The sequence below is a fragment of the Photorhabdus machadonis genome, assembly GCF_052657765.1.
Genome location: NZ_CP199761.1, coordinates 5,131,501 through 5,189,171 on the forward strand (window position 1 = coordinate 5,131,501; position 57,671 = coordinate 5,189,171).

The following is a 57,671-nucleotide window of genomic DNA, read 5'->3' on the forward strand; positions in this document are numbered from 1 at the left end:
AACCCGAAGGCCTTCTTCATACACGCGGCATGGCTGCATCAGGCTTGCGCCCATTGTGCAATATTCCCCACTGCTGCCTCCCGTAGGAGTCTGGGCCGTGTCTCAGTCCCAGTGTGGCTGGTCATCCTCTCAGACCAGCTAGGGATCGTCGCCTCGGTAGGCCATTACCCTACCGACTAGCTAATCCCATCTGGGTTCATCCGTGGGCGTGAGGCCTTTTCAGGTCCCCCACTTTGGTCTCGCGACATTATGCGGTATTAGCCACCGTTTCCAGTGGTTATCCCCCGCCCTCGGGCAGATCCCCAGACATTACTCACCCGTCCGCCGCTCGTCAGCGAAAGTGCACGCACTTTCCTGTTACCGCCCGACTTGCATGTGTTAGGCCTGCCGCCAGCGTTCAATCTGAGCCATGATCAAACTCTTCTATTAAAAGCTTGATGCTCAAAGAAACTGACTGTTCATTCGTAATGAATTCACTGTTGTTCACTCTTCAAGACTTTAAAACGTATTTTTTTGTGATACGGTCTTGTGAGTGCCCACACAGATTGTCTGATTAATTGTTAAAGAGCAGGCTGAAATAAAAATTGATATTCTCGTTCAGCCGGGCTGCGTATATTACGCTTTTCGCCCGCAGAGTCAAGCGCTTATTCACTTTACTCTGCCTGGCCTCACACGTTTTGTCAGCGTTGTGTCGGTCAGTGGTGGCGCATTATAGGGAGTTCTTCGGCGCTGGCAAGCGTTTATTTAAAAAAAGCTAACGACTGCTGCTTATTACGCCAAATTTGACTTAATTTATCAATTTGTCCAGTTTTGAGAATCCATATTTCTGCAAAACAGAGATTAATTCATCAGTCTCAGCATCCATTTTCATACAATAAGCAAGGCTATCTGCCGAAGTACAAACAAGATTCTCCTGATGTTTAACCAACCAAGCTGTTCTTCGGGCAATAGCGGCACCGGAATCAATTAAGCGTGTACCATCAGGCAGTACCTGGACTAATTCTTCTGCCAATAGTGGAAAATGAGTACAACCCAATACCACCGTATCAGGTGGTTCTTTCATTCTGAGCCAAGGTTTCAGTATCTTTTTTAAAGTGTCGGAAGATACCTTACCACCATGCAATTTAGCTTCAGCTAATTCTACCAACTCAGCAGAACCTATGGATTCAATTCTGCAATCTATCGCAAATCTTTCAATAAGTTCTTTTGTATAGGATCGGTTAACTGTTGCTCTCGTCGCCAGTAGCCCAACAATGCCATTACGAGTTAACTTCGCGGCTGGCTTTATCGCTGGAACCACACCAACCACCGGGAAATGGAATCGTTCGCGCAAAGCTGGCAAACTGACGGTACTTGCGGTGTTACATGCAATAACGACTATTGCCAGAGAGTGTTTTTGCTGAACGGAATCAACAATTTTAACGACTCGTTCAATAATAAATTCTTCCGATTTTTCACCATAAGGGAATGCTTCATTATCAAATACGTATATATAGTGGAGATCCGGCAACAATTGCCGGATCTCTTGGTAAACGGATAAGCCACCGACACCAGAATCAAAAACTAAAACGGTCGGGCGGACAGGTTTATTCAAATCAGAAGTTATAGCTCCCAGTGAGATTGTATTCACGTCCTGGAGTGCGATAGCCATAAACTGTCTCGTAATCTTTATCAAGCAGGTTGGCTATTCTACCACGAATTGTCAGTTGAACAGTGACCGGATATGAAACCGTTAAATCCCAGAAACTGACTCCACCTAATTTCACACGCTTAGCAGGGAATGTATTGAAATCAGAATCATAACGCTGTCCAAGATATTGATAGGTTAATCCCCAATCAAAATCATATAGCTGCCAATCAAGCTGATATTTCACTTGCTGCTTCGCACGGCGAGCTAAAATCTCATTCGTTTCACCGTTACGTGGATCGATATATTGCAATGTCAATTGATGCTGGAATATTCCGGTATCTATTGAACCCGTCAATTCAACACCTTTAATTTTTGCTTTGCCAATATTATGGTAGCGACTATTTGTATAATCGATCAATTGTTCAATGTCATTACGATATACAGAAAGACGCCAATTCAACGAACCAGTTACACCTTCTATACCACCTTCCCATTGTTTACTTTCTTCAGGCTTCAAATCTCGATTACCTCCCCAAGAACCATACATCTGGCTAAGAGTTGGCGCTTTAAATGCCGTGCCATAAGAAGCAATCAAACGATAATTCTCAATAAACTCCCAGCCTGCACTGGCTTGCCATGTAGTATTCCAGCCAGCTTCTGAATGTTTATCCAACCGAATCGCACCTTCCAGAATAAAATCATTTAATTGCTGCTGTGCTGTCAGATATGTCCCTGTATTACGTACTGTTTCACTCGTTGGTATATAACTTGTTCCAGCGTCAATGGACTGTTTTTGGAAGTCAACACCAGTACTTACCATTCCCTGATATAGCTGAAAGGTATTTCCCCATTGCAAGTTATATTGTTCAGAATCACCAAGAGTCGCGGATTTGTCATAGCGTCCATACTTAGGATCAAAGTTGTAGTCTTTTATATGACTATAACTTGTGATTAATTGGGACGAGTAAACCCCTTGGTTAAATTGGATCCCTGCGTCATAGTGACGGCTATAAAGTTCACGGGTATCTGGCCTGGCATATGGATAACTCCAGTTAATATCCGCATCATAAGATGTTCTATTGTCATAGCCATAAGCACGGGCAAACCCACTGAATTGCTCATTAAATTTCTGATCAACCCCCAACCAGAGCATTTTACTCATAAAACCATCACGGTCAGGTTGCCTGAAACCACCGGTATTACCCGCAGAAACCACATCAAATCCTTTAGTATAAGTATAGCTGGCTGCTGCTGTCAGTAAGGTGTTTTCAGCTAATCTTTGCTGGGTTGCGCCATCATAAATCTGGTAACCGTGTGAACCGATACCTACGTTTATACTGGTTCCCTGTTTCTCTCTGGTCGTTATGATATTGATAACACCGCCAATCGCATCAGAACCATAAACCGCAGAACGTGGCCCACGGATATATTCAATTTTCTGAATCAACGATACAGGTATTTGGCTTAAATCAGAGGAGCCACTGATACCAGCTTGATTCAGACGTATTCCATCCATCAACACCAATACATGACTAGAGTTAGTACCACGGATAAACAGAGAACTTAACTGCCCAATGCCACCATGCAGCGCAATATCAACACCAGGCAAGCGGCGTAAAATATCGGCTACGCTATTTGACTGCCAACGCTCAATTTCATCTCGCGTTACAACGGTATGAGGAGCCAGTATGCTTGAAACAGGCTGTTTAAATCGACTTGCCGTAACAACCAATGAATCCTGCTGTTCTTCCGCAACAGCAACAGAATTCCAACCAGAAATCACTGCAACTGAAATTGCGGATAATAAAAACCGGTTTTTATTTATCATATAGAGAAAACATCCAACAATGATTGTTAGAAGGCCAAACCTCCATGCTACGATGAAAGATCAGACCTGTTTAGAATATAAGCATAGACAGGATTATGAATGAGTAATAAGAAAACTGGACATCCTTTGCTCTTTCCCTACAATTTCGCACGAAAATTTTTCTTACTACAGATATAAGAGAACAAACATAATGCAAAATCCCCTGCCAACGGAAAGCTATGAGCAACAACTTGCAGAGAAAGTAAGCCGCTTAAAAAGCATGATGGCACCTTTCCAAACTCCAGAGCCAGAGGTTTTCCGTTCACCGGTATCTCATTACAGAATGCGGGCAGAATTCCGAATCTGGCATGAGCAGGATGATTTGTACCATATTATGTTTGATCAACAGACAAAACAGCGTATTCGCATTGTACAATTTCCTGTCGCCAGTAAATTAATCAACAACATGATGGCAGTGTTAATTGACGCCATTAAATCCGAACATATCCTGCGCCATAAGCTATTTCAGATTGATTATCTGTCCACTCGCAGTAATAAAATCCTTGTTTCTCTGCTTTATCACAAAAAGTTGGGTGATGAATGGACACAACAGGCGTTAAAACTGCGTGAAGAGTTAAGAAATAAAGGGTTTGACGTTGAACTGATTGGCAGGGCAGCTAAAACTAAAATCGTATTGGGCCATGATTATATTGATGAAGTTTTATCTATTGCGGGCCGGAACATGATCTATCGTCAGGTGGAAAACAGTTTTACCCAGCCAAATGCCAACGTCAATACTCACATGCTCGAATGGGCGATTGATATTACCAAAGGTTCACAAGGCGATTTACTTGAGCTTTATTGCGGAAATGGCAACTTCTCTCTGGCGTTAGCTCAAAATTTTGAACGAGTATTGGCGACAGAAATTGCCAAGCCATCCGTTTCTGCTGCTCAATACAATATCGCAGCCAATAATATTGATAATGTGCAAATTATTCGAATGTCGGCAGAGGAATTTACTCAAGCAATGAATGGCGAACGCGAATTTAATCGCCTTCAGGGAATCGATTTGAAAGGCTATCAATGTGAAACTATTTTTGTTGATCCACCACGTAGCGGCCTTGATGAAAAAACGGTTGAGATGGTCCAGGCATATCCGCGGGTTCTTTATATTTCCTGCAACCCGGAAACCCTTTGCTATAATCTGGAAACATTAACCCAAACGCATAAAATCAGCCGTCTGGCTCTGTTTGATCAGTTCCCTTATACACACCATATGGAATGCGGCGTACTTCTGGAAAAATTAAACTGATACTTAACCAGCATACAAAACAAAAACGCCGCAGATAGTTATCTCTCCGGCGTTTTTCATCAATTAATGGCTGTTTTCTGCAATTGCCTGGTTTTTACGGACTTTTATTTTTCTGTAAATCCAGAACACCAATATAGTCCCTATTACTGCGGGGAGGAAATTAGAACCAATTTCAGGGTATTCCACCCTGATAATCGCACTATAACTAAATAGTCCCAAGAGGAAGCAAGCGACAACCAGCTTAGGCACCCCATCAGGCATTGAGTGATTCAAATAGCGCTGATGGAGACAATAAATTGATAACACTAGTGCTATCAGTGGGAAAACTGAAAAAGAAACAACTGAGCTAAAAACTGCTGAAAACGTTCCATTAGTTGCTAATCCGACAATAAAAGCGAGTAACAATGTACTTTTGTCCTGGCGGTATTGTTCCATCATTTCGTTCTCCTTCTTCATAGTTATTTAAGTTTAGGGTCCGGTGGATTTATTTCTCTGCGATACCAATAATATGCACCTTTAGCAATCATCCGTAGTTGCAAGACTAAACGTTCTTCCAAACGCTGTCTTTTCTCCAAATCAATATCCAATGCTTCTGCACCTGCACTGAATACTATTGTTACCATTGCTTCTGCCTGTACTTCAGTAAAATGTCTCGGCATATGGCTTTCCTGCTCTAAATAGTCTGCCAACTCAGCAATAAAATGTTGGATTTCCCGTGCGACAGCGGCACGGAATTCAGCAGAGGTACCTGAGCGTTCACGTAATAATAAGCGGAATGCATTTGGATTATTACCAATAAATTCCATAAAAGTTGAGACAGATGTGCGGATGACACTGCCACCTTTAGCAATACGTTGCCGGGCTTGTCTCATTAACTGACGTAGCATCAAGCCACTCTCATCCACCATAGTTAACCCTAATTCATCAACATCACGGAAATGGCGATAAAATGAAGTTGGTGCAATGCCTGCTTCACGAGCCACCTCACGCAAGCTCAGGCTGGTAAAACTCCGTTCAGCACTCAGTTGACTGAATGCCGCCTCAATCAGTGAACGGCGGGTTCTTTCTTTCTGTTTCGCTCTGACGCCAGTAATGTTACTCACACGAATCCTGATATCTCTGTCTGAATATAGTGAAGAAATATACCAAATTTTATAATCATGCTCTTATCATGTCACTGATACGGATTTGTTTCATCATTAAACTGTGACATAAAATCCTGATGACGATTGGGTTATTAACTCAACCAATGTTAATATGGCGTTGTAATTTTGTGTAAAAACAGGTCTTTCCTCTATGCAACATATTCATTTTGACGCCATTGTCATTGGCTCCGGCCCCGGTGGAGAAGGAGCAGCAATGGGATTGGTGAAACAGGGTAAAAGCGTTGCCGTTATCGAACGCTATAACAACGTCGGCGGTGGTTGTACTCACTGGGGTACTATCCCGTCCAAAGCCCTCCGCCACGCAGTCAGTCGTATTATCGAATTTAACCAAAACCCGCTGTACAGTGATAATTCACGCATTCTTCGTTCTTCATTTGCTGAAATCTTACGCCGCGCTGAAATCGTCATTAATCAGCAAACTAAAATGCGCCAGGGATTTTATGAACGCAATGGATGTCGTATGTTTTCCGGGGAAGCAACATTTATTGATGACCACCGGGTAAGTGTGCGCTATGCCGATGATAACTACGATATCTTAAGCGCAGATAAGATTATTATCGCGACCGGCTCCCGCCCATATTGTCCACCAGATGTTGATTTCACCCATTCCCGTATTTATAACAGCGATTCCATTCTGAAATTGGATCACGAACCACGGCATGTGATTATTTATGGTGCTGGGGTGATTGGCTGTGAATATGCATCAATTTTCCGCGGATTAGGCGTGAAAGTTGATTTGATCAATACCCGTAACCACTTACTGGCTTTCCTTGATCAAGAGATGTCAGATGCACTTTCCTACCATTTTTGGAATAGTGGTGTCGTGATCCGCCACAATGAAGAATATTCTAAAATTGAAGGTGTTGATGATGGTGTTATCGTTCACCTCAAATCCGGTAAAAAAGTCAAAGCCGACTGTCTGCTTTTTGCTAACGGTCGAACAGGCAATACCGATACTCTTGGGCTGAAAAACATAGGGCTGGAAGCCGATGGCCGCGGGTTACTGAAAGTCAATAAGATCTATCAAACCAGCAACGAAAATATCTACGCCGTAGGAGATGTTATCGGTTATCCAAGCCTGGCATCCGCTGCTTATGATCAGGGCCGAATTGCCGCTCAAGCGATGACTAAAGGAAGCGCCGAAGTTCATCTCATTGAAGATATTCCAACCGGCATCTATACCATTCCTGAAATAAGCTCTGTGGGTAAAACCGAACAACAACTAACAGCAATGAAAGTGCCTTATGAAGTTGGGCGCGCGCAGTTTAAACATCTTGCACGCGCACAAATTGCCGGGATGAATGTCGGAAGCCTGAAAATACTGTTCCACAGGGAAACCAAAGAGATTCTTGGTATTCACTGTTTCGGGGAGCGTGCTGCTGAAATCATTCATATCGGCCAGGCGATTATGGAACAAAAAGGTGAAAGTAATACTATCGAATATTTCGTCAATACTACCTTCAACTATCCAACTATGGCTGAAGCCTATCGTGTCGCGGCTCTGAATGGCCTGAATAGGCTATTTTGATTGCCCATAATAAGCGCCCATTTTAGCGCTGATAACCTCTGCCAGTTGCTCATAGCGACCACGCAGAGGTGAACCAGGCCGATAAATCAAAATAACAGACCGCTTAGGTTCAGGATTACCACACCCCAGATAACAGACACCATCACGTTTTCTCTCCTGTGGAACTGCCAGATCAGGCAATAAAGTGATTCCACTCCCGGCAGCAACCATATTACGCAAGGTTTCCAAACTGGTTGCACGGAAATGTGTATCTTCCTTCGCTCCGGCTTGAAAACAGAAACCCATGGCCTGATCACGTAAGCAATGACCATCTTCCAGCATCAGCAGCTTCTCACCTACCAATTCATCCATCGCAATTTTTTCTCTATCTGCCCAGGGATGGTCATCATAGATTGCCAGTTTCATTGGCTCTTCAAACAACGGCACTTCGATGAAGGCTTCTGTCTCCTTAACCATCGCCAGAATCGCACAATCCAATTTGCCACTATCCAACTGGGCTAACAAACTTTGCGTCTGAGCTTCATGCAGATACATTTCCAACTTAGGAAACAAACTATGAAGTTCAGGAATAATATGAGGTAACAGATATGGGCCAATTGTTGGGATCAAACCAATATGCAGAGGGCCAGACATATTTTCCCCCTGAAGTGATGCCATCTCCTGTAGGATCCTAACCTCACGGAGAACCGTTCTGGCCTGTTCAACTAATAACATCCCTTGTTGCGTGAACAAAACCTTACGACTGGTGCGCTCCAACAGCATGACACCCAAATCATCCTCAAGCTTACGAATTTGCCCGCTTAACGTAGGCTGGCTGACGTGGCATGAATCGGCAGCATGGCGAAAGTGCCGATGCTCCGCAAGAGCCACAAGATATTCCAGATCGCGGATATTCATTCCCACCTCAACATATTTAATATAAATGATAGAAACTACCAATAGATAATTATATCAATGTGAGGAGAAGACTATCAGATAATCCTTAAAAACTTATATGTAAAGATCTCATTTATTTTACAGGGGATATTAATACCCCCTAACGATGACTCACTTAAGTTTTAATCTTTGTTTAGCATCAGCAATCGCTTTCATGACCTGTTTTCGCGATACACCACCTTTTGCAAGACGCTTATCCAAACAAGATTGCAGAGACAAAATATCGTATACATCTTTTGTCATTGTGCTGCTAAATTTCTGCAACTCTGCCAGTGACAGCGCTTCCAGCGCCTTACCTTGCGCAAGCGCCATAATCACGGTTTCCCCGACAATATGGTGAGCTTCACGGAATGGCACACCTTTTGCGACTAAATAATCAGCCAATTCAGTTGCGTTGGCATAACCCTGTTTAGCTGCTTCTTCACAACGTGAACGCCTGACTTGAATACCATCCAGTACCAACGCCGCCATATGCAAGCAATCGAGCCAAGTGTCCAGCGCATCGAACAACCCTTCTTTATCCTCCTGCATATCTTTATTATAGGCCAGAGGCAAACCTTTCAGGGTTATCATCATACCGGTCAATGCTCCCTGCACCCGACCACATTTCCCACGGATTAACTCCAGCGCATCCGGGTTTTTCTTCTGTGGCATCAGGGAAGAACCCGAAGTCACCCGATCTGACAGTTCAACAAAGCCCGCTTCACCACTGTTAAAGAAAATCAGGTCTTCAGCAAAACGGGAAAGGTGGATCATGCTGATACTCGCGTCAGACAGCAATTCCAGTACATAGTCACGATCTGAAACGCTATCCAGACTGTTACGAGTCGCGGAAGCGAAACCCAGCCATGACGCCAATTGCTCGCGGTCAATATCATAAGCGGTTCCGGCCAACGCACCGCACCCAAGCGGACTGGTATCCAGCCGTCTTAAAGTATCCTGTAACCGGCTTTCATCACGAGCCAACATTTCTACATAAGCCAGGCACCAATGAGCAAATGTAACAGGCTGTGCTCTTTGCAAATGGGTATAACCCGGCATAACCGCATCCTGATTATTCTCTGCGGTAATAACCAATGCCTGCTGTAATTCCACAATTGCCTGATGAATATAGGTAATATGCTCTTTACACCAAAGTTTGAGGTCTGTTGCCACCTGATCATTACGGCTACGACCTGTATGAAGCTTCTTACCCAGATCACCGACTTTGCTGATCAGTTGCCCTTCCACCCAACTATGAATATCTTCCGCATCACTTTGCTGGATGGCTTGTGGACTAGCTTGAACCTCACTCAGCAATTCATTTAATGCCATCTCCAGATTTTGTTGTTCCTCAGCCGTCAGCACACCAACAGTCACCAGCGCTTTCGACCATGCAACCGAACCTGTAATGTCCTGCTCCGCCAGTCGGTAATCAAAGCGAAGTGAATCATTAAATTGTTTGAACCGTTGATCTGCTTCCTGACTGAAACGCCCGCCCCAAAGTGCCATATTTTTATTCCTAATTATTTGATGCCTGAGTGAGTGATTGCCTTTTATAAGCCATCATTTCATGCATTAAGTGGAGATAATGAACCAGAAAAGCCAATCCAGGAACGGATTCACAATCTGGTCATTATCCCCGTTGCCACGAACGATGAAATTACTCTTTACTATTTAATGCCCGAATACGTGAAGAGAGAGAATACAGACGGATAAACCCTTCTGCATGGCTGTGATCGTAAACCTCATCTTCACCAAACGTTGCAAACGCTTCAGAATAAAGGCTGTTTGTCGATCTCTTCTGGATTGCTGTCACCTGGCCTTTATAGAGTTTCAGTACCACTTCACCACTGACATCCGCCGCCAACGTCTCAGCGGCTACCTGAATAGACTGACGCAGCGGCGCGAACCAACGTCCGTCATAAACGACATAGGACATTTCCAGCCCAAGTTGCTGGCGCCATTTAAAGCTATCGCGGTCCAGGACCAGTTGTTCGACACCACGCAATGCAACCATCATGATGGTTCCTCCCGGTGTTTCATAACAGCCACGGGATTTCATTCCCACCAGCCGGTTTTCCACGATATCAATCCGGCCAATACCATGTTTTGCCCCCAAAACATTCAACGCTTCAAGGCATTGATATGGCGACATCACCTTACCGTTAATCCCAACAACTTCGCCTTTCTCAATAGTGATGCTTACCCGTTCAGCTTCATCTGGCGCTTCCTCTGGTTCCACTGTCCACACCCAACAATCTTTATTAGATGCATCCCAGGTGCTTTCCAGCACGCCACCTTCTGTAGAGATGTGCCATGCATTCTCATCACGGCTGTAGATTTTCTCCAGTGTTGCCGTCGTTGGAATATCCCGTGCTTTCAGATAATCCAACAACGCTTCACGGGAACGTAAATCCCACTCTCTCCACGGAGCTACCACTTTCAGGTGGGGCGCTAATGCGGTATAGGTACTTTCAAACCGAACCTGATCGTTACCCTTACCTGTCGCGCCATGAGCAAGTGCATCTGCCCCCACTTTCAGTGCCAATTCAACCTGTGCTTTAGCAATAATTGGCCGCGCCATTGACGTTCCCAGCAAATAGCTGCCTTCATACAAGGCACCGGTTTTCAGTACCGGATAAACATAATCTTTAATGAATTCCTCACGCAGATCCACAACGTGACATTCTGATGCGCCAGAACGCAAAGCTTTTTGTTCCACGCCTTCCAGATCTTCACGGCTTTGCCCCACATCGGCGACAAATGCAACAACTTCACAGTTGTCATAATGCTCTTTCAGCCAAGGAATAATGGCAGAAGTATCCAGACCACCAGAATAAGCGAGAACTATTTTTTTAATATCTTTAGTATGCATGAAGTTACCCTTTGAAATTCCGTTGTTGTTCATTGCCGAAAATTAATCAAACTTGATTTAAGCCAGAATACGAGTACCGACGGGAACACCGTTAAATAGGGCCGTCAGTTGATCCGCATGACGCCAACTGGCGATATCTACCGGGCGACCTAATGTTTTAGCTGCATCCAAAGCTGCATTCACCTTCACAATCATGCCGTCAGTAATAATGCCCTGCACAATAAGTTGTTCAGCTTTCTGAGCGGTCATATCAGGGATCTTCTGCCCTTTACCATCCAAAATGCCGCTCACATCAGAGAGCAATACCAGATCAGCCCCCAAAGTTTGAGCTATCGCCGTTGCCGCCTGATCAGCATTCACATTCATCAGTTCCCCTTTATCAGTTACACCAATCGAACTAATAATGGGTATATAACCAGCATCCAGTAAAATTCTCAGCAACTTAGCATCGCCCGGCATTGCTTTCCCCACATGCCCCAACTCTTCACTCAGTTGGGAAACCGTGACAACATGACCATCTCCCAAATATAATCCAACTGATGCAAGCTGATACTTAGTCGCCCACGACAACAAAGTTTTATTCGCTATACCTGCCAATGCGCCGGTGATAATCCCTATCTGATCAACGGGTGTTACCCGTAATCCTTGCTCCTTCACTACTGGCAGTTGCAGCTTCTGCATCAGTTCATCTACCAGACAACCACCACCATGAACAATCACCAACTGGCGTTTATGTGTTTGCCGATATTCCTGTAATGCAGTAAACAAGCGTTCCAGTGCTTCTTCACTGTCCAATAACACGCCACCTAACTTTATGACTAAAGGTTCCATCTGCTTTACTCCCTCATGCCAATAATTAAAGTAATGCCTGGGTTTCTTCAAACCCAAAACGTATATTCATACACTGAACTGCCTGAGCCGCCGCGCCTTTCAAGAGATTATCCTCAGTACCGACAATAATCAGGTGATCACCCTGTACAACAAAACCAATATCACAGAACGGTAATCCAACAACCGATTTCAGAGCTGGCACCCCTTTGCTGTAGAGACGCACCAGAGGCTTATCTTTATATGCCTGTTGATAAGCTTCACTTATCTGTTCTACGATAATACCCGGCTGCAATTTACAGGTAATCGTAGCAAGAATACCCCGCGCAAAATTACCAAGATGCGGAGTGAAAATCACCCTAGTCCCCAGATGTTCCTCAATCTCTGGTTGGTGACGATGAGTAAATAATCCATAAGGTTGCAGGCTAACTTCACAGAAACTGTTAGTCATACTGGCTTTCCGACCTGCACCACTCACGCCACTGGTCGCATTAATCACCGGCCAGTGACCGGTATCCAGCAAACCCTTTTCCAATAGCGGCTTGAGAGCAAGTTGAGAAACCGTTGGATAACATCCCGGGACAGCAACCAGCTGAGCCTGTTTAATTTCGCCAGTCTGCCATTCGGCAAGTCCATATACAGCTTGTGCTAACCATTGAGTATGCTTATGTTTGAATCCGTAGTATTGTTGATAAATCTGAGCATTTTGTACGCGATAGGCACCGGACAGATCGAACACAACGCAACCTGCTGCCAGAAATACCGGCGCAATGTCATGACTGACCTCATGGGCAGTGGCAAGGAAAACCACATCAATCCCTTTAGCAGCATCAGTCACGTCAGTCAGCGGTTGCAGCGGTAGATCAACGATGCCTTTATACTGTGGATGTAAATCTGAGAAGCATTTATCTGCATCAACGCTCTGAGCAGAAACCATTAGCCTAATCAGATTTATATGTGGGTGACGATGCAGATATGCTGCCAGTTCTGCTCCGGTATAACCACTTGCACCAACAACCAGCGTATTCAACATGGGATATCTTTACCTTGTGCTCAGTATTTAAACGGGATAATGTATTTTTATTCAAAAAAAATGCATGAATATTGATACTATCATGAATAAAGGCTGTCAACAGTGAATATTAAATTACCTCCATTTATTGAGCTATTTCGGCAATTAATCGCGACTCCCTCAATCAGTGCCACCGATATCAGTATCGATCAAAGTAATGAGTCTTTAATCAACCTGCTGGCAAGCTGGTTAAAGGAAACGGGTTTCGAGATTGAAATACAACCTGTACCCGAAGCCTGCGGGAAATATAATTTACTGGCGACTCTAGGGAGTGGTTCAGGTGGGTTACTGCTATGTGGGCATACCGATACCGTCCCTTTTGACGACGGCCGCTGGACTCAAGATCCCTTCACCCTGACAGAACGTGATAACAAACTATATGGTTTAGGTACGGCAGACATGAAAGGCTTTTTCGCCTTTATCATTGATGCCTTACGGGATATTGATGTTAGTAAAATAACCCGTCCGCTGTACATACTGGCTACTGCGGATGAAGAGACAACAATGGCAGGTGCCCGTTATTTTGCGGCAAGTACAACTATCCGACCGGATTTCGCGATTATCGGTGAACCGACGGCATTACGGCCTATCTGTGCACACAAGGGGCATTTATCGAATGCTATCCGCATTGTCGGCCAGTCAGGGCATTCCAGTGATCCTGCCCATGGTGTCAACGCCATTGATTTAATGCATGAATCTATTGGTCATCTAATTGAATTGCGCGACACGCTAAAAGAGCGTTACAACAATCCGGCGTTTGTCATTCCATACCCAACAATGAACTTCGGCTATATTCATGGCGGTGATGCGGTAAATCGGATTTGCGCGCATTGTGAATTGCATATGGATATTCGCCCATTACCGGGACTGACATTACAGGATCTGAATGGGCTGCTAAACGAGGCCCTGGAACCGGTGAAACAGCGTTGGCCTGGCCGTCTGACCATCAATGAATTACATCCACCCATTCCCGGTTATGAATGTCCAACAGACCACAAGATGGTTGATGTGATAGAAAAACTGCTGGGCCGCAAAACTGAAACCGTGAACTACTGTACCGAAGCGCCATTTATTCAGGAATTATGCCCAACTTTGGTACTTGGCCCAGGCTCTATTGAACAGGCACATCAGCCGGATGAGTTTATTGATATGTCATTTATTGAACCTACCAGAAAGATAATCTCTCAGTTAATAGATCATTTTTGTCTGAGCAATAATTAATTGCTTCAACTTATCCCCCCAAAATCAGGGGGGACTCAAGCATCAGAACAAGAAACAAACCTTTCCCAAGTACCTTGCACATAAACACAGCTCAGATAATAAGTAAAACTTATAGCAAACAGCCCAGTATTAAATTTTAGAAATTTCGCCCAAACTGATTATTTTCTGATATGAATATGAGGGCTTAGGGTAAACACAACACTGTGGCGCCACAAAAAATAACTTCCCGCCACTTAAATAAAATTTTTCTACAGGAACAGAATCAACATTCTGCCAGCAATAAAGGCCAAGAGTCATATGAATCAACAATATTCCGCAATGCGCAGTAATGTCAGTATGCTAGGTAAGCTGCTGGGAGATACGATCAAAGAAGCTTTAGGGGAAGATATTCTCAATAAAGTTGAAACTATCCGCAAATTATCCAAATCATCCCGTGCCGGCAATGAAGCACACCGCCAGCAACTATTATCCACATTGCAAAACTTATCCAATGATGAACTGTTGCCGGTTGCCCGCGCTTTCAATCAATTTCTCAACCTGACAAATGTCGCGGAACAATATCACAGCATATCCCCACATGGTGAAGCTGCCAGCAACCCCGTTGCTTTGGCGAAGTTATTCACCCAGTTAAAAGAGAAAAATTTCAGTAACAACGATCTGAAAAACGCGGTGAATGAGCTGTCTATTGAACTGGTCCTCACCGCTCATCCAACTGAAATCGCACGTCGTACCTTGATCCACAAACTGGTCGCCGTTAACACCTGCCTGTCACAATTAGATCATGATGACCTGGCGGATTATGAGCGTAATAACATTATGCGCCGCCTGCGCCAGTTAGTCGCCCAGTCATGGCATACCGATGAAATCCGTAAAATCCGCCCGACGCCAATTGATGAAGCTAAGTGGGGCTTCGCTATGGTGGAAAACAGCTTATGGGATGGTGTGCCGGCATTCCTGCGTGAATTCAATGAACAGTTGGAAGAGTCAATTGATTATAGCTTGCCGGTCGAAGCTGTTCCCATCCGTTTTACTTCCTGGATGGGTGGAGACCGCGACGGCAACCCGAATGTCACGGCTGAAGTTACTCGCCATGTATTACTACTTAGCCGCTGGAAAGCAGCCGATCTGTTCCTGAAAGATATTCAGGTTTTGGTTTCTGAATTATCCATGTCCGAATGCACATCAGAAGTTCGCAAACTGGCAGGTGGCGATGAAATTCTGGAACCTTACCGGGAAATTGCCAAAAAACTGCGAACACAACTCAGCAATACATTGGAATATTTAGAGAAACAGCTGAAAGGGGAGCAAGTTTTACCACCCACTGATCTGCTGGTGGATAATGAACAGCTCTGGCAGCCCCTTTACGCCTGTTATCAATCATTGAAAACCTGTGGCATGGAAATCATCGCCAACGGCCAATTATTGGATATCCTGCGCCGTATTCGCTGCTTCGGCTTGTCACTGGTACGCATTGACGTCCGTCAAGAAAGCAGCCGCCATACAACCGCCATGTCTGAATTGACGCAATACCTGGAATTAGGCGACTACGAAAGCTGGTCCGAAGAAGAGAAACAGGCTTTCCTGCTGCATGAACTGAATTCCAAACGCCCACTGATCCCACATAACTGGCAACCAAGCGCTGAAACTCAAGAAGTTTTTGAAACCTGTAAAGTGATTGCAGAATCACCTCAAGACGCCATCGCTGCGTACGTTATCTCAATGGCTAAAGTGCCTTCTGATGTATTAGCGGTTCACCTGCTGCTGAAAGAAGCCAGTTGTCCCTTCACCTTGCCAGTTGCCCCGCTGTTCGAAACCCTTGATGACCTGAACAACGCCGAGAATGTCATTCAACAATTGATGAATATTCACTGGTATCGCTCTCTCATTCAAGACAAACAAATGGTGATGATTGGCTACTCTGACTCGGCAAAAGATGCCGGGGTGATGGCTGCGGGATGGGCGCAATACCGCGCACAAGATGCACTCATCAAAGCCTGTGAAAAAGAAGGCGTCATGCTGACCTTGTTCCACGGTCGCGGCGGTACCATTGGCCGTGGCGGCGCACCAGCACATGCAGCGCTGCTTTCCCAGCCACCGGGAAGCCTGAAAGGTGGGCTACGTGTCACTGAACAGGGTGAAATGATTCGCTTCAAATTCGGTCTGCCACAGGTCACTATCAGTAGCTTAGCGTTGTATGCCAGCGCAATTCTGGAAGCTAACCTACTGCCACCACCGGAACCTAAGCCGGAGTGGCATCAGATAATGGATACCTTGTCTGATGTTTCTTGCAAAATGTATCGTAATTATGTGCGTGAACAGCCTGATTTTGTGCCTTATTTCCGTGCTGCAACGCCAGAACTGGAATTGGCTAAACTCCCTTTGGGTTCTCGCCCGGCCAAACGCCGCCCGACAGGGGGTGTGGAAAGTTTGCGCGCTATCCCGTGGATTTTTGCCTGGACACAGAACCGCCTGATGTTGCCGGCTTGGTTAGGCGCAGGAGCTGCACTACAAACAGTCGTGAATGATGGTAAACAGGGTGTACTGGCAGAAATGTGCCGCAATTGGCCTTTCTTTACAACCCGCATTGGTATGCTGGAGATGGTTTTCGCTAAAGCGGACCTATGGCTGGCGGAATATTATGATCATCGTTTGGTAGATAAGCGTTTGTGGTCATTAGGTCAGAAGCTGCGCGAACAACTTTCAGTGGATATTAAAACGGTATTAACCATTTCCAAAGATGAACATCTGATGGCAGATTTACCGTGGATTGCAGAATCAATCGCCTTACGTAATGTTTATACCGACCCATTAAACGTTTTGCAGGCAGAGCTTCTGCTACGTTCCCGTCAGCAGCAACACCCTGATCCACAGCTTGAACAGGCGCTGATGGTCACAATAGCGGGTGTAGCGGCAGGAATGCGAAATACAGGTTAGTCGCTGTCAGCAGGAAACAATTTCCGCACGACAGTAGTGCCATTATTGAGCACGGTACGGGTATCTTTTATCTCCATATAACCCCGTACAAGATGTGCTCAATAGTACCACGGTTTTCCCAGATTTACCGTTTGCGAAACTCAGGTGACCTGTCGAGGGTTTACAGCAGTTTTTGCTAAATATGGATGAAACGAAAAGGAAGTCATTTCTCGCCAGATGAAACGTGTTTGAAGAGCAATTCCCTAATAATTTACCCTCCCTGTTCCCGCTAAATAAAAACACGATAAGAGAAGGCTAAATTACACTCATTACATAAATAAAATTTGATGATGTGATTTTTGCTCACTTCCCTAGAATTGTGCCTTTCCATTTCTAAGAGGGTTCAATCATGAAGAAAAATAAACTTGCCATTTTGTTATCTCTTGCGTCCCTGTTTGGCGTTAATGCCTATGCCCAAACAGAGCAGCCACAAGAAGCCCCTGCGGCTAAAAATGCCCTGACAGCGCAATCCCAGCTGCTGCCTAACCCTGAGAGCCCCATCCGTGCCGACGAGAAAGCGCTCGACAATAAGTCTGAGATAGCTTACATCCCTGCACCTCCGCTAACCAATATGTGGGTCTATGCCGTTGGTTCGACGAATTGCGGATGGGAATACACCTCCAACTTGCCGGTGACGAACTGCAATCACGGAGGAAACCTGCTTCGCGCCGCCGTTCTGGAAATTGGCTATGGATTTAACCCCATTGCCGGGATGAACGGCGTTACACTGCCAGGCTCAATGTACTCTTCTACACCAGTTTGTATTACAGGCGGGTACTACACTTGGCCATGCGCTGCTGGCCAAATTGTGGTTGGCTCCCTTAAGGAATACAGCCTCGACGGCTACCAGAATGGTCTCTTCAGATACCAGAATACTTCCACTAATTGGCCTCATAATACTATATCAACACAGATCAGCATTCGTTGACCTGCTACTTAAATCTGTCAGGGGCGGGAAACCGCCCTTTTTCATCGTAATTAAACAATTATATAAAATTAATTTAAAAGTATACTCCTGTAAGTATCTCAAAAATTATTTCTGCCAAGCTTCCCTGTAGGAGAACTTGTATCCAGTAATAAAATCATTAATCAGCAAATGGTATAACGAATGTGCAAAATAATATCGCTTATAGGTTGCAATAATACACCTGATTAATCCCTTAAAAATATTATGGTCTTGCCTGATGTCTCCACCTACATGGGCGAAGGTTTACGGCGATTTTTGCTAAACTTTGTGCCACGAGGCCCCTTGGATACCCAATGGCAGCCATCCTTGGCTTTCAGTGGTGGGGGTTGCAGCCATAAGGTCCCTAGCTTGCTGTAACATTCGCCCAACCAAACTGACCAGCAACTCAGCATCCAGCCTTTCCAGCCATTCACGGCTCCAAAGTAAGGTCTCACCCTCACCGCTACGGCTCAATTGCAACAGCGGCCAATCGCCTAATGTAGCCAAAGAGCGGGGCTCGACATCACCCAGCGGAATAAACAACGTCACCAGCTCATCACGTTGACGGATATGCAGGCTAAAAGGGCCGAGCGGCAGATCAAGCCCCTCCGGGTGCAGAGACTCCTCGGTCTGCCCAAGGAACCGGCACAAATCCGATAATAGGAGATTGAACATGATTACTCTTTATGGTTGTCAAACACGGATTCAGTCGGCGGCCACAAGTTGGCGATTGGAGGCTTACTTGGTGTACCTTGCAGCTCACCACCTATGGTCGCAGCCCAAGGATCGATGACACGTGCTTGTGAGCCCCAGGTTTCGGGTTTGTTGAGTTCACTGTTGGGATCGCGCCCGACCACTACGAAGCAGTGAGTCTGGGTATGCCCCTTGGAACCACGATGAGCAACTACCTCAATGCGCTGCTGGTCATCTTGATTGTGTTTCATCAATTCGGCTGCCGCAGAGTAGGCCAAGGTGGTGCAGCAGCCAGCCTGGGCCTGAGCAACATGGCGGGCAATGGATTGCAATTGGTTGAGGCTGACGTTGCCTCGCTTGGCAGCGATAGCTGCCATGTTAGACATCATGTTGGCTTGGCTGTTAACCTTCTGGCGCTCAGGATTATCATTGAATAACCGTAATCTCTCCATTATTTGCTGATAATGAGGATTCTGCTTACTAACGAAAGTGCCTGCATCGGTGCATGCATAGGCTCCCATCTTCTGCAAGATCGGCATGGCTTGTTGTAGCATGGCCTTGATACCGGGCGCTACCACCTTTGGCTGGAGGGTACGCACCATAGCACCCTGTTCCGCCAGGGCCTGTTTAAGTTCGGTAAGGCGGGTGCCACGGGCCTCCACCTCTTTGGGATGGTGGTTCTCCCAGTGCTGGATAGCATCCTGTACCCGTTGGGCCTGCACACTACTGGGGGCACTTTGCAACTGGCGCAGTTCAGTAATCAACTGTTTGAGATCCGAACTCTGGAAATGCAGAGGACCGCGTCGAACAGACTGCTCAAACAAACGGTTGCCCTGTTCAAGTAGAGGAGAGGTGGCAGCGTGCTGAGGAGCCTGCATTTGGCTAAGTGGCATATAGCCGCTAATGGGTGAGATTGGCATTATCTTTTCCAAAATTAGGTTGCGTTAATTAGGAGCATCTTAGTATTTTTCCTGCCCTGCTTATGTAAAAAAGTGACCAGATTTTTATCTGTTTTAGGTGTCAGAGAAAAGGATTCTCCGGGGATAGGTGTTCAAGATTATTGAACCACAACAGTTCATACTGGACGAAGGCTCATGGTGGACTCTACTTATTAAACCGAGATAATCTAACAATGACAGTGTAGTGTGCGGATACAGACTCAATATTAAAACTCGCTTACTCAATTTTTATACAGAAAAATGCTGTATACGTTAATTTGCCGTATTTAAAGAGGAATGATAATGATGACTGCTACCGCTCGATTTAATTTAAAGATGGACACAAATGAAAAGGAAATTATTTCTCACGCTGCGGCTTTAATGGGCACAACAATGGCTGCATTCGTGCACACAGCAGCTAAAGAGAAAGCACGTGAGTTATTAGATAGAGACTTTCGCATAACAATGACAGCCCAAGATTTTCAGGCATTCACAACTGCTTTGAATGACGCTTTCACTCCCAATGCTGCTTTACAAAACGCAATAAATGACGCTCTATCTACCACTTGGCATATAACCGATGATTGAGAGGACTTACCCAGCCCCCGGATAACCCCCCTCCTCAAAACTAGGCTGATGGAACTACGTTATCCGGCGTCCCATACTTATTTCAGTAAATCAGTAAATTTTATGAAATAATATATTAATTTCAACTTATTTTAATTAATTTATCCTCTGGAAATATCTCATAAATTGATTCTGTCAGGCTCTCCCGAAGGAGAACCTATATTCTATAATAATGGAATTAATTAACAAATGGTGTAACGAATGTGCAAAATAATATCGCTCATGGTTTGCAATATTGTTTTCTGCTTATCGGTGGCATTCGGGAATCGGAGGTTTAATGTGCCATCATCATCAAGAACAATACCTTCAAATGGCAGATATTTGCCGTCATTGAAATCCAGTTGGAACTGACCACTATCATTGGTGCCGTGAGACACAGCTAATGCTGAACAGCCTTTCGGCAACTGAGTACTGCCGCCATAACTGAGCATAGCCTGAATATCCTGATAAGGCCCAACCAATGCAGGCAATGAGACACTGATTTGCTTGATACGATGAACCTTGTTATCACCAACGATACTGGCCGGATAATCTGTTTTCAATTTCAAATCAGACAATTTGACCCAAGCTGACAAAATAGTATTAGCCAATGACAAACCATTTTCTTTGGTTCCTGCCGTACCTTCATTCTTATCCAGTAATGTGGGTATTTGTTCTGACAGATTGAAGCGATCCTTATCCCCCAGCGAACCATAAACCTCTGCCAATGAAACAGTACGTTCCACTTCCAGAGCACGGGATTCCCATTTCAAGTACGCCTCTTCCATCTGCGCCAAATTTTGCATCAGAGCTTCCCCACACAGCAGACCCGCGTACGTCCCTTGCCATGCTCCCGGTTTGATAAATCGAATGGCATCATCATGAATTTCCCATTGGTAGGATTGCTCCGCCATCAAGCAACGTGACACAGCCAAATCGTAGAACTGGAAGTAAATGCTTGATAAACGTCCTCGCAGCCAGCTATACAGTGCCTGATTACTGAACTTGCTTTGCAAGAAGGTTAATTGTGCCTGAGCCTGAGTTTGTTGGGTTTTCAGGTACTCTTTTTGCATTTCAGCCGCCTCACGGCGAATAGACAGCGATTCCAGTTGTGCATTTAACTGCTTGATCTCCGCCTGTACACTATCACGCTGAATTTTCCATTCCTGACGGCGACGGCGATACACTTCCGACTGCGCAACTTTTTCCGCATCAACTATCTTAGCGGAAGCACTCAACTCAATACCATCAGCAAGAGCATAGGCAATTGCACCATAATGCATGCCTCCGTCAGCTAAGCCGAAGATATTAGGTGCCATATCAACACCCGCCCCTGCCATACGGGAAATCTGCGCCCCCTGAGACTCAACAGCGGATTCTGAACGTAGCGCCATAGCCCGTTGTTCACCAGCGTTAATATTCTCCTCATAGAGTTGGCTGTAGCTGTCAAACCGCTGTTGCGCTCCTGCCAAAGAAACTTGAAGAGCTGTTTTTTCCGAATCCAACTCTGTCAATTGGTTATCCTGCATACGAATGCTGGTCAGTATCAGCTCACTGGCCTGAGTTTGTAGCAGTTGACTCATGGCTTCCGTATCCTGACGTTCACTGTATCCTAGGAGCGAACTGCCAAACTGCATAAGCTGGTTAACCAGACTCCGCGCGCCTTCCAGCATTTGTGGAAAACGGTGAATAGTGAGAGGTGCCTTCGGTAAATCAGTTCCTCCTTGAGAGGCGGACACTGCCGCACTTAGTAAGGCTTTTGGATCAGCCGGTTTAGCATACAGCGGCAAGGAGAGCGGTTGACCATCAATCGACAAGTTATGACGCAGATTAAACATACGTAGAGCCAGTGTTCGCCAATAACCTCTGAGCTTGCTATTTTCCTGTGGCTGGAACAAAGCAGTCAGCGAGTTGGCGGTTCCCGGCGACGGAGCTTTTGCAGTGTTATTCAGACGCAACTGGGTCAGCATCTGGTGACGGATCTGCTGTGTGGTTTTTGAAGCAGCATTACCCAATGTTGGATTAGCCCAAGTCGTACTCAGCATCACTTGTGGCTCATCACCTAACAGATTAAGTGCCTGTGTATACCACATTTTGGCCTCAGCCAGCGTATCACGCTCTAACTGACGGTAAGCCGCATCACCACGCGCTATCAACAGCTCCAGAGTCGCCATAAAAGTAGCCACCTTGTAGTGCATTGGATCATCTTGGGCTACAGCATCTGGATCAGTAGAATCCAGTTGCCCTGCATTCCAACTGGTGTCTTCTTCCAGCGGTCGCACGTTCCAGTGATAGATAGCAATTTTACCATTGACGATATAGCCGGACGGGCTCCAGACATAGCGGAACCAATGATCCGCAGCATTAAAATTCTGTTCTTGCAACAAGCGATGAGCCATCATCATCGGCGTGTAATAAAACAGTTCCCAGAAGTAGAGGGCATTGGCACCAGAGAAATCCATCGGCTCACTGTCATCTTTTAATGCTTGCGCAGAAGATAACCCACTAAAAGTTTTATGATCATTGCTGAGGAACCAACCGTGTGGATCTTTCTCATCAGTACGGTCGAACAAAATCTCATCAGTATTTCCCTTTTGATATTTTGCGCGCACCCATAAATGGTTCTTATTTCCATAAGCCTCTGTAAAATAAGGCAAGAAAACCTTCACAACAGTTTGACTCGTTTCGCTAAGTTCTCCCTGATAAATAACAAAATTATCACCACTTTTAAATATATCAGTGTATTCGATAGCGAAGCTTTTATTAGTGCCATGGATAGCCTCATCATATTTATCCAGAACAAGCTGCACATAGGTACCGGCTCCTAATTGCGGTTCCTGAATCTTCTGGGTTTCCATACTGAGCACCGCATCAATACCACGATTGGCGCGACTAACTAATTGCTGGGCGAATAAAGTATTCAAACGGGTACGATATGGCCCAATTTGCATATATTGAACACCATTATTTTCGTTATATAACGTAATCACGTTCTCAGTACCAAAAACTTTTTTAGTTACCGGAATAATAAAAGTTTCTGAGCCCAAGAATCGACCCTCTTGTGCCGTAGCAGTAAAATCAACCTCAATATGGGCCTGATTATCAATGAAGTTCAAATTTTTACAATCTATTGTGAGATTATTGAACTGATAATTCATCTCCTCAAAACTGGGTGCCGGTTGCTGAGGAACATAAGTACTATTATCGGCAGTAAAAATTTGATCGTCACCACCCGCTTTTACGGTGATTTTTACTTTAGCGCTATCAATGCCAGTATCGATCTTAATAGGATTGGATATTTTATAACTCGACCAATATCCCCCCGAAGAGGCACTAATTGCGGAGATTTCCTGAAGATTATAATAAAAATCTCTGTTACTGGTCCCTACATCTATATATTGCGTTCCACCGTTATAATTTGTGGTTTTATTGCCATCTCTAGAAGAAAAATACCACTTTTTACCTGCCGAAGAAGAATTTTCATTATATATGCATATACCATCACTTGATTTTTCATCCGCACCAAATTTAAATAACGGCACTAGATTAAAACGATTCGCAGAATCAAATGATGAATCATAAATTACAAATCCATCACCTAGTTTGGCATATTGCTTCATCAAGTTACATTGTATCCGACGAGTTCCATCATATCCATTATGAATAACTTTCAGTGTCATATTGGTGGACAGTTTTAAATCTTCCGCAGCAGACTGAAAGGTAATATTAGGAACACTACCACCATAGAGCATGGTTAAACTGTGATCTCCCCAGGAATAACTACTGTTTCCTGTCACAGAAGAAGGAATTTCATAATCCTCCGCGTAACGATTATTTACCTTCCTGGTTATTATTTTTTTATTATCATGCGCCGTATCTACTGTTGCAGTATCAAATTGTGGATAACTGTTATTCCAATAGTTAGTTGATTGTGCATCCGTCATACTATCTGATGACATATCAGCGAAAATATATAACCCAGTTCCCGGTGCATACTTCTTCTCTGTAGGGTTATAGGAACTATAACTACGCTGCATCGAATAGAACATAACCAACAGAGTATCTTCTCCCTGATAACCGGTACAGTACAGCGCCAAAGATTCAGCAACCTCAGCAGTTGATGTATAATCTTTTACCTTTTCTGTCACATCAAAGGTAAATGGCGTATTCCAACTGCCATCGTAACGAATATGCGCCAGTTTTAAATTATATTGATAAGTCGTGGTCTTACCATCATCACTTTTCTTTGATTGCTGCTCCAGCCATAACAAATACAAGCGCGACATATAAACAACCGGGCGAATGAGGTTTTTCCAAGGATTAACAGCACAGGTAATTTTACTCCACTCGCCCCAAGCATTAGCGGCAAACTGTCCGTTCTCACATTTGCTGTGATCGACACTGCGCCAGTAATACGTACCCGGAGCAGCTTGATCAATCCCGATAAAATAAGTTAATCCTTGATCCACATTCACATTATCGTGGTAGGCACTGATAACTTTCAGATTTGCCACCTGCTCAAAGCTGGTCAGATACGTTTTGAAAGCATCTTCCACGGTATCCGCATTTAGCTGGCTCTGGTTGATGGATTGCAACAGTGTATCCATCATTTTGGTTTGCCCAATGCGCTGGGTTGGATCAACATAGTTTTCTGGATAATAGACCAGTTCAGAGACGCCAGCCCAAGTACTGTAACGCTTATTATAACGCTCCCAGTCAGTAAAGAATTGACGGGTACTGATATCCGATGCAAGCTGACCTTCGTCCTGATTTAACGCCCGGTTAACGTACAGTTGCATACCAGCGATAGCCTCAGCAATACGCGAGGTCGTCACATCGGCAGAAACCTGATTATCAATCAGCAAATAGGTATATAACCCGTCACGGTCACGAACTCCAGCAGCACTATCCACAACAGCATTAATATAATAGTTACATAAAGCCTTACTGAGTGTCTCATCGAGTTTTTTCTGTGCCTGGTCAGCGTGATTAGCCATAAGTGCAGCAGCCACAGCCTGCCAAACAGAATAATTGTGGTCTGTTCCATATTTCAGGGCCATCATCCCTGATAAATCCATCGGTGAAACAGCCAGAGCAGAAGACATCTGTAACCATTGCAAAACAGCGTCAATCTGTGTCCAACTGGTCAGTTTTGTTAGCCCCGCCGCTACCTGATCAGCCGCCATTTGCAAGAGAGACGTTTCTTCGTTCATGGCTTGTGCTATATCGGCAACAGTCAAAGTTCCATTTTTTAACGCCGTCAATACAGAGGAAGCCTGTTGTCCCAAACGGTTTACCCAGGTATGGAAACCTTCCAGGGCCATCAAAGTTAGCTTATCGTGGTCCAGTACATTTTTGTCTGTAACGAGCAAAGACGCGTTGGTAACGATCAGTGACAGCTCCGTTTCACTTAATCCAATACGACGATAGATCAGGCTCAACTGCGCCAGCGCTTGAACAAAAGTGATCACTTTTTCGCTGGTTGGAGCCGTTTGTACTGCTTTCCAAAAACCATCAACGACCATTTGTGCTGGCTTAATCTGATCAATCCACAATAACAGATCATATGCGACTTCCTGCGAAGTCAAATGCAAAGCCGAAGTGAGGCAAGGCGCCATGGCTTTTTTCAGATCCTCCCCAGCCAGGCTCTCTTTGCCATGCAAGGTTGAGGACAACGTAGCAGTCAGGTTGCTGATTTCTGGCGTCAAGGCACGACTGTATGTGACCGTGGTCATCAGGAACAGATCGGCAACTGTCCATTTTTGTGTCTGCAACCACTGAGTGATCCACAACAATGTTTCCAATATTTCTGCCAGCTTATCGTCGGTAATCTTACAAATATTGGTCTCGCCATAACCACAAATTACCAACAAGGTATTCAACTCAGCAATAGTCAGGTTATGAACCTGTGCCAGCAAGCTAACCAAATACAAATCGGACAGATTCTCCAAGTTATTTTTTATCACGCCGTCTTCTTTACGATCAGTGATCAGTAACATCTGATACAACTCACTAGCATTAACCTGAAACGCGCGTTTTAACACGGCCTTACGCTGATCATCACCGATGCTGTCCGGTTTAAGATTCAAGTCAGGATTAGGGAGGTGTTTGGTGCCGTCCTCACTGATTTCATAGCGAATGCCATTAAGCGGTGGATTATTGAACAGTTGTTCAAACTGGCTGAACTGATTGAGAACAGCTTGCTGGGAAATATTAATATTAGCCAGAATAGCAGCCGTCTCTTCACTAATATCATAACGTTCAACGTAGAACTTAACCCGATAGACCTTGTTTAATACATCAACAGTGATTGATTTAGTGTTATTGGCGCTATCAACAATGCGCTCCAATGTAGCAAAAGAGAGGCTGGTGGCTTTTAGCAAACGAATAACCTTATTCATTTTAAGCAGGAAGGCTTTCGCGGAATACTGGTCAATTTTAAAATTGGCGGCGGCAAAATGATAATTGCCTCCATGCCATCTTTCTAATCCTATACTGAGCATATCTCCAAGGTTATTACGTTTAATTGTCGCCTGTGATTCATACTCCTGATTTACAGACATACCAGGGTGAGGATTATGGGCAATTTCAATCCAATCAGAGGTGCCATCTTTATATCGCAGATAAAAATCATCCAGACCCAAACTATCACTTAGGTTGTATTTAATCAGATAATTGTCATTACCTTGCGGATACAACTCAATATAATTAGTTTGGCCCGCGTAATTATCCGATGGTGTTCGGGTCACACGAACCACTTCCATTTTGCCGGTATTATTAACCAACGGTACGATCAGAATATCACTGCTATATCCAACGTGTGATAACGAAGTAGTAACATAGGCAATCTCTTCCGGTGGAACACCATAATACCGAGCCAGGTAACTCGGAGACATAAGTTGAGCGGTTGTGATATCCCCAAAGTTTGTTGTATAAAGCGCATCAAGTTTGGCTTCATCTTTTTCTGGGATCTCCTCAATTAGCAACTTATAGAGCTCTGGAGAAATATGAGAACTGATACCCAATAAAGTCACTGGATCAATTTTCTTGGCAACAATGGGTGCCTGTGATAAATGACGGAGCCCTGGGTCACGTTCATGAACGATTTCACGAACGGTTTCGTAAGCGTGATGATAAGGTGTTTCTCCACTTAAACGATAAGTAGAGAGCATATCCATGACTTCATCTTGTGATTTTCCTGTTTTTGTTTCGATCCCGGCAAGACACAATTCATTAGAGAGAGTCAGCGTTGAAATCTCCTCATCCATATTTTTCTGACTGAGCATTAAGCTTGCTAAATCTGGGCGACGTTTATCCAGGTAATAAATTGAGGTACTGTCATGCAGATTTCTGGCTTCACGATACAATTCGGTTAAATAAGCCGCCGGCGAGAACATAGATGCCACAGAGCCTGGCGCAGCATAACTATCAGCACGATTACCAAACAAATCACTATAACCTTGTGTAAAAGCCAGCATTTGTCGGGTACCTAACCGAACAGCACTTTTCAGCAGCGGGTTAGCGTAGGCAAAAATACGTTTTTCATGAAGCAGGTTCTTATCCTGTTCTGCTTGTGCCATTTCATAAATTCGTTTTGCCTCTCCCCAGTTAACCATTTCCCGAGTTTTTTCTCGGAAAGTATCAAAGGAGTACAATGCAATTTCCGCCGGACAAGTTAATTGCAGTTTCTGACAAATAGTATTGATAGTGCTTGAGAATGAATTGTTCATAATTGTCTCTCATTGATAGTGTTATTGCAGCTGGCAAACAGAAACCAACTACAAATGTGTGGTATTAGCAGATTAGGCTCAGAAAAATGTAGACAAGTATTATTGGAATACTATCGTCTGGAAACACCCAGAGAGCGGGTTTATCCTCTAATTTTTCTGGTATGAAATAGTGAATACGACAAAATTCCACATAATTACATCAGGCATTAGAAATATATTTATCAGCCAGGAAGGGAGGCTACAAACATATTTTTTTACGTTAGAATGTCAAAAAATGATATGGTGACTGTTAATGTTTAGCAAAATGCGGGAGGTTAATACGAAATAATGAATCTACTGACCAGAGATTAAAGAGAGATAATCATGTGAAAAGATATTATTAAAATTATGATAACCATAGTAATCGTTTACTATAGTTTATATTTAATAATTTAATTGATAACAATGAATTATTTACTAACATTAAAACTCTTTTATTCTTTCAACTCTATAAAATTAAATATTAAAAATATATTAACCTTAATATTCATAAAAATAATAAGAATTTACTATTCATAGCAATACACCGGGAAAAATATGCTCTTACTAAGCGACATTTCTTAATAAGAGCCAATGATTAAGGACGAACACCCAGAGTATGACAAATTGCATAACTCAGTTCCGCACGGTTTAAGGTATAAAAATGAAAATCTTTCACACCTTCACGACTTAAAATTTTCACCATATCCATTGCGATAGAAGCGCCAACCAGATTAGAGCTCTCAGGGTCATCATCCAGCCCCTCAAACATTCTGGTCATCCAGCTTGGAATACGAACATTGGTCATTGTCGCAAAACGTTTCAGCTGACGGAAGTTGGATACTGGCAGAATACCCGGTACGATTTCCACATCAATTCCGGCAGCAACACAGCGGTCACGAAAACGCAGATAACTTTCCACATCAAAGAAGAATTGAGTAATTGCCCGGTTCGCACCCGCATCAATCTTTCGTTTCAGGCAAATCAGATCAGCCTGAGAATTTTTCGCTTCAGGATGAACTTCAGGGTAAGCAGCCACTGAAATATCAAAATCAGCTTCTTTCTTAAGTAATTCAACCAGATCAGCACCATACATTTTGGGTTTTTCACTGCTATCAGGTAAATCACCCCGCAAAGCCACAATATGGCGAATTCCATTATTCCAATAATCACGGGCGATTTCGCATAATTCATCCCGACTGGCATCAATACAGGTGAGGTGCGGAGCAGCCTCAAGACCGGTTTTCTCTTTTATTCCTTTGATAATGCTATGGGTTCGGTCACGTTCACCAGAGTTAGCCCCATAAGTAACGGAAACAAATGTAGGCTTAAGGGTGCTCAGACGACCAATGGATTTCCACAGGGTTTTTTCCATCTCGACTGTACGCGGTGGAAAGAATTCAAATGAAACACGGATCTGTCCTTCCAGTTCAGCCAGATTCTGATTCAGCGCTTCTCGCTGATTAGCGTGAAAAAAACTCATACCCTGTACCTCGTTAACAAGCGGAATAATTTCCTGTCTTATAATTTGCCAATTATTTCTATTTAAACATCTAAACACCTATACGTTTAGACGTCTAAATAAGATGAAGGATTGGGATTTTTTAGTCAACAATAAATTTGAGTTAAAATGGTGAGCAATATTCATCCTGAATCGGAAAAAAATTCATCAAGAAATATTTGGCGCTGTTTATACCAATTTGGCAGATCAAGGTACCCAAGACAGCGATGAAGAAGGGTGTCTTTACCAGAACGCCCTTCCTCTCGTTACCTCAAATATCTAAGCGAAGGAAATTGCATCAGCTAACAAGTGGGAATTTTGCAACCTAAAGCAGTTGTGACAAACGGTTAAGATCAGACTGAATCGCGCCGGCTGTGACATCACGACCGGCACCCGGCCCACGGATCACCAGCGGATTATCACGATACCAACGGCTCTCAATCGCAAATACATTGTCGCACGGTAACAAGGAAGCCAATGGGTGATCGGGACGTACCGCCTCAACACCGACTTTCGCCTTACCATTCGCATCAAAACGGGCAACATAGCGCAATACCATGCCCATTTCCTGTGCCGCAGCCAATCGTTGCACCATTTGCTCATTGATAGCACCGCTGTTATCAAAGAACTGCTCAATAGAACCTAATGCCGCTTCTTTCGGAACTAATGACTCAACACGCACCTGCTCTGGCTCAATCTCATAGCCAGCTTCACGGGCGAGGATAATCAGTTTACGCATGACATCCTGACCAGACAGATCAATACGTGGATCAGGTTCAGTCAATCCCTGTTGCCACGCCTGTTCAACCAAATCACTGAATGGTACTGAACCATCAAATTGCAGAAACAGCCAAGATAGCGTCCCGGAGAAAATACCACTGATGGACAAAATGGTATCGCCACTCTCCCGTAAGTCTCTCACTGTATGGTTGATCGGTAAGCCTGCGCCAACAGTTGCGTTGTAAAACCAATGACGACCGGTTTTGGCAAATGCATCACGGATAAGACGATAATCGTTACTACTGGAAGCACCAGCAATTTTATTGGCACTGATAACATGGAAACCATAACTGGCAAAATCACTGTAACATCGCGCCAGTTCTTCACTGGCAGTCACATCCAGGATCACCAGATCGTCATAAGGATGTGCCCGCATCCACAGGAACAACTCATCAACATCATGCTCTGTGGCTTCAGCATCAAAGAAAGCTAATGCCCGGCTGGCATTAATCCCCTGATAGTCGAGTAAACTCCGGCGACTATCCGCCACTCCTGCCAGAATAAATTCAAAATCACTGCGGGCAGAAATATTTTTCTGCTCACGGGCAAATAACTCCAACCAACGGGAGCCAATATTCCCTTTACCAAACAAAATCAGGCCAATTCGCTTTTCAGCACGGAATAAACTCTGATGCAGCCCCTGAATCACATGTTCCGTCTGATTGGTCCGCAACACAGCGACAAGACTGATTCCATCCTCTGCGTGCCAAATAAATTCCACCGGTTGATCTTTAAGCTGCTGATAAAAACGATGGCAATGCAATGGATTCTTACAGACACCCGCCCCAACCAGCGCTACCAGCGCCAATCCTTCTCTCAGGGAAAGTTTCCCCGGCAGCGCAGCATCTTGCAAAACCTCCAGTGCGCTATTCATCACTTCGGAAGTGTAACAGAGCTGAATCAGATTACAGTCTGGATGGATACCGGTTGCCAGTGGGCGAATTTGTCCCCGTTTTAACAACAGATCAATATCTTTATATATCTGTTTGAAATCATTATGAGCAGCCACATGCAACTCAATCAGGCAAACTTCATCATGGCTGGTGACAATTTTTGCCCCAGTCCCGGAAGCCAACACCCTTTCAATACGGGTGGAGCCCTGCTCCGGCTGGTAGCTGCAACGCAGCAGTAAATCAATATCACTGACAGAAACAGGCTGTAAGGTACGGGTATGCAACACAGGTGCTGCAAGACGAGCAAGCTCACTTGCTTCATCCAGACGTAATAAAGGTAACAGACAGGCGTCTTTTACTTTTCTCGGATCGGCGCTGTAAACACCGGCGACATCACTCCAGATGGTTACCCGTTTAGCCCCTGCCAGAGCACCAACCTGCGTTGCAGAATAGTCACTGCCATTTCGCCCCAGTAAAACCGTTTCTCCATCATGATTACTGGAGATAAACCCCGTGACAACCAGTCGCTTATTAAGATTTTGAGTCAATAGCTGATTCAGTAATGGCTGAGAAAGGTCAACATCAACTTGGGGTTGAGCCGCCCGTTCCGCGCGTAAAAACTGACGGGCATCCACCCAGTCACTGGGGATACCCTGAGCTTCAAGTACCGCAGACATCAAACGAGCAGACCAGATCTCTCCGTGCCCCACGACTTCTGCATATGTCACATCACTCACCGGTTTATCCAGTAATGCACTCAACCTTTCAAGATCGGCAATAAAACGCTTCACCAATTCTTCAGCAACAGTTTCAGGCAGCAAACCTCTGATAAGATCCTGCTGGTAACGGCGCAAAACCTGCTGTACCTGATGGGCAGAAATACGGTCATTCTGGCTGAGTTTAAGCCAGTTAATTAACTGGTTGGTTGTACTGCCTGCCGCGGATACCACCATCAAATCACCAGGTTGGCTATAATTAGCCATAATCTTGGCGACTCGTTGATAACATTTCACATCCGCAAGACTGCTTCCACCAAACTTATGTAATTGGCGGCCATTTTCCGCCCCTGCTACTGCCAGTGCACTCATGGTCACTCCTTTACTACTGCCTGAAATGCATTTTCCAAATCAGCGATTAAATCCTGACTATCTTCAATACCCACAGAAACACGCAACAGTGAATCCGTAATACCCGCTTCTGCCCTTGCCTGTTCTGACATTCCCGCATGAGTCATAGTAGCAGTATGGGAAATCAACGTTTCCACACCTCCCAATGATTCCGCCAAAGTAAATAATTTCAACTCAGACAGAAAACAGCGTATTGCCGATTCATTGCCATCTAACTCAAAACTTATCATTGCGCCAAAACCGGACTGTTGCTTACAGGCAATTTCATGCCCTGGATGATCTTTCAAAGCAGGATAAAAAAGTTTCTTCACTAACGGTTGCTGTTGAAGATAATTCACAATTTCCCGCGCATTATTTTGCTGTAAAAGGATCCGTGGCGATAAAGTACGCATCCCACGCAACAGAAGATAACTATCAAACGCCGCACCGGTTACACCAATATTATTCGCCCACCAGGCAAGCTCCGTCGCAATATCTTCATCCTTTGCAATAATGGCACCGGCAATAACATCAGAATGTCCGTTAAGATATTTAGTACAGGAATGAACAACCAGATCTGCCCCCAATGCCAGCGGTTTTTGTAATACAGGACTCAAGAAAGTGTTATCAACAATCACTGTCGCACCAACCTCATGGGAAAGCTGGCATATATGGGCAATATCCACGATACGCAATAAAGGGTTACTTGGCGTTTCAATTAATACCAACTTTGGCTTTCTGGATAGTACGTGTTTTAACGCCTGTTCATCACTCTGATCAACAAACGCCACTTCATAAGCACCGCGTTTACTCTGGCTGTCAAACAAGCGGTAGCTGCCGCCATAACAGTCATGGGGAGCAACCAACAGATCGCCCGGCTTAAGAAAAACCGTGCACAACAGGTGAATCGCTGACATGCCGCTGCTAGTCATAACAGCACCTATTCCCCCCTCCAGTTCAGCCAATACCCTCTGCACCATATCGCGACCTGGATTACCCCTCCGGGAATAATCATGTGTTCTCGGTTGATTGAAATCTGTAAAATTATATGTACTGGAAAGATAAATAGGCGGAACAACACAGCCATACTGCTCATCATTATTCAGCCCACTGCGAACTGCTATTGTTGCCTGTTTGCGTGTCATATCAGTCACCACTGCCTGTCATAAATTCGAGTCAGGGAAGAATACCTGCCACCACAATGGACGTCAACACATCTAGACATCTAAACCTCTTTACGGTTAGATTAAGTAATGGGATAATTATCCATTACAACTATGCTGCTTTTATTATTAGTCGTCATTAATTTATCGCATATACTATAACTGTATAATTGATAAGGAAATCACGATAAAATGGCAATATTTTGCAACGAAAGCGGGTTCTATTATCCGGCTTACTTTTATGATTTCACGACTATTTAAGGTACCCCATGGCTGAGTGGAACGGTGAATATGTCAGCCCTTATGCTGAACATGGCAAAAAAAGCGAACAGGTGAAGAAAATCACAGTTTCAATTCCTTTGAAAGTGTTGAAGATCCTCACTGATGAGCGCACCCGCCGCCAGGTAAATAACCTGCGTCACGCAACTAACAGTGAATTGCTGTGTGAAGCATTCCTGCATGCATTTACCGGGCAACCACTGCCCGATGACGCTGATTTACGCAAAGAGCGTAATGACGAAATCCCAGAGGCTGCCAAAGGGATCATGCGGGAATTAGGCATTGATCCCGATACTTGGGAATATTGATAATGGCATAACGAAACCTCCTGCAAAATTCAGGGGTTTTTACTCTATTAAAATACAGAATGGCCGATTTAAATACAAAACGCCCGATGCAAAACATCGGGCGTTTGTTCGTACCAGTTGATCTGCTTTATAAGCAGACACAATTTGGCAATTACTTGCCAACACCTGGAACATTGAAACGTTTGTTGAAGCGATCAACACGACCACCGGTAGCAACATCACGTTGTTTACCAGTATAGAATGGGTGGCATTGGCCACATACGTCCAAGTTCAGCGCGTGATTAACGGTAGATTTGATCTGCATTACATTACCGCAAGAACAAGTTGCAGTAACTGCTTCATATTTAGGATGAATATCTTTTCTCATGGGATAACCTCTGTTAAGGCCGTGTCGCTATCCAGCCCTGTTGCCGCCAGACACCACACGTCGTGTTGATAAAATAAGTTTGGTATCTTTTGTACCAAAGGCGGCGGATCATACAGAATATCTGCCTACCCCGCAATGAAATCCGTTGATTGTCTATGATACTCTATAGGCAATTTTTACTTTATTTATTGATTGCCAGGAATAATTTTATGGCTGTTGTTCAGGTTGCCCTGCCTATCCCCCTTGCCCGCTCTTTTGATTATCTGTTGCCCACAGAGAATCAATTCCCTGTTGCAGGGATGCGAGTAGCCGTCCCATTTGGCAACCGCAAGGCAATTGGTATCGTCACAGGCACCACTGATAGCAGTGATATTCCAACAGAACAACTGAAATCAATAGAATCGATTCTCGATACTCACTCCCTGTTTTCAGAAGATCTCTGGCAATTATTACTCTGGGCATCCAGCTATTACCATTATCCCATCGGAGAAGTGCTGTTCCATGCATTGCCGATACTGCTTCGTCAAGGAAAGCCCGCTGAATCTGCCCCGCTCTGGCAATGGCAACTGACGCCGGCGGGGGCTGAAATACCCTTGGCGCAATTGAAACGCTCACCAAAACAGCAACAAGTGCTGGCAGCACTGCGCCGGAAAGCGATATACCGCCATCAGATTACAGAGCTGGAATTAAGCGAAAGTGCCTTCCAGTCACTCAAAAAGAAGTCACTTATTGATTTATACCCGGTACAACCTGAATCTCAGAACTGGCGACATCATTTCCAAATCACCGGTGAACACCTGAAATTGAATACAGAACAAGCCACAGCAGTTGGTGCTATCCGTGCGGAGGACCAGCAATTTTCCCCTTGGTTACTGGCCGGTATTACCGGATCAGGTAAAACAGAAGTTTATCTCAGTGTGCTGGAAAATATTCTGGCTCAAGGTCAACAAGCGCTGATACTTGTACCGGAAATTGGCCTGACACCACAAACAATCCGTCGTTTCAGAGAACGCTTCAATGCTCCGGTTGATGTTCTTCATTCAGCCCTGAATGACAGTGAACGCCTTGCTGTATGGTTACGGGCACAACGTGGTGAGAACGCAATTGTCATCGGTACACGTTCAGCTTTATTTACCCCCTTTGCCTGCCTTGGCGTCATCATTATCGATGAAGAACACGACAGTTCTTACAAACAACAGGAGGGCTGGCGTTACCATGCTCGTGATTTAGCGGTATTCAGAGCAAAAAAAGAGAATATCCCGGTGATTATGGGCTCTGCAACTCCGGCACTGGAGACACTTTATAATGTGCAACAGGGCAAATACCGCCAGCTAACATTATCCAAACGTGCAGGTCATGCCCAGCCAGCAACTCAACATCTGTTGGATTTAAAAGGCTTGCCACTCAAAGTCGGGTTATCTCAACCACTGATAAAGCGCATTGAAGAACACCTGAAAGCCGATAATCAGGTAATGCTGTTTCTCAACCGCCGCGGTTACTCACCTGCTCTGCTCTGCCATGAATGTGGCTGGATTGCAGAGTGCCAACGCTGTGACCATTATTACACCTTACATCAGCACTATCGTCAGTTGCGTTGCCATCATTGTGACAGCCAACGCCCGGTTCCCCGTCAGTGTCCACAATGCGGTTCTACTCATCTTCAACCTGTTGGCCTTGGCACAGAGCAACTTGAAGACGGTATTACAGCATTGTTCCCTGATGTATCGGTTACCCGCATTGACCGGGATACCACCAGCCGCAAAGGAACGCTGGAACAACAACTGGCCGACATTCACGCCGGTGGTGCCCGTATACTGATTGGTACCCAAATGCTGGCAAAAGGCCACCATTTCCCCGATGTCACACTGGTCGCTTTGCTGGATGTTGACGGTGCCCTGTTCTCAGCAGATTTCCGGGCAGCAGAACGCTTCGCACAGCTTTATACGCAAGTTTCTGGTCGTGCCGGCCGGGCAGGTAAACAGGGAGAAGTGGTTCTCCAAACTCATCATCCTGACCATCCGTTACTGCAAATTTTGCTGAATAAAGGTTACGACGCTTTCGCAACTCAGGCGATGGATGAACGTCAAAGTGTCTTTCTGCCGCCATTTACCAGCCATATTATCTTGCGGTCAGAAGATCACGATAATCAGCAAGCCCCCTCTTTTTTACAGCAATTGCGTCTGCTTTTTGAAAATCATCCTCTGCGGGAGGATAACTTATGGATAATGGGGCCGGTTCCCGCATTACAGGCAAAAAGAAATGGTCGTTACCGCTGGCAACTATTGATTCAACATCCATCCAGAATTTTTTTACAAAAAATCATGACGATGGTTTATTCACAAATAATGGCTCTGCCGCAAACCCGGAAAGTGAAATGGAATATTGATGTTGACCCAACGGATGGTTAGTGATTAATCATCCTTATTTTAAAACATATAACTTTGTTAGATTAAGCATACTTCTATTAACAATTGAGTAAAATCACCCTGAGTCATCCTTAATCAATAAAAAATTATTCACTAATTTGCGAGCCATATCGAATAAATGATTCATATCATACTTTTTTGCAAACTAAGGAATAAACGAATTTGCCAAACTGTTTAGAATGGTCCCTTAATAACATTGTCATCACCTTAAACCAAATGTCGTGACTTTCTTAAAGTCACTGACGGTCTCCCGGCAACCAGAAAATGACAATCGTTTAACTAATCAGTCAGGAAATGAGGAGTGAGTTTTGGAGCAGAAAAAGAATGGCACCTCCGCAACGATGAAAGATGTCGCTGAAGTGGCTGGCGTTTCTACCGCAACAGTATCAAGAACACTCATGAATCCAGAAAAAGTTTCTTCCCAGACACGACAAAAAGTGGAACAAGCTGTACTGGCTGTGGGTTATTACCCAAATAATCTATCCCGTAATCTTAAACGCAGTGAATCGAAAACGGTTTTAGTCATCGTGCCGAATATCAGTGATCCCTTTTTCACTGATGTGATTTGCGGTATTGAAGAAGCGGCAACGCAACAGGGTTATCTGGTTTTAATCGGTGATTATCAACATCAGCAAAAACAGCAACACGCCTTTCTCAACCTGATTGTCACCAAACAAATTGATGGCCTGTTGCTGCTTGGTTCCAATATCCCATTTGATGCCAGTAAAGAAGAACAAAAAAACCTGCCCCCTATGGTCATGGCAAACGAATTTGTACCAGAACTGGAACTGCCGACTATTCACATTGATAACCTGACCGCAGCATTCAATGCTACCCATTACCTGCAAACACTGGGGCATAAACACATTGCCTGTCTCTCCGGGCCGGAAGATACCCTGATTTGCCGCTACCGCCTTCAGGGATATATTCAGGCATTGCGTCGCTCTGGCGGACCAATCCGTGAAGATTATATCGTCCAAGGTAACTTTACCCATGAAAGTGGTGCAAAGCTGACCAAACAGCTGATGTCTCTGCCAGAACCCCCAACAGCCATTTTCTGCCACAGCGATGTAATAGCGATTGGTGCTATGTGGCAGGCTAAGAGAATGGGCTTAAGAATACCGCAAGATTTATCAATCATTGGGTTCGACAACTTAAGTCTGGCTATGTACAGCGATCCACCATTGACAACCGTTGGGCAGCCCCGTTATGAGATTGGTCAAAAAGCAATGCTATTATTACTGGATCAAATCCAGGGCCATACAACATTTGGCGGTTCCCAGTTACTGGAATCTGAATTAATCATTCGGCAAAGCACCTATTCGCCTAAAAGCTAGGCAAATAACGCCAGGTTAAGTAACATGTCGTTTATTTCCTTTTATTTAAATAACTCAGCGAATTAGACAGTGGCACAACGAGATTATGTGAGTCGCGGGCGTTCAACCCGCCGTAAAAATACCGATAAGAAAAAACACCAGTCCCAAGGTCTGCCAAAAACCACTCTGGCAGTCGCGGTAGCATTGGTTATTATCTTTATTGGTGGCCTCTATTTTATTACCCACAATCGACAAGAAAGCGCTCCAGACGTACTACCAAAACATCCTCAGCAAAATAATGGCTTACCGCCGAAACCAGAAGAGCGCTGGCGCTATATCAAAGAATTGGAAAACCGCCCTGTTGGTATCGCGACACCACGTGAGCCATCATCCGGTGGGCAGACAAATTCACGCACTCAGTTGACCGCAGAACAACGGCAATTACTTGAACAAATGCAAGCAGATATGCGTCAACCAGCGATTTCACTGCCAGAAGTTCCATACAATGGCGTTCAAGTGCCGCGTTCACAAGTCATCATCAAACCATCAACGGAGACGCAACAACCACTGGAAACAAGACCACAACCTCAGCAAACATTGCCACAACAACAAATACAAACTCAGCCAGTTCAGCCATACACACCGCCAACAGCTGAAACCAGCAAGCCTAAACCAGCAGAAAATGCACAACGTATGATTTTGCAATGTGGTTCATTTCGCAATATGGCCCAGGCTGAGTCAGTACGCGCCAGCCTGGCATTTGCGGGTATTGAAAGCCAAATCACAACGGGAGGCGGCTGGCATCGCGTCATTCTTGGCCCTTACAGTAAAAGCACCGCAGGAAAAATGCAGGAACGCCTGAAAGGCGCTGGCGTACCGGGTTGTATTCTCCGTGTTACTGGGGGTTGAAAAATGATAATTCTCCCCCATTTATACTGCTAACACCGTGCACACGGTATTTTCGATAGCCATATACACTGTCGAAAGTACCGTGCGTCACATTTATCTATTTTTGTAACCAAGGGCTTACTCGTGACTACAATCGTAAGTGTTCGCCGTAACGGCCAAGTCGTAATCGGTGGTGATGGACAGGCAACGATGGGTAATACCGTCATGAAAGGCAATGTCCGCAAAGTTCGCCGCCTCTATAATGACAAAGTCATCGCGGGTTTTGCTGGCGGTACAGCAGACGCTTTTACTCTGTTTGAACTGTTTGAACGTAAACTTGAAATGCATCAAGGGCATCTGACCAAGGCAGCCGTTGAGCTTGCCAAAGACTGGCGGACTGACCGCATGCTACGCAAACTGGAAGCATTGTTGGCAGTCGCAGATGAAAATACCTCCCTGATCATTACAGGTAACGGCGATGTCATTCAGCCGGAAAATGACCTGATTGCCATTGGTTCCGGTGGTCCATACGCGCAATCCGCTGCACGGGCAATGCTGGAAAATACCGATCTCAGTGCCAAAGAAATTGCAGAGAAAGCACTGACAATTGCCGGTGATATCTGTATTTACACCAACCATAATCACAACTTCGAAGAACTTCCTTCAAAAGCGTAAGGGTAGATAGTATGTCTGAAATGACTCCACGCGAAATTGTCAGCGAACTTGACAACCACATCATTGGTCAGGACAAAGCGAAACGCGCTGTAGCTATCGCACTCCGTAACCGCTGGCGTCGTATGCAGCTAAATGAAATGCTGCGTTATGAAGTGACGCCTAAAAATATTCTGATGATTGGCCCAACAGGTGTCGGTAAAACCGAAATCGCCCGACGGCTGGCAAAACTGGCGAACGCACCATTCATCAAAGTTGAAGCGACAAAATTCACCGAAGTTGGCTATGTTGGTAAAGAAGTCGATTCTATCATCCGTGATCTGACCGATGCGGCGGTTAAAATTGTTCGTCTGCAATCCATTGAAAAAAACCGTTACCGAGCTGAAGAATTGGCAGAAGAGCGCATTCTGGATGCCTTGATCCCACCGGCAAAAAATAACTGGGGACAAGCGGAGGCGCAATCTGAGCCCTCAGCTGCTCGTCAGGCATTCCGTAAGAAGTTACGTGAAGGTCAACTTGATGATAAAGAAATCGAGATCGATCTTGCTACCACACCCGTGGGCGTAGAGATCATGGCACCTCCTGGCATGGAAGAGATGACTAATCAGTTGCAATCCATGTTCCAGAACCTTGCCGGTCAGAAACATAAATCCCGTAAGCTGAAAATCAAAGATGCTTTCAAACTGCTGGTGGAAGAAGAAGCCGCTAAACTGGTTAATCCGGAAGAATTGAAACAACAGGCCATTGATTCGGTTGAACAGCACGGTATCGTCTTCATTGATGAAATCGACAAAATCTGTAAACGCGGCCAGACTTCAGGCCCTGACATTTCCCGTGAAGGAGTTCAGCGTGACCTGTTGCCACTGGTGGAAGGCTGTACGGTATCCACCAAACACGGTATGGTAAAAACAGACCATATCCTGTTTATCGCCTCCGGCGCATTCCAGGTTTCTAGCCCTTCTGATCTGATCCCTGAATTACAAGGGCGTCTGCCAATCCGTGTGGAATTACAGGCATTAACCACAGAAGATTTTGAGCGTATTCTGACTGAACCCAATGCATCCCTAACGGAACAATACAAAGCCCTGATGGCAACAGAAGGAATGAACATCAGCTTCACCACTGATGGCATCCGCAAAATCGCTGAATCAGCATGGCAGGTAAATGAATCAACCGAAAATATCGGTGCTCGTCGCTTGCATACTGTTCTCGAGCGACTGATGGAAGATATCTCTTTTGACGCCAGCGAACGTCCTGGTCAATCAGTTGATATCAATGCCGATTACGTCAAAGAACATTTAGATGAGTTAGTTGCAAATGAAGATCTGAGCCGATTTATCCTATAATCGGAATATACGGTTTCTTATCCGCTATAATTATTGATGGGAGGCTTGCCTCCCATTTATTTTTTACAACATTTAAAGAAGGAAGTTAACGTAGAAATGACCTCACCAACTTCCGTCAGTCAAACTCAAGCATGGCTGGAGAGTTTGCGCCCTAAAACGTTGCCACTCGCCCTTGCAGCCATTATTACCGGCTCCGCTCTTGCTGTCTGGACAGGGCATTTCAAGTTGCCTGTTGCCTTACTGGCTCTGTTAACAGCAGCAATATTGCAAATCCTGTCCAATCTCGCCAATGATTATGGTGATGTTATCAATGGAAGTGATACGGAAAAACGTATCGGGCCACTACGCGGTATGCAAAAAGGCGTTATCACCGCCTCACAAATGAAAAAAGCGCTGAAGATTACTGTGCTGTTGGCTTGCCTGTCTGGAATTGCCCTCATTGCCGTTGCCTGTGAAGAACCCAGGGACATATTAGGTTTTCTGGTCCTTGGTCTGCTAGCAATTGTTGCCGCAATTACCTATACAGTCGGCGCAAAACCCTATGGCTATATAGGGCTTGGTGATATTTCCGTACTGATATTCTTTGGCTGGTTAAGTGTTGCCGGGGCTTATTATCTTCAAGCGGGTTTTTTTGACTCGATTGTCATGCTGCCGGCAACCGCTTGTGGTCTTCTTTCCGCTGCTGTTTTAAACATTAATAACTTACGTGATATTGAAGATGACAAACGGAATGGTAAAAACACCCTTGCTGTCCGTCTCGGCCCCCACAAAGCCCGCTATTATCATGCCTGTCTCATCATCGGAGCAATCTTCTGCTTAGTATTGTTTACCATACAAAACCTACCAGGCTGGTCCGGTTGGCTGTTCCTGCTCGCGTCACCTTTGTTGATCAAACACATGTGGTATGTGCTTAACGAACCCACACCAGAAGGTATGCGACCAATGTTGGAACACATGGTTAAAGCGGCATTGCTGACCAACATTCTGTTTTCGGCTGGACTTATGCTTAGTTATTGATGATTTTGCTAACATCAGCCTGAAAGGGATATACTTACTGTTCCATACCTTAACCAGACGTAAATCCTATGAAATATGATACTTCCGAGCTTTGTGACATCTATCAAGAAGAAGTCAATGTAGTAGAACCTATGTTCTCCAATTTTGGTGGGCGTACTTCATTTGGTGGTCAAATCATCACAGTTAAATGCTTTGAAGACAACGGGTTAATTTACGACCTGCTTGAAGACAACGGTCACGGCCGCATTTTACTGATAGATGGTGGTGGTTCTGTACGTCAGGCATTGATTGACGCAGAACTGGCACAACTCGCTGTGCAAAATGGATGGGAAGGCATTGTCATTTACGGTGCAGTACGTCAGGTTGACCAGTTGGCAGAGCTCGACCTTGGTATTCAGGCTATAGCGGCCATCCCTGCTGGCTGCCGTGATGAAGGAACCGGTGCAAGCGATATCCGGGTAAATTTCGGTAGTGTCACCTTCTTCTCTGGCGATTATCTGTATGCTGACAATACGGGAATCATTCTATCCGAAGAACCATTGGCACTTGATAACAGCGAAGAAGATGAAGAGATCATCTAACGACAGCGTATAAAACCAAGGGCGATTTTTTGGATCGCCCTTTTTTGTCTGCCAGCAATGTGTAATTACTGAACATCTTCCATTTTGCCTAACAAGACACGCAAACGCTCCTGCCATACTTGCTGCTCTTGTTTTAATTGCTCATTCTCATGAACCAGAGACTCACGGCTGCTAGCGGCGGTTTCAATCTCCTGAGACAAAGACTTATTTTTTTCTTTTAATTCTTCAATTTCCATTTGTAGCAGGGTAATAGTATCAATCGCCTGCTGAACCTTGGCTTCCAGCTTTTCAAAAACTTCAAATGACATTCTCGGTTCCCCCTTATAAGCAATCGTCTGATTGTATGTAGCCGAAGCGTCCCTGTCTAGCAACATCCCCAACACATGAAAAATAACTATCAATTGACATCCTCTGAAGGACGGGGTTTTACGGCACATCAGATAAAAACGACAAAGTGCCTCACACTTTAATGTTTAGCAAAACGCCAGAAAAATGCGAAACTGCTCATTTTGTTGACACAACACACACATTTCAATTTCGCTATTTCTCGTTTCCGCGCATTAACGATAAATTTACAAAACCCTCCTTTCAATGCTGAAAGGCGAAAATAATAATTACCACTCTAAAATCTTCTTCGTAGGATAGAACATATGAGCCAAACCACTAGCACGACATTAACCGGACAATGTATCGCTGAGTTTCTTGGTACCGCACTATTGGTTTTCTTTGGCGTAGGTTGTGTTGCCGCTGCCCGTATTGCTGGCGCACAACTGGGCTTATGGGAAATCAGTATTATTTGGGGGATGGGGGTCGCATTGGCGGTTTATCTCACCGCCGGTGTTTCCGGTGCTCACCTTAACCCGGCAGTGACCATTGCCTTATGGCTGTTTGCCCGTTTTGAGAGCAAAAAAGTCATTCCTTTTATTATTGCCCAAATGATCGGTGGTTTTGTCGCTGCCGCTATCATCTATATGATGTACTACAGCGTATTCCTTGATTACGAGCAAGTACATAATATCGTTCGCGGCACCCCTGAAAGCCTGTTTACAGCAGGTGTATTCTCCACTTACCCGATGGCACCCCTGTCTATTTCTCAAGCATTTATGGTAGAAGTCATCATTGCCGCAGCGCTGCTGTGTCTGATTCTGTCATTGACTGACGATGGTAACGGCGTTCCGCGCGGACCTCTGGCTCCGTTACTGATTGGTATTCTGATTGCCGTTATTGGGGGTGCATTTGGCCCATTAACCGGTTTCGCCCTGAACCCAGCCCGTGATTTTGGCCCTAAACTCGTTGCTTATCTGGCAGGTTGGGGAGATATCGCCCTGACTGGTGGACGTGAAATCCCTTACTGTCTGGTTACTCTGACCGCACCGATTATCGGCGGTATTATAGGCGCATTCGGCTACCGCAAACTTATTGGTCGCCATTTGCCATCTGATGCCCACAAAACCAAAGACCAGAACAAAAAGAAAGCCTAAAGTAGAGTATCACCAGAACAGGTTATTATCATGACAACAGAAAATATGATCGAGAAAAAATACATTGTCGCCCTTGATCAGGGAACAACCAGCTCCCGGGCAGTCATTCTTGATCACGACGCCAATATTATCTCTATTTCCCAAAGAGAATTTACTCAAATTTATCCTAAACCGGGCTGGGTCGAACATGATCCCATGGAAATCTGGGCAACCCAAAGCTCAACGCTGGTAGAAGTATTAGCGAAAGCGGATATTAGTTCTGATCAGATTGCCGGCATTGGCATTACCAACCAACGTGAAACAACAATTATTTGGGAAAAGGAAACCGGTAAACCAATCTACAATGCCATTGTTTGGCAATGTAGACGTACTGCGGATGCGTGTACCAAACTGAAACAGAAAGAGGGGCTGGAAGAATATATTCGCCAGAATACAGGATTGGTCGTGGATCCTTACTTCTCTGGTACCAAAGTAAAATGGATTTTGGATCATGTTGACGGTGCTCGTGAACGGGCTGAAAAAGGCGAGCTACTGTTTGGTACTGTAGACACCTGGCTGGTATGGAAAATGACCCAAGGCCGTGTCCACGTTACGGATTACACCAACGCATCCCGAACAATGCTGTTCAATATTCACAATCTGGAGTGGGATCAACATATTCTTGATGAGTTACACATCCCACGCGCCCTGTTACCCACCGTCCATGCCTCTTCTGAGATTTATGGTCAGACCAATATCGGCGGTAAAGGCGGTACCCGGATCCCTATCGCCGGCATTGCGGGCGACCAACAGGCTGCTCTGTATGGTCAGCTTTGTGTTCAGCCCGGTATGGCGAAAAACACCTACGGAACAGGCTGTTTCCTGCTGATGAACACGGGTACAGATGCCGTGCGCTCCAACCACGGTTTGCTGACAACCATCGCCTGTGGTCCCCGAGGAGAAGTGAACTATGCGCTTGAAGGTGCGGTTTTCGTTGGTGGTGCTTCCATTCAGTGGCTGCGTGATGAACTAAAACTCATTGCCGATGCCGCTGATTCCGAATACTTTGCCACTAAAGTTAAAAACAGTAACGGCGTGTACGTAGTTCCCGCTTTTACCGGTCTTGGCGCACCCTACTGGGACCCTTACGCCCGTGGTGCCATTTTCGGCCTGACCCGCGGGACAAACAGTAATCACATCATTCGTGCAACGCTGGAATCCATTGCCTATCAGACCCGTGATGTATTGGATGCGATGCAAGCGGATGCAGGTACCCGATTGCAAGCCCTGCGTGTAGATGGAGGTGCCGTTGCTAATAACTTCCTGATGCAATTCCAGTCAGATATCCTGGGTACCCGCGTAGAACGCCCTATAGTGCGTGAAAGCACTGCATTAGGAGCCGCATTCCTCGCAGGATTGGCTGTAGGCTACTGGCAAGATCTGGATGAAGTGAAAAGCAAAGCCACCATTGAAAAAGAATTCCGTCCGGGTATTGAAACCACCGAGCGTAATTACAAATACAATGGCTGGAAAAAAGCGGTTGCCCGGGCGCAAGACTGGGAAGATAAAAGCTAAGATTTGCTGATAGAAAAATAAAGAAAGGGTGGAAAATTCCACCCTTTAAAATTCTATTTCTTTCCTATTTTCAGAAATTTTCTTTTAAAACTGAATCGAATATTAAGATCTAGCATAAGACCTCATATCAACAGATTTTTTATTATCTCGTAGATAGACTCAGAATATTCTTTTGATACTTTATCGCCATATTTATAGATAAGATCTATAGCATGGAAAGTTGTTAGTTTTCTGAATTTTCTACTGAAATTCTTATCATCTACTAAGATAACCTCAACTATTCAAACCAGATATTAAGAAAAAATGGATTCATTTCCCTATGACACAGAATCGATAATGGTATCTATATCGATAGACTAAAATAACGATATAAAAACAAACTGTTCCGGGGTTTCAGGATAGGAGATAAATGCCAATGGCAAACTGGATTACAGGAAAAGTTACACAAGTTATTCACTGGACGGATACCTTATTCAGCATCAGGATGCATGCATCGATTAAAGAGTTCACCGCGGGTCAATTCGCTAAACTGGCGCTGGAAATAGAGAATGAACGGGTTCAACGGGCCTACTCTTACGTTAATGCACCGGCAGATAATAATCTTGAATTCTATTTAGTGACAGTTCCTGAAGGCAAACTCAGCCCACGGTTAGCCGCCCTGCAACCCGGTGATGACCTATTGGTTACAGAACAAGCCGCAGGATTTTTTATTCTTGATGAAATACCGAATTGCAAAACATTATGGATGCTTTCAACGGGGACAGCCATTGGCCCTTACCTGTCAATCCTTCAGCAAGGGGATTATCTGGACAGATTCGAGAACATCGTATTGGTGCATGCAGTCAGGCTAACACAAGATTTAAGCTATCTGCCCTTAATGGAACAATTAGTTCAGCGCTTCAACGGCAAATTACGCATTCAAACGATTGTCAGCCGCGAACAAAATCCTGGCTCATTGACTGGCCGTATCCCGGCATTGATTGAAAATGGCGAACTTGAAGCAGCTGTCGGGCTGCCGATGAACAGCGACAACAGCCATATTATGCTATGCGGTAATCCCCAAATGGTGAAAGATACCCAACAACTGCTAAAAGAACAGCGTGGAATGGCAAAACACCTGCGCCGCAAACCAGGGCATATCACCAGCGAACAGTACTGGTAATTTCAGTCACCTTTGGCAGAAATAAAATCCACTTTTTCTGCCCCTCCACCAAACCGGTTTGGCCCATCGGTGCCACGGAATACACCGCAATCAAGCACCATCATAACGATGATTAATGTGGGGATAAAACGGCCAATCCCCCATTGCCAGAATGGTTCCATTCCACCCCAATCAGCGGCAATCAACAACCATGCCAGCAATAAAAGCAACGACCAGCCTCCCCGCTTATTGCGATCATGCAAACGCTTCGCCATCATTGCCGCCGCAGGATACATCACCAAAACCAGCGCAAAAACAGCATAGTACATGGTCAAAAAACTCATTCCCTGAATAGTCAAGATAACAAACATCAAGGCCAGACAAACACCGATACCAATCCAGAATTCCCGTCGCCCAATTCGCCCTTTAAATGAAAAACCCCATTGTTGTAATGTCATCTATTCTCTCCCAATCGTGTATTCTGTTTTTCGGTGCAGTTTAACCCAAGCGAGCGGCAACATGAAAATGGACATTAATAAATTTCTGGCAATAACGTTAATGGCAAGCAGCGCGGGCTTACCGTTGGTAACCCATGCCGATAAAGCCAAAACCACTGTCCCCATAGCGCAAGCGGCCTACCTTTTGCCAAACGCCCCCTCTTTTGATGAAACCATTCCGCAGTTTCGTGAAAAATATAATCGCCGCAACCCGGCATTGCCACTACACGAGTATCGGGTCATTACCGGCAAAGACATTTATCTGCCACTGACACGGGCAGCCAGCAAAATCAATGAGAAACTTTACTCCTCAGCGGTATTGGAACGGGGAAGTGAAAAAATCAAAAGTCTGCAATTGACATTACTGCCATCAGAAAATGAAACAGAAACTCAGAAAAATCAAATTCTGACAGAGCAGTACATGATAACGTTGATGCGCCACTTTAATCCGACCCTTTCACAGGAGCAAAGCAAAGAGAATATTGATAATTTGCTGAAAAACAGCAAAAAATTGCCATTTTACAGCCACAACATCGGTGCCATTCGTTATATTGTAGTAAACGGTAGCGAAAAAACGCTTACTTTTGCAATTGAACCGATTAAGCTGTCGTTATCTGGACCAGAAAACTAATCAAAATTAGTGATAAAAAGCAAAGCTATTGTTTGTAATGATCACTATACTGTGGACCACTGATCTAACGAATTGATCCCAAGAATGAATTTCATTCAATCCACTACTTAAAAATTCTCTGGTTGGAGGAAAAAACATGCGACATCCATTAGTTATGGGTAACTGGAAATTGAATGGCAGTACCCATATGGTCAACGAACTTATCACTGGCCTGTGTAAAGAACTGAACCATATTGCGGGCTGTGAAGTCGCTATCGCGCCACCAGCACTTTACCTCTCTCAAGCTAAACAAGCGCTGGCTGGCAGCCACATTGCTCTGGGTGCACAAGATGTTGACGTCAATCTGTCTGGCGCATTTACGGGTGAAACTTCCGCTGAAATGCTGAAAAACATTGGCGCAGAATACATCATCATCGGCCACTCTGAACGCCGTACTTACCACAAAGAAAGTGACGAATTCATTGCGAAGAAATTTGCCGTTCTTAAAGCACAAGGTCTGATCCCGGTTCTGTGTATCGGTGAAACTGAACAGGAAAATGAAGCCGGCCAAACTGAAACAGTATGCGCAAGACAAATTGATGCTGTTCTGAACACATTAGGTGTAGAAGCCTTCCAAGATACGGTAATCGCTTACGAACCCGTTTGGGCGATTGGTACCGGTAAATCAGCAACGCCAGCGCAAGCTCAGACTGTGCACAAATTTATTCGTGATCACATTGCGAAGAGAGACGCGGCAATCGCAGAGCAAGTGATTATCCAGTACGGTGGTTCTGTGAACGCGGGTAACGCGGCTGAATTATTCACCCAGCCGGATATTGACGGTGCACTGGTTGGCGGCGCTTCTCTAAAAGCTGACGCTTTTGCAGTTATCGTAAAAGCCGCCGCAGCAGCGAAAAGAACCTGATTCAAATTTTAGTGATAATTGTCCGCCGTACACCTACGGCGGTTATTCACTTCTGACGTTGAATAATCTCATCAAATTCACCGCCAGTCACAAAATGCACTTTTTGCGCTTTTCCCCAACCATCGAATACCTTATCGACAGTAAATAATGTTAATTCCGGAAAAATAGCCCGGTATTTATCAGCAATCGCTTTATCACGTGGGCGATAATAGTTTTTAGCCGCTATCTCCTGCCCAACAGGAGAGTAAAGGTATTGCAGATACTCCGTTGCCAACTGACGGCTGCCACGTTTATCAACCACCTTATCAACGACAGAAACCGTCGGTTCAGCAAGGATTGAAATGCTGGGTGTCACAATTTCGAATTTATCTTTATCAAGCTCATGGATAGCCAATAAAGCTTCATTCTCCCAGGCAATTAAGACATCACCAATTCCACGTTCGACAAAAGTATTGGTCGCGCCTCTGGCACCGGAATCCAGCACTTCAACATTCTGATAAAGCGCTTTAACAAACGCTTTAGCTTTATTCTGATCCTGATCGTTATGCGCCAACCCATAACCCCACGCAGCCAGATAATTCCAGCGGGCACCACCTGATGTTTTTGGATTGGGTGTCACAACAGCTACACCAGGACGAATTAAATCCGACCAGTCTTTAATTTGCTTTGGATTGCCTTTCCGCACCAGAAAAACAATTGTTGAAGTATAGGGAGCAGAATTATCGGGTAAACGCTTAATCCACCCTTTATCTATCCGGCTACGCTCAGCAATGGCATCCACATCATAGGCCAGAGCCAGTGTCACCACATCCGCCTCAAGACCATTGATGACAGACGTTGCCTGCTTGCCGGAACCGCCATGAGATTGCCGGATTGTTACTTTATCCCCAGTCTTCTGCTGCCAATAATCACTGAAAGCCTGATTATATTGTTGATATAACTCTCTGGTTGGATCATAGGAAACATTAAGAAGCTGAAGATTCTTTGCCCACACACTGCTACTGGACATCAACAGTAACGCCAATGCCACACGCCATCTGACTCTCATTTGAATCTCTCCACAAGCTGTTTTAACTGTTATGAAATTCAAGGCTGACAGAAAGCGTTATCACTCAGAAATAATTAAAAACATTTACTTATATGCAAGAGGAATATACTCAGGAGCAATTACAGCCTCCAAAGAGGCTGCAACAGATTCAACTTTGCTCGTATTGGCGTGATCAATAGAGCTTTTTTGCCGTTTCCAGCCAATCCTGCTTAAACACACGTTTCATATTCTGCACTGCATCAATGATGTCATGATGAACAAGTTTCTCGTTCTGGATACCAACACAACGGCCACCATAACCTTCCAACAGCAATTGAATGGAATATGCTCCCATACGGGAAGCCAGAATACGGTCGTAAGCGACTGGGGAACCACCACGCTGAATATGGCCTAAGACGGTTGCACGGGTTTCATGATGCGTCTCTTTTTCGATATGCCGCGCAAGTTCATAGACATCACAAACATGCTCGGTAATCGCAACGATCGCATGGCGTTTACCTTTATCAATACCTGCTTTAATCTCAGCCACCAGTTCATTACGACTGAATGAAACCTCAGGCAAAACGATAAACTCACACCCCCCTGCAATAGCGGCAGACAGAGTCAGATCACCGCAATAACGCCCCATCACTTCAACAATGGAAATACGTTTGTGGGAAGTTGAAGTATCACGCAGACGGTCAATGGCTTCAACAACCGTTTCCAGCGCGGTGAAATAGCCGATGGTATAATCCGTACCCGCCACATCATTATCAATGGTACCTGGCAGACCGATACATGGGAAACCGGCTTCGGTCAGTTTCTTCGCCCCAAGATAAGAACCATCACCGCCAATAACTACCAATGCATCCAGACCGATTCTTTTCATGTTCTCAATAGCGATAGCACGAACTTTCTCATCCCTGAACTCAGGGAAACGGGCTGAACCCAGAAAAGTACCACCGCGGTTAATCATGTCGGATACACTGAAACGATCAAGTTTCTTCATGCGGTTTTCATACAAGCCAAGATAGCCATCATAAATACCGAAAACCTCTAACCCTTCGGTTAATCCTGCACGAACCACACCACGAATAGCCGCATTCATACCCGGCGCATCACCGCCACTCGTTAAGACACCGATTCTTTTGATCTCGTTGATCATGATGACCTCTAAACTTGTAGATGTAATAATTGCAAACCCGCTAACGGCGGACTTCGTATGCTATCACTTTGCCTGAAACAGAAACCTGCCTTTTTAACCTGTTATCACCCAGCGCATGCTGAATTGATTCAACCCTGCATATAATACGGTAAAAAACCAAGTCTGCATTAACAATGAGTCCCTTTTTGAGATCAATTTAACTGAAAATAATTTAATTATAGCTCCGCGACTCCTCACGCTGATCGGGAATACGCCTTATCAGTAATAAAAAAGAGGCCAGCACTGTGGCAACCTACACCACAGTACTGATAAATCACCTATAGCCCTCATTCATTGCGCTAGTCTCTTTCTATTACGTATAGAAATAACGTGTCAGATGGAAAAATACTGGGGCGGCAAAACATAAAGAATCGATCCTGTCTAACATTCCGCCATGACCTTCAATCATTTCACCAAAATCTTTGATGCCACTATCACGTTTTATCGCTGACATACACAAACCGCCGATAAAACCCATCAACGTAATCGCCAACGACATCAAACCCGCCTCCCACGGCGAAAATGGCGTTACCCAGTAAAGTGACATTCCCAATAAAACGGAAGCCAAAATGCCGCCGACAAAACCTTCAACGGTTTTATTCGGGCTTAACTTAGGCACAATCGGATGTTTGCCAAACAATTTACCAAACACATACTGCAAAACATCCGACATCTGCACCACAATCATTAAAAACAGCAGTAATTCGACGTTCTCCCCTTCATAACCTGGAATATCCAACATCAATAAAGCAGGTGCATGACTAATACAGAATACAGCAACTAACATTCCCCACTGTATTTTAGCGGTCCGCTCCAGAAAGTTCGTCGTATCCCCAGCCAATGCAATACGGGCAGGTAAAAATAGGAAAACATAAACAGGAATGAAAATAGAAAACACGCCATACCACTCAATACCAACAGCAATGTATTGCAATGGCATGAAAATAAAGAAACACCAGAACATGGCCTCATGGTCACTTCGTCGTGTTGGTGTCAAAGTGAAAAATTCCCGTAAAGCAAAAAATGACATACTTGCAAATAATAAAACTGAACCGATTGGCCCAACAATGACAGACAACACACAAACAATGCACATGCCCCACCAACCGCGGATGCGGGCATTCAGATTCTCAATTGTCGGATGGCTTTCCGCTGAATACTTAGAGGCCAGCATTGCCCCAACAATACTGGCAATAATTAACGGCACAAACATACCACCCAACAACAAAAGCAATTTATTATTAATGGTCATAGTATTAACGCCTCCAATGCCAAGCGAGCCCGCTGTAGAAAATCCGCTTTTTCCTCTTTTTCGCCTAATTTTTCCAAAGGTCGGCCAAATGTCGCCGAACAAATAACCGGCACAACAAGTGCTGAGCCTTTTGGCAAAACCCGGTTTAAATTTTCCAGATAAACAGGAATAAGCTCAACCTCAGGGTATTTCTTGGCTAAATAATACAGACCACCTTTAAATTTATTGATTTGTTCGCCACTTCCCCGAGTCCCTTCTGGAAATAATATCAAAGACTCCCCACGCCTTAAGACATCCTCCATTGGTATAAGCGTATTTTCCTTTAAACCATCCTCCCCTTTGCGATCAATCAGGACAGATCGAAAAACTTTATTGATAAAATACCGGCGTAAACTCGTCTTACTCCAATAATCACGGGCAGCGACTGGATGCACCCGATAGCGTAATACTCGGGGAAATCCGGCCCAAATAACCAACCCATCCAAATGACTAGTGTGATTGGCATAATAAATCCGGGAAACGACCGAGGGCTTACACCCAATCCAACGAATCCTCACCCCGGTTAATAAACGGCAAAGCACGGACAGAAAAGAGCCCATCCCTTTACTGACCAATGTCACTTCTTGTGATCTATTCATTACAAGCATCCTTCTCCTGTAATTCACCCAATATAACTCGGGTTCGCCGAATACATGTCCAGAGACAACCCAACGTGATAACGACTAATACCGCCAGCAAAAGATACTGGCCCCATAACGGAGATAAAAAAGCCGCGACAATTGCACCAACCGTCATTAACGCCATCCGATGTTGTTTAGCCATTGGGCCAAGGAAACGCTGAGGTAAACCGCAAGTACCACCTAATAAACGAATATAAGCCGTCAAAACAGCCAATAATGCAGCAATACAGCCAAGAAAAATCGCAAATGGAAACAGTGTTAAACCATATCCCAATCCAATCAGAATAAAAGAATCCGCGATACGATCGGGAAGATCATTAAAAACAGCGCCAGCAGCCGTCTTTAATCCCCCTTCAACAGCAACCATCCCATCTAATAAATTACACATTAACCTGGCTTGAATGGATAGCGCTCCAACAATCAATAAAACTGAAGTCAGCCAGAAAGGTTTAACCAAAAAACAAACCGCAAAACACAACCCAGCTAATACAGCAAAAACAACACTGGCAACCGATATGCCATTTGGTGTCGCCCCCCTACATTGCAACCACCTAGCCGTTTTCCCGACCCATATTGCATTACGTGTTTTGATCGGGCGCCTATCTTTTACTTCATTACCAGACATATCATTTCCCTTCCAAAAAACAAATGAACAATCAAATCCACTTAAGTTAAATGAAATAAGATAAACAGGATTGATTAGAATAACAACAATAAAAAAAACCTGCCGTAAGGGCCTGTCTTTCCTACACAAATCTCTTGGGCTATTCGGGGGATCTTTTTGAACTTTTCTTATCTTGCTGATCTCAATAAAATGTAGCCCGCATTTGTTGGCCGTTATCGCAGCTACCCGGCCACTGCCCAAATGACAAATTAAACATTAAGAATATTGTTAAGTAAGTTTTGACAAAAAAAGCACGAAGAAATGTTAAATATATCGTCAGCTACATTTCTAATAACTGACGGTTAACTTTATGATTAACAAACACTTAAAATCCGCTCGTTTACGTGCAAATATCACACAAGAAAAACTCGGAATTGCGGCTGGGATAGATGAAAAATCAGCACAAGCGAAAGTGTCACAGTATGAAAATGGAACTCATCAGCCAACCTTTGAAACAATATATGCGTTTTCCAGGTGTTAAACGTTCCTGAATGCTATTTTCACTATTGTCCCAAAGTATGTTGTCATTTGTGTTGTCACATTAGCCTATAACAACAACGTTGTTTTCAAAGAAAACAATCCGATTACTGTCAGAGCTAACTGGCGCATCACGTTCGAATTTAAAAATGGTGATGCTTACATTTTAAACCTGGAGGATTATTCACTAATGAGACAGGCTATTGTTTCTCACCTGAGCGTTACGGTATCTAATATGTTGGAGGATTTGGGGTGATGGTCGTTATATGGTGGACATTAGACCTCTTGGAATTGCATTACAACAGATATTAGGGCACGCCAGCATAATCCAAACAATGATCTATGCACACCTTACCCCTGACTATCTGCAACATGCCGTTACATTAAACCCTCTTAAGGATGGGATAGAAGTAGAATAAAGCTAGAGAGTGTGGCGAGCGTCCACACTCAAAAACTTCCGTATACTTTCCAACCCCCTTATACTTTTTTATATTGTTGTCTTATAAAGAAATTCATTGTAAGTGACTGAAAAAAAAGCCCTAAAAAGGGCCTAAAAGACAGGGATCATTCTATACGGCGACAATGACAAAACGCCGCAGCTCACTTCAAAGCATTAAGCAATAGTAATAAAGCTAACAAATGTGGAGGCCAGTATAGCCCGCATTTGTTGGCAGTTATCTCAACTACCCGATCACTGCCCTAAATAACAAATTAAACATTAAGACTATTGTTAAGTAAGTTTTGACAAAAAAAGCACTAAGAAATGTTATATACCCGTGCTCATTGAAACTGCTTAATTCTCTAAATAAAGAGGAAAAAAAGCTGGCTTTACTTTGCCTTAGCACTGGCGTTCGCTGACGGGAACCATGTTAATTTTTTGCAGAAAATCGGCACTTTGCTGGATTTCATCTTCCAACGTCTGGGCAACGGATGGATTGACTTCTACCTTGCCTGTAAATGCCGTCACGTCCACACCGTAAATTTCACCCAGACGCATCAGAAAGGCGTTAAATTTAAATCGAGCTTCGTTCTTCATGGGGTTGTTTCATTAACAGTTGGTCAGATGTTTACTGACTGGAGTGTCGGCGTTCAGCGATCCCAGCGAAACCGGTCGGTGTGTTTTCTGGCTGTCTTGCTGACTCAACTGAGTTTTTAAGTCACTAAGCTGGGTTTCAAGTTCGGTCTGCTTCTGTTTGATAGCAGTTATTTCGCCTATTTGTTGAGAAAGTGTGTTTACAGTTTCCACCGTGGCCTGCTGCTCTTGGGCACACAGTTCGACGGCCCGATGGATATCGGTAAAACGAGTATCATCACTCTGCTGCTTTTTCTGGAAGAACATCTGTACACAGGAAAAGAGAGAGATTTTTTCGGTTTCCTCTGACAAATCAATAAATTCGAGCAAAGTTTCTTCCGCGGCAGTAAAAACATTGTTCGGGTGCTGCTTGCGCGAATTCAGCGGGTTATTGGTCGCATTAGCGCTAAACTGCAACATTTCAGTGCCAAGGCTCGCCGGACTGTCAGTAACGGCCAATCCCACCAGATACGCCCCGCCGAAGTCAGCAAAATCCAGGTTGATTTCAGCGGAGGTGTAAACCTTTTGACGCTTACGGTTCATTTCCACCAGATCATCGGTGGGTAAAAGTATCCCATACAGCCCCAGCTTGCCCGCCAGCGCACCGTCCTTGATTTCTTCGGTAAAAACCGATTCCACATCGCCAAAACGCGGACTCCACGAAAAATTGTAATGTTCCATGTTGATACGCGCACCGTAGGTCTGCGGGTCATAGTTGGCGGCAATCTGTGTCAGCCATTCGCGCTGAACCTTGCGCCCGTCTGTGGTTGCACCTTCCACACAGATTCGAAAGGGTTTGGATTTCTTCGGCATTGTAAGCCCCGATTATCAATGAATCAGATGGCCTACTAGTTTGTATTGTCATGTCGAGGAAACAATAAAATGCGGTTGTGTCTGGGCTGGCACACAGGCCAGACACAGAGAAATGACGGACGGGTCTGTAGTCTGGTGGCATGAAAACAACGCCCGATTTTGATCCCCGTAAGCACGCAATGCACCTGTATTTTAACGGGTACCGGATCGCTCGGATTGCGGAAATGCTCAACGAGAAAACATCAACTATCCATAGCTGGAAACGTCGCGACAAATGGGATGAGGTGACCTCGTTTGAACGAGTCGAGTTATCTCTTGAAGCACGGTTATGTCAGCTTATCGCCAAGGAGCAAAAAGAAGGCAAGGACTTTAAGGAAATTGACCTGCTGCACCGTCAGTTAGAACGACAAGCGCGGATCAGGAAATACAGCCCGGACGAGTACCAGAACCTGCTGATGTGTGAATTTATGGACGATATCGAATCCATTTTCTCACTGCAACTGATGCAGGGTTGCATGGTCGATAGCTGGGAAATCTGGGACGATGTGCAACCCCTGATGCTACGCCCCTATGGTTATCACCCTGTCTGGATCGGTTATGATCCCGCCAAAGGGGGCGAGAATGGCGACAGTGCCGGTTGTGTCGTAGTCGCTCCACCGCGGGTACCGGGTGGCAAATTCCGCATCCTTGAACGTCATCAGTGGCGTGGCATGAACTTTCGCGCTCAGTCTGACGCCATCAAACGACTGACGGAACAGTACAACGTCGAATATATCGGCATTGACTCGACCGGCGTCGGGCATGGGGTTTACCAAAACGTCAAAGAATTTTTCCCGTCCGTGCGGGAATTTGTCTATAACCCCGCCGTTAAAAACGCGCTGGTACTTAAGGCATGGGACATTATCAACCATCGTCGGCTGGAGTTTGACGCCGGCCAGACCGACATTGCACAAAGTTTTATGGCTATCCGCCGTTCTACCACCGCCAGCGGCAACCGCCCGACCTATCAAGCCAACCGCAGCGAGGAAGCCAGTCACGCAGATCTGGCATGGGCCACCATGCACGCTCTGTTTAATGAACCGATTACCAATGACACTCCCCACCATAGAAATATTGTTGAGGTTTACTGATGAGCCGTAAAAACAGAAAACGGACCAGCGGGAGCATTTGAACAGAAACTTACGGTTTTGCCTTTTCGGTAGGCTCTGTACCGTAAGGTTCCCCATCAACAAAATAAGTGCCATTGGGTAATACGTGTTTATAGGGTAGTAAAGATATATGGGCTAATACGTCATCATCAATAACCTCACCATTTTCACGTAACCCTTCAACAATGTTGCTTATTCTTGATGTGTTCCAGTACAGGATTG

Annotated in this window: 45 protein-coding genes, 1 rRNA gene and 5 pseudogenes (2 of these 51 only partly in view); 24 read left to right on the forward strand and 27 right to left on the reverse strand. The window is 44.8% G+C overall.

Annotation, left to right across the window (positions count from 1 at the left end):
* The 3 genes from ACUN2T_RS24740 to btuB form a co-directional block, all read right to left on the reverse strand.
* Positions 1 to 429, reverse strand: a 16S ribosomal RNA gene (locus ACUN2T_RS24740); it reaches 1,116 nt to the left of the window's first position.
* 358 nt (positions 430 to 787) lie between these two features.
* The gene (gene murI / locus ACUN2T_RS24745; RefSeq protein WP_445495506.1) at positions 788 to 1,651 is read right to left on the reverse strand and encodes a glutamate racemase; all 864 of its coding nucleotides are present in this window, start codon (positions 1,649 to 1,651) and stop codon (positions 788 to 790) included.
* A complete protein-coding gene (gene btuB, locus ACUN2T_RS24750) occupies positions 1,596 to 3,458 on the reverse strand; it encodes a TonB-dependent vitamin B12 receptor BtuB (RefSeq protein ID WP_445495507.1) in 1,863 nt (620 codons plus the stop codon). Before btuB ends, murI begins: the two co-directional genes overlap by 56 nt.
* A 187-nt stretch (positions 3,459 to 3,645) precedes the next feature.
* Here btuB and trmA point away from each other — a divergent pair, with 187 nt between their 5' ends.
* A complete protein-coding gene (gene trmA, locus ACUN2T_RS24755) occupies positions 3,646 to 4,749 on the forward strand; it encodes a tRNA (uridine(54)-C5)-methyltransferase TrmA (RefSeq protein ID WP_445497978.1) in 1,104 nt (367 codons plus the stop codon).
* Between the two features lie 63 nt (positions 4,750 to 4,812).
* Here trmA and ACUN2T_RS24760 read toward each other — a convergent pair whose 3' ends face one another.
* Both ACUN2T_RS24760 and fabR read right to left on the reverse strand, forming a co-directional pair.
* Positions 4,813 to 5,184 (reverse strand): YijD family membrane protein, encoded by a 372-nt coding sequence (locus ACUN2T_RS24760; protein ID WP_445497979.1) that lies wholly within the window; start codon positions 5,182 to 5,184, stop codon positions 4,813 to 4,815.
* A gap of 23 nt (positions 5,185 to 5,207) precedes the next feature.
* Complete coding sequence (gene fabR / locus ACUN2T_RS24765; RefSeq protein ID WP_036844941.1) at positions 5,208 to 5,852, reverse strand: HTH-type transcriptional repressor FabR; 645 nt, start codon at positions 5,850 to 5,852, stop codon at positions 5,208 to 5,210.
* 193 nt (positions 5,853 to 6,045) lie between these two features.
* Between fabR and sthA the strand changes: the two genes are divergently transcribed.
* Complete coding sequence (gene sthA, locus ACUN2T_RS24770; RefSeq protein ID WP_445495508.1) at positions 6,046 to 7,443, forward strand: Si-specific NAD(P)(+) transhydrogenase; 1,398 nt, start codon at positions 6,046 to 6,048, stop codon at positions 7,441 to 7,443.
* Here sthA and oxyR read toward each other — a convergent pair.
* From oxyR to argC, 5 genes are all read right to left on the reverse strand, one after another.
* On the reverse strand, positions 7,435 to 8,340 hold the full coding sequence (gene oxyR, locus ACUN2T_RS24775; RefSeq protein WP_445495509.1) for a DNA-binding transcriptional regulator OxyR: 906 nt from the start codon (positions 8,338 to 8,340) through the stop codon (positions 7,435 to 7,437). The genes sthA and oxyR overlap by 9 nt on opposite strands.
* A 150-nt stretch (positions 8,341 to 8,490) precedes the next feature.
* Complete coding sequence (gene argH / locus ACUN2T_RS24780; RefSeq protein WP_445495510.1) at positions 8,491 to 9,870, reverse strand: argininosuccinate lyase; 1,380 nt, start codon at positions 9,868 to 9,870, stop codon at positions 8,491 to 8,493.
* Between the two features lie 151 nt (positions 9,871 to 10,021).
* Positions 10,022 to 11,236 (reverse strand): argininosuccinate synthase, encoded by a 1,215-nt coding sequence (locus tag ACUN2T_RS24785; protein WP_445495512.1) that lies wholly within the window; start codon positions 11,234 to 11,236, stop codon positions 10,022 to 10,024.
* Between the two features lie 57 nt (positions 11,237 to 11,293).
* The gene (gene argB / locus ACUN2T_RS24790) at positions 11,294 to 12,067 is read right to left on the reverse strand and encodes an acetylglutamate kinase (RefSeq protein ID WP_445495513.1); all 774 of its coding nucleotides are present in this window, start codon (positions 12,065 to 12,067) and stop codon (positions 11,294 to 11,296) included.
* A gap of 25 nt (positions 12,068 to 12,092) precedes the next feature.
* Positions 12,093 to 13,097, reverse strand: a complete 1,005-nt coding sequence (gene argC, locus ACUN2T_RS24795) for an N-acetyl-gamma-glutamyl-phosphate reductase (RefSeq protein ID WP_445495514.1) — start codon at positions 13,095 to 13,097, stop codon at positions 12,093 to 12,095.
* A gap of 102 nt (positions 13,098 to 13,199) precedes the next feature.
* Here argC and argE point away from each other — a divergent pair, with 102 nt between their 5' ends.
* The 3 genes from argE to ACUN2T_RS24810 all read left to right on the forward strand — a co-directional run bounded on the left by argE (position 13,200) and on the right by ACUN2T_RS24810 (position 18,258).
* A complete protein-coding gene (gene argE, locus ACUN2T_RS24800; RefSeq protein WP_445495515.1) occupies positions 13,200 to 14,357 on the forward strand; it encodes an acetylornithine deacetylase in 1,158 nt (385 codons plus the stop codon).
* A gap of 297 nt (positions 14,358 to 14,654) precedes the next feature.
* Positions 14,655 to 17,291: a phosphoenolpyruvate carboxylase gene (ppc, locus tag ACUN2T_RS24805; RefSeq protein WP_445495516.1), complete on the forward strand. Its 2,637-nt coding sequence runs from the start codon at positions 14,655 to 14,657 to the stop codon at positions 17,289 to 17,291.
* 388 nt (positions 17,292 to 17,679) lie between these two features.
* Positions 17,680 to 18,258, forward strand: coding sequence for a YolA family protein (locus ACUN2T_RS24810; RefSeq protein ID WP_445495517.1), 579 nt, complete (start codon positions 17,680 to 17,682; stop codon positions 18,256 to 18,258).
* 297 nt (positions 18,259 to 18,555) lie between these two features.
* On the opposite strand, the gene ACUN2T_RS24815 is transcribed toward ACUN2T_RS24810, so the two are convergent.
* Entirely contained in the window at positions 18,556 to 18,951 is a 396-nt protein-coding gene (locus ACUN2T_RS24815; RefSeq protein ID WP_445495518.1) for a type III secretion system chaperone, read from the reverse strand.
* 2 nt (positions 18,952 to 18,953) lie between these two features.
* Positions 18,954 to 19,889: a hypothetical protein gene (locus ACUN2T_RS24820; RefSeq protein ID WP_445495519.1), complete on the reverse strand. Its 936-nt coding sequence runs from the start codon at positions 19,887 to 19,889 to the stop codon at positions 18,954 to 18,956.
* A 321-nt stretch (positions 19,890 to 20,210) separates the two neighbouring features.
* Between ACUN2T_RS24820 and ACUN2T_RS24825 the strand changes: the two genes are divergently transcribed.
* Positions 20,211 to 20,495 (forward strand): type II toxin-antitoxin system TacA family antitoxin, encoded by a 285-nt coding sequence (locus ACUN2T_RS24825; RefSeq protein ID WP_445495521.1) that lies wholly within the window; start codon positions 20,211 to 20,213, stop codon positions 20,493 to 20,495.
* A gap of 221 nt (positions 20,496 to 20,716) precedes the next feature.
* Here ACUN2T_RS24825 and tcbA read toward each other — a convergent pair whose 3' ends face one another.
* The 4 genes from tcbA to metB form a co-directional block, all read right to left on the reverse strand.
* The gene (tcbA, locus tag ACUN2T_RS24830) at positions 20,717 to 28,243 is read right to left on the reverse strand and encodes an insecticidal toxin complex protein TcbA (RefSeq protein ID WP_445495523.1); all 7,527 of its coding nucleotides are present in this window, start codon (positions 28,241 to 28,243) and stop codon (positions 20,717 to 20,719) included.
* A gap of 616 nt (positions 28,244 to 28,859) precedes the next feature.
* Positions 28,860 to 29,744, reverse strand: coding sequence for a methylenetetrahydrofolate reductase (metF, locus tag ACUN2T_RS24835; protein ID WP_445495524.1), 885 nt, complete (start codon positions 29,742 to 29,744; stop codon positions 28,860 to 28,862).
* 343 nt (positions 29,745 to 30,087) lie between these two features.
* Positions 30,088 to 32,523 (reverse strand): bifunctional aspartate kinase/homoserine dehydrogenase II, encoded by a 2,436-nt coding sequence (locus ACUN2T_RS24840; RefSeq protein ID WP_445495526.1) that lies wholly within the window; start codon positions 32,521 to 32,523, stop codon positions 30,088 to 30,090.
* 2 nt (positions 32,524 to 32,525) lie between these two features.
* Entirely contained in the window at positions 32,526 to 33,686 is a 1,161-nt protein-coding gene (gene metB / locus ACUN2T_RS24845) for a cystathionine gamma-synthase (protein ID WP_445495528.1), read from the reverse strand.
* Positions 33,687 to 33,973: 287 nt separating this feature from the next.
* Here metB and metJ point away from each other — a divergent pair, with 287 nt between their 5' ends.
* Positions 33,974 to 34,291, forward strand: coding sequence for a met regulon transcriptional regulator MetJ (metJ, locus tag ACUN2T_RS24850; protein WP_132355395.1), 318 nt, complete (start codon positions 33,974 to 33,976; stop codon positions 34,289 to 34,291).
* A 151-nt stretch (positions 34,292 to 34,442) separates the two neighbouring features.
* Here metJ and rpmE read toward each other — a convergent pair whose 3' ends face one another.
* On the reverse strand, positions 34,443 to 34,658 hold the full coding sequence (rpmE, locus tag ACUN2T_RS24855; protein ID WP_445495529.1) for a 50S ribosomal protein L31: 216 nt from the start codon (positions 34,656 to 34,658) through the stop codon (positions 34,443 to 34,445).
* Positions 34,659 to 34,867: 209 nt separating this feature from the next.
* Here rpmE and priA point away from each other — a divergent pair, with 209 nt between their 5' ends.
* The 7 genes from priA to rraA all read left to right on the forward strand — a co-directional run bounded on the left by priA (position 34,868) and on the right by rraA (position 42,904).
* Entirely contained in the window at positions 34,868 to 37,066 is a 2,199-nt protein-coding gene (priA, locus tag ACUN2T_RS24860) for a primosomal protein N' (protein WP_445495530.1), read from the forward strand.
* A gap of 326 nt (positions 37,067 to 37,392) precedes the next feature.
* Positions 37,393 to 38,421, forward strand: coding sequence for a DNA-binding transcriptional regulator CytR (gene cytR, locus ACUN2T_RS24865; protein WP_445495531.1), 1,029 nt, complete (start codon positions 37,393 to 37,395; stop codon positions 38,419 to 38,421).
* A gap of 69 nt (positions 38,422 to 38,490) precedes the next feature.
* Positions 38,491 to 39,309 (forward strand): cell division protein FtsN, encoded by an 819-nt coding sequence (ftsN, locus tag ACUN2T_RS24870; protein ID WP_445495533.1) that lies wholly within the window; start codon positions 38,491 to 38,493, stop codon positions 39,307 to 39,309.
* A gap of 123 nt (positions 39,310 to 39,432) precedes the next feature.
* Positions 39,433 to 39,963: an ATP-dependent protease subunit HslV gene (hslV, locus tag ACUN2T_RS24875; RefSeq protein WP_445495534.1), complete on the forward strand. Its 531-nt coding sequence runs from the start codon at positions 39,433 to 39,435 to the stop codon at positions 39,961 to 39,963.
* Positions 39,964 to 39,974: 11 nt separating this feature from the next.
* Positions 39,975 to 41,306 carry an HslU--HslV peptidase ATPase subunit gene (hslU, locus tag ACUN2T_RS24880; protein ID WP_445495536.1) on the forward strand — a complete coding sequence of 444 codons (1,332 nt, stop codon included), beginning with the start codon at positions 39,975 to 39,977 and terminating at the stop codon, positions 41,304 to 41,306.
* A 96-nt stretch (positions 41,307 to 41,402) separates the two neighbouring features.
* Entirely contained in the window at positions 41,403 to 42,323 is a 921-nt protein-coding gene (locus ACUN2T_RS24885; RefSeq protein WP_445495537.1) for a 1,4-dihydroxy-2-naphthoate polyprenyltransferase, read from the forward strand.
* A gap of 68 nt (positions 42,324 to 42,391) precedes the next feature.
* A complete protein-coding gene (gene rraA / locus ACUN2T_RS24890; RefSeq protein WP_445495539.1) occupies positions 42,392 to 42,904 on the forward strand; it encodes a ribonuclease E activity regulator RraA in 513 nt (170 codons plus the stop codon).
* 65 nt (positions 42,905 to 42,969) lie between these two features.
* Here the strand turns inward: rraA and zapB are convergent, their stop codons facing one another.
* Complete coding sequence (gene zapB, locus ACUN2T_RS24895; protein WP_445495541.1) at positions 42,970 to 43,212, reverse strand: cell division protein ZapB; 243 nt, start codon at positions 43,210 to 43,212, stop codon at positions 42,970 to 42,972.
* Positions 43,213 to 43,554: 342 nt separating this feature from the next.
* Here zapB and ACUN2T_RS24900 point away from each other — a divergent pair, with 342 nt between their 5' ends.
* The 3 genes from ACUN2T_RS24900 (at position 43,555) to fpr (ending at position 47,101) form a co-directional block, all read left to right on the forward strand.
* Entirely contained in the window at positions 43,555 to 44,385 is an 831-nt protein-coding gene (locus tag ACUN2T_RS24900) for an MIP/aquaporin family protein (RefSeq protein ID WP_445495542.1), read from the forward strand.
* Positions 44,386 to 44,415: 30 nt separating this feature from the next.
* The gene (gene glpK, locus ACUN2T_RS24905; protein WP_445495543.1) at positions 44,416 to 45,939 is read left to right on the forward strand and encodes a glycerol kinase GlpK; all 1,524 of its coding nucleotides are present in this window, start codon (positions 44,416 to 44,418) and stop codon (positions 45,937 to 45,939) included.
* Positions 45,940 to 46,354: 415 nt separating this feature from the next.
* Entirely contained in the window at positions 46,355 to 47,101 is a 747-nt protein-coding gene (fpr, locus tag ACUN2T_RS24910) for a ferredoxin--NADP(+) reductase (protein ID WP_445495544.1), read from the forward strand.
* Between the two features lie 2 nt (positions 47,102 to 47,103).
* Here fpr and ACUN2T_RS24915 read toward each other — a convergent pair whose 3' ends face one another.
* Positions 47,104 to 47,538 (reverse strand): DUF805 domain-containing protein, encoded by a 435-nt coding sequence (locus ACUN2T_RS24915; RefSeq protein WP_445495545.1) that lies wholly within the window; start codon positions 47,536 to 47,538, stop codon positions 47,104 to 47,106.
* Between the two features lie 67 nt (positions 47,539 to 47,605).
* On the opposite strand from ACUN2T_RS24915, the gene ACUN2T_RS24920 reads away from it, so the two are divergent.
* Together ACUN2T_RS24920 and tpiA are read left to right on the forward strand one after the other, a co-directional pair.
* Positions 47,606 to 48,208, forward strand: coding sequence for a DUF1454 family protein (locus ACUN2T_RS24920; RefSeq protein WP_445495546.1), 603 nt, complete (start codon positions 47,606 to 47,608; stop codon positions 48,206 to 48,208).
* Positions 48,209 to 48,344: 136 nt separating this feature from the next.
* Complete coding sequence (gene tpiA, locus ACUN2T_RS24925) at positions 48,345 to 49,112, forward strand: triose-phosphate isomerase (protein WP_445495547.1); 768 nt, start codon at positions 48,345 to 48,347, stop codon at positions 49,110 to 49,112.
* 46 nt (positions 49,113 to 49,158) lie between these two features.
* Here tpiA and ACUN2T_RS24930 read toward each other — a convergent pair whose 3' ends face one another.
* The 5 genes from ACUN2T_RS24930 to ACUN2T_RS24950 form a co-directional block, all read right to left on the reverse strand.
* A complete protein-coding gene (locus tag ACUN2T_RS24930) occupies positions 49,159 to 50,160 on the reverse strand; it encodes a sulfate ABC transporter substrate-binding protein (RefSeq protein WP_445495548.1) in 1,002 nt (333 codons plus the stop codon).
* A 172-nt stretch (positions 50,161 to 50,332) separates the two neighbouring features.
* The gene (gene pfkA, locus ACUN2T_RS24935; RefSeq protein WP_445495549.1) at positions 50,333 to 51,304 is read right to left on the reverse strand and encodes a 6-phosphofructokinase; all 972 of its coding nucleotides are present in this window, start codon (positions 51,302 to 51,304) and stop codon (positions 50,333 to 50,335) included.
* 352 nt (positions 51,305 to 51,656) lie between these two features.
* Positions 51,657 to 52,595, reverse strand: coding sequence for a phosphatidate cytidylyltransferase (locus ACUN2T_RS24940; protein WP_445495550.1), 939 nt, complete (start codon positions 52,593 to 52,595; stop codon positions 51,657 to 51,659).
* Positions 52,592 to 53,233 (reverse strand): lysophospholipid acyltransferase family protein, encoded by a 642-nt coding sequence (locus tag ACUN2T_RS24945; RefSeq protein ID WP_445495551.1) that lies wholly within the window; start codon positions 53,231 to 53,233, stop codon positions 52,592 to 52,594. The genes ACUN2T_RS24940 and ACUN2T_RS24945 overlap by 4 nt, the downstream gene beginning before the upstream one ends.
* Positions 53,226 to 53,900 (reverse strand): CDP-alcohol phosphatidyltransferase family protein, encoded by a 675-nt coding sequence (locus tag ACUN2T_RS24950; protein WP_445495552.1) that lies wholly within the window; start codon positions 53,898 to 53,900, stop codon positions 53,226 to 53,228. Before ACUN2T_RS24950 ends, ACUN2T_RS24945 begins: the two co-directional genes overlap by 8 nt.
* Positions 53,901 to 54,249: 349 nt before the next feature.
* Between ACUN2T_RS24950 and ACUN2T_RS24955 the strand changes: the two are divergent.
* The 3 pseudogenes from ACUN2T_RS24955 to ACUN2T_RS24965 form a co-directional block, all read left to right on the forward strand.
* Positions 54,250 to 54,443, forward strand: a pseudogene (locus ACUN2T_RS24955) (helix-turn-helix domain-containing protein); the annotation flags it as partial.
* A gap of 79 nt (positions 54,444 to 54,522) precedes the next feature.
* Positions 54,523 to 54,600: pseudogene (locus ACUN2T_RS24960) on the forward strand (type II toxin-antitoxin system RelE/ParE family toxin); the annotation flags it as partial.
* Positions 54,601 to 54,706: 106 nt separating this feature from the next.
* A pseudogene (locus tag ACUN2T_RS24965) lies at positions 54,707 to 54,835 on the forward strand (site-specific integrase); the annotation flags it as partial.
* A 419-nt stretch (positions 54,836 to 55,254) separates the two neighbouring features.
* On the opposite strand, the gene ACUN2T_RS24970 reads toward ACUN2T_RS24965, so the two are convergent.
* Both ACUN2T_RS24970 and ACUN2T_RS24975 read right to left on the reverse strand, forming a co-directional pair.
* Positions 55,255 to 55,452, reverse strand: a complete 198-nt coding sequence (locus tag ACUN2T_RS24970; protein ID WP_445495553.1) for a P2 family phage major capsid protein — start codon at positions 55,450 to 55,452, stop codon at positions 55,255 to 55,257.
* Positions 55,453 to 55,464: 12 nt separating this feature from the next.
* Positions 55,465 to 56,301, reverse strand: coding sequence for a GPO family capsid scaffolding protein (locus ACUN2T_RS24975; RefSeq protein WP_445495554.1), 837 nt, complete (start codon positions 56,299 to 56,301; stop codon positions 55,465 to 55,467).
* A gap of 179 nt (positions 56,302 to 56,480) precedes the next feature.
* Between ACUN2T_RS24975 and ACUN2T_RS24980 the strand changes: the two are divergent.
* Together ACUN2T_RS24980 and ACUN2T_RS24985 are read left to right on the forward strand one after the other, a co-directional pair.
* Positions 56,481 to 56,576: pseudogene (locus ACUN2T_RS24980) on the forward strand (terminase gpP N-terminus-related DNA-binding protein); the annotation flags it as partial.
* 147 nt (positions 56,577 to 56,723) lie between these two features.
* Positions 56,724 to 57,431 (forward strand): annotated as a pseudogene (locus ACUN2T_RS24985) (phage terminase large subunit family protein); the annotation flags it as partial.
* A 49-nt stretch (positions 57,432 to 57,480) separates the two neighbouring features.
* Here the strand turns inward: ACUN2T_RS24985 and ACUN2T_RS24990 are convergent.
* Positions 57,481 to 57,671 carry the 3' end of a Tn3 family transposase gene (locus tag ACUN2T_RS24990; RefSeq protein ID WP_445495555.1) on the reverse strand. Its footprint extends 2,776 nt past the window's final position, so the window shows 191 of its 2,967 coding nt (coding positions 2,777–2,967); the start codon falls outside the window, past its right edge; its stop codon occupies positions 57,481 to 57,483.

What these genes read in the sequence shown, in the direction of transcription:
- murI (WP_445495506.1), bottom strand. Translation starts at nt 1,651, where the DNA reads ATGGCTATCGCACTCCAGGACGTGAATACAATCTCACTGGGAGCTATA.
- btuB (WP_445495507.1), bottom strand. Translation starts at nt 3,458, where the DNA reads ATGATAAATAAAAACCGGTTTTTATTATCCGCAATTTCAGTTGCAGTG.
- ACUN2T_RS24760 (WP_445497979.1), bottom strand. Translation starts at nt 5,184, where the DNA reads ATGGAACAATACCGCCAGGACAAAAGTACATTGTTACTCGCTTTTATT.
- sthA (WP_445495508.1), top strand. Translation starts at nt 6,046, where the DNA reads ATGCAACATATTCATTTTGACGCCATTGTCATTGGCTCCGGCCCCGGT.
- oxyR (WP_445495509.1), bottom strand. Translation starts at nt 8,340, where the DNA reads ATGAATATCCGCGATCTGGAATATCTTGTGGCTCTTGCGGAGCATCGG.
- argH (WP_445495510.1), bottom strand. Translation starts at nt 9,870, where the DNA reads ATGGCACTTTGGGGCGGGCGTTTCAGTCAGGAAGCAGATCAACGGTTC.
- ACUN2T_RS24785 (WP_445495512.1), bottom strand. Translation starts at nt 11,236, where the DNA reads ATGCATACTAAAGATATTAAAAAAATAGTTCTCGCTTATTCTGGTGGT.
- argB (WP_445495513.1), bottom strand. Translation starts at nt 12,067, where the DNA reads ATGGAACCTTTAGTCATAAAGTTAGGTGGCGTGTTATTGGACAGTGAA.
- argC (WP_445495514.1), bottom strand. Translation starts at nt 13,097, where the DNA reads ATGTTGAATACGCTGGTTGTTGGTGCAAGTGGTTATACCGGAGCAGAA.
- ppc (WP_445495516.1), top strand. Translation starts at nt 14,655, where the DNA reads ATGAATCAACAATATTCCGCAATGCGCAGTAATGTCAGTATGCTAGGT.
- ACUN2T_RS24810 (WP_445495517.1), top strand. Translation starts at nt 17,680, where the DNA reads ATGAAGAAAAATAAACTTGCCATTTTGTTATCTCTTGCGTCCCTGTTT.
- ACUN2T_RS24815 (WP_445495518.1), bottom strand. Translation starts at nt 18,951, where the DNA reads ATGTTCAATCTCCTATTATCGGATTTGTGCCGGTTCCTTGGGCAGACC.
- ACUN2T_RS24820 (WP_445495519.1), bottom strand. Translation starts at nt 19,889, where the DNA reads ATGCCAATCTCACCCATTAGCGGCTATATGCCACTTAGCCAAATGCAG.
- ACUN2T_RS24825 (WP_445495521.1), top strand. Translation starts at nt 20,211, where the DNA reads ATGATGACTGCTACCGCTCGATTTAATTTAAAGATGGACACAAATGAA.
- tcbA (WP_445495523.1), bottom strand. Translation starts at nt 28,243, where the DNA reads ATGAACAATTCATTCTCAAGCACTATCAATACTATTTGTCAGAAACTG.
- metF (WP_445495524.1), bottom strand. Translation starts at nt 29,744, where the DNA reads ATGAGTTTTTTTCACGCTAATCAGCGAGAAGCGCTGAATCAGAATCTG.
- ACUN2T_RS24840 (WP_445495526.1), bottom strand. Translation starts at nt 32,523, where the DNA reads ATGAGTGCACTGGCAGTAGCAGGGGCGGAAAATGGCCGCCAATTACAT.
- metB (WP_445495528.1), bottom strand. Translation starts at nt 33,686, where the DNA reads ATGACACGCAAACAGGCAACAATAGCAGTTCGCAGTGGGCTGAATAAT.
- metJ (WP_132355395.1), top strand. Translation starts at nt 33,974, where the DNA reads ATGGCTGAGTGGAACGGTGAATATGTCAGCCCTTATGCTGAACATGGC.
- rpmE (WP_445495529.1), bottom strand. Translation starts at nt 34,658, where the DNA reads ATGAGAAAAGATATTCATCCTAAATATGAAGCAGTTACTGCAACTTGT.
- priA (WP_445495530.1), top strand. Translation starts at nt 34,868, where the DNA reads ATGGCTGTTGTTCAGGTTGCCCTGCCTATCCCCCTTGCCCGCTCTTTT.
- hslU (WP_445495536.1), top strand. Translation starts at nt 39,975, where the DNA reads ATGTCTGAAATGACTCCACGCGAAATTGTCAGCGAACTTGACAACCAC.
- ACUN2T_RS24885 (WP_445495537.1), top strand. Translation starts at nt 41,403, where the DNA reads ATGACCTCACCAACTTCCGTCAGTCAAACTCAAGCATGGCTGGAGAGT.
- rraA (WP_445495539.1), top strand. Translation starts at nt 42,392, where the DNA reads ATGAAATATGATACTTCCGAGCTTTGTGACATCTATCAAGAAGAAGTC.
- zapB (WP_445495541.1), bottom strand. Translation starts at nt 43,212, where the DNA reads ATGTCATTTGAAGTTTTTGAAAAGCTGGAAGCCAAGGTTCAGCAGGCG.
- ACUN2T_RS24900 (WP_445495542.1), top strand. Translation starts at nt 43,555, where the DNA reads ATGAGCCAAACCACTAGCACGACATTAACCGGACAATGTATCGCTGAG.
- glpK (WP_445495543.1), top strand. Translation starts at nt 44,416, where the DNA reads ATGACAACAGAAAATATGATCGAGAAAAAATACATTGTCGCCCTTGAT.
- fpr (WP_445495544.1), top strand. Translation starts at nt 46,355, where the DNA reads ATGGCAAACTGGATTACAGGAAAAGTTACACAAGTTATTCACTGGACG.
- ACUN2T_RS24915 (WP_445495545.1), bottom strand. Translation starts at nt 47,538, where the DNA reads ATGACATTACAACAATGGGGTTTTTCATTTAAAGGGCGAATTGGGCGA.
- ACUN2T_RS24920 (WP_445495546.1), top strand. Translation starts at nt 47,606, where the DNA reads ATGGACATTAATAAATTTCTGGCAATAACGTTAATGGCAAGCAGCGCG.
- tpiA (WP_445495547.1), top strand. Translation starts at nt 48,345, where the DNA reads ATGCGACATCCATTAGTTATGGGTAACTGGAAATTGAATGGCAGTACC.
- ACUN2T_RS24930 (WP_445495548.1), bottom strand. Translation starts at nt 50,160, where the DNA reads ATGAGAGTCAGATGGCGTGTGGCATTGGCGTTACTGTTGATGTCCAGT.
- pfkA (WP_445495549.1), bottom strand. Translation starts at nt 51,304, where the DNA reads ATGATCAACGAGATCAAAAGAATCGGTGTCTTAACGAGTGGCGGTGAT.
- ACUN2T_RS24940 (WP_445495550.1), bottom strand. Translation starts at nt 52,595, where the DNA reads ATGACCATTAATAATAAATTGCTTTTGTTGTTGGGTGGTATGTTTGTG.
- ACUN2T_RS24945 (WP_445495551.1), bottom strand. Translation starts at nt 53,233, where the DNA reads ATGAATAGATCACAAGAAGTGACATTGGTCAGTAAAGGGATGGGCTCT.
- ACUN2T_RS24950 (WP_445495552.1), bottom strand. Translation starts at nt 53,900, where the DNA reads ATGTCTGGTAATGAAGTAAAAGATAGGCGCCCGATCAAAACACGTAAT.
- ACUN2T_RS24970 (WP_445495553.1), bottom strand. Translation starts at nt 55,452, where the DNA reads ATGAAGAACGAAGCTCGATTTAAATTTAACGCCTTTCTGATGCGTCTG.
- ACUN2T_RS24975 (WP_445495554.1), bottom strand. Translation starts at nt 56,301, where the DNA reads ATGCCGAAGAAATCCAAACCCTTTCGAATCTGTGTGGAAGGTGCAACC.